Origin of the sequence: Pedobacter paludis (assembly GCF_003173575.1) — a bacterium.
In the GTDB taxonomy this organism is placed as follows: Bacteria; Bacteroidota; Bacteroidia; order Sphingobacteriales; family Sphingobacteriaceae; genus Pedobacter; species Pedobacter paludis.
Genome location: NZ_QGNY01000010.1, coordinates 1 through 57,671 on the forward strand (window position 1 = coordinate 1; position 57,671 = coordinate 57,671).

Below are 57,671 nucleotides of genomic sequence, written 5' to 3' on the forward strand. Positions count from 1 at the left end.
TAGCAGGCTTAAAACGGCTATAAATCAGTCAAGTGCACACTTTTACCGCTATATACTGGCCACTTTAGCTGAAAAGAAAGTGGCCACTTTGAGTAAAAAACGGTGGCCACTTTTTGGATAATCCCCACTGTAATAACAAAAATGCTGATTCTCTTAATTCCAGATTTGCAGACATACTTGATTTCTTTAAAATTGACATTGCCAAGGAATATATAGAACTATTGGTTGAGCAGGTTGCTGCAACATTTAACCAGTTGACTCAAAATAAGCAAGCGGATCTTTTAGAGTTGGAGAACAGCCACAGAGAAGTGAAGAAGAAGGTGGAGCGATTAGAGGAAAGATATATTGAAGAAGATATAAGTCAGGAACTTTACACAAAGTACCATGAGAAATATTCGGACGAAAAAAGAGAAATTGAGCGGAATTTGCTCATCCTGTCTAATAAAAGTTCGAACCTTTTAAAATGCGTTAGGTTGGCTATAGAATATGCCACTCAGCTACCTTTAAACTGGCTTTCTGGTGATTACCATACTAAGCAACAACTCCAAACATTACTGTTCCCTAGTGGTATGAGTTATGATAAGAAAAATGATAAAGTTCGAACCACTGAAATAAATTTAGTGTTTTTGTATATAGCTTATTTTCAGCAACTTATCAGTAAAAAGAAAAGAGGCATACCAGAATTATCTCTGGATTATGCCTCTTTTGCCGATTCGGTAGCGGGGAGCAGGATCGAACTGCCGACCTCAGGGTTATGAATCCTGCGCTCTAACCATCTGAGCTACCCCGCCGGGCAAAAATATTTGTTTAAATGATCAAATATTTAGGTGGTTATTTTTTGGAGTTGCAAATATAGAATAAATTACCTTTCTTTAGAAAAATAAAATAAAAAAAGTAGTCCGGAACTTTATTCTGGTAATGAATTAACATGGCAGAAAAGAAAAAATTTACGCTTGAGTACGAGGTTAAATCGTCACCACGAATACTGTATAGTTTTATAAGTGAGCCAAATGGCTTGTCGCAATGGTTTGCGGATGATGTAAATTTTCGCGATCAAGTGTATACTTTTACATGGGATGACGAGCAACAAAAAGCCAAGCTTGTTTCTATAAAAGAGAACAAATTAGTTAAATTTAAGTGGTTGGATGATGAACCACAGTGCTATTTCGAAATGGAAATTGTACAGGACGAATTAACCAACGACGTTGCGCTTTCAATAACGGATTTTACGACAGATGAATTACTTGCCGAGAAAAAATTGATCTGGGATAACCAAATTGATTATCTGATCAGTGTTTTAGGTGCATAAAATTCCCTATGCATTGTTTACCTTTGTAGGGTGAAAAAAATACATCTTCTTATTATAAAAGCATTTATTAGGCCTTTCATTGCTACATTTTTTGTGGTCATGTTTATCCTATTGATGTTTTTTCTATTTAAGTACGTAGATGATTTAATTGGAAAGGGCTTTGAGTGGTACACCATTTTGGAACTGATGTACTATCAATCTATGGTTCAAATCTCTATGGCCTTGCCACTTTCCGTTCTTCTTTCTTCCATCATGACTTTTGGTACCCTTGGAGAAAATTACGAACTGGTTGCCATAAAATCTGCAGGAATTTCGCTTCAAAAGGCTATGCGCCCGCTTATGCTTCTTATCCTGATTCTAACGGTGGGCTCTTTTTTCTTTTCTAACTATATGTTGCCTAAGGCCAACCTTAAATTTTACTCCTTAATGTATGATGTTCGGAATAAAAAACTGGCCTTTTTAATAAAACCGGGTGTTTTTAACAACAGCATTCCGGGCTACTCCATTCGGGTAGATCGAAAAGATCTGGATGGTACTTTGTATGGCATTACCCTATATGATCATAAAGGTTCTAATGGCATTCCAAAAGTTATAAAAGCAAAAGAGGGTGAAATGAATAAAACCAGTGATGGTAAATATCTGGTTTTAAAGCTTAAAGATGGCGTTCAATATGAAGAGCAGGCCAATAACAACGGTATTTATAATCCAAGGCAGGTGTTGGTACGAAGCAGATTTAAAGAAACAGAACCCAAATTTGATCTGTCTTCTTTTGAACCCAGTAGAACAGATCCTAATGCTTTTGGAAACAGTACGGTTATGCTTAATTTAAAGGGAATCGATAAAAAGAGAGATTCGTTAGGCAAAGTATTAGATACCTTGAATAAAAATACATCAGCAAATTTATCCAATAATTTTAGGCAAAATAATAGTGCAAAAGGTTATTCAAAACTAAAGATAACACCTAAAAAAATCGGCGATCAAATTTTAGCCAGTATTCCTGCTGGTGCACGGAAGCAGAGTATTGAAAGCGCTTCTGGAGTGGTTTCAGGTATTTCGCAAAATTTAAGTAACGGGGCACCTAGATATAAGGATTTAGTTGGGGAAATTATTTTTACCAGTGTAGAATATCAACGTAAATTTACGCTGGCAGCATCTTGTGTTCTTTTGTTTTTTATCGGTGCTCCACTTGGTGCCATTATTAGAAAAGGGGGTATGGGCTTGCCTGTCGTTGTTGCCATTTCCTTTTTCTTGGTTTATCATATTTTAACCACGGTTGCGGAGAAATCGGCCAGAGAAGGTTCTTTAAATCCAATCTTCGCCATGTGGTTCGCCTTTATTATCCTTACACCTTTGGCAGCTTTCTTAACATACAAGGCAACGGTAGATTCGGCTCTTTTTGATGTAAATTATTATAAGCAATTCTTTATGAAATTGTTTAGAATCAAGCAGAAAGAAGACTAATATCCTTTACTTCCAAATGATATTTTATTCATCTTATTGCTTAAATAAGGTTGTACCTTTGCCTAAGCTAAATTGTTACAGTTTATAGCAATTCGATTGAAAAAAACTAGCGACTTATAACAATCAAATATTAGTGTTTTTATAACATGCAAACAAAATTAAATACCATACCAGAGGCTATCGCCGATATTAAAGCCGGTAAAGTGATTATCGTTGTAGATGATGAGGGAAGAGAAAATGAAGGCGATTTTTTAACTGCAGCTGAGAACGCAACTCCAGAAGTAATCAATTTTATGGCAACTTATGGGCGTGGCTTAATCTGTGCGCCTTTAACAGAAGAACGTTGTAAGGAGTTAAACTTAACGCTAATGGTAGGTAAAAATACAGCAGCCTACGAAACAAATTTTACGGTTTCGGTAGATTTGGTTGGCCATGGCTGTACCACCGGAATTTCTGCCAGCGATCGTTCTAAAACGATGTTGGCATTGGTTGATCCTAAAACCGATCCAGAAGAACTGGGCAGACCAGGACATATTTTCCCGCTTATTGCTAAAGATGGTGGCGTAATCAGAAGAGCTGGCCATACAGAGGCAGCGGTAGATTTAGCCAGATTAGCAGGAATGAAGCCGGCAGGTTTGTTGGTGGAAATCTTAAAAGAAGATGGAGAAATGGCTCGCTTGCCGGATTTATTGAAGATTGCCGAACAACATCAGTTAAAAATTATCTCGATTGAAGATTTAATCGCTTATAGGTTAAACATAGATAGCTTGGTTAAACCCGAAGTAACCATTGATCTTCCAACTGCCTGGGGCGATTTTAAAATGACCGCTTATACTCAACTGGATAACAACGCTACACACTTAGCCATTTCTAAAGGTGAATGGGGTGCAGATGAACCAATCTTGGCTCGTGTACACAGCTCTTGTGTTACGGGCGATATTTTTGGCTCTTGCCGTTGCGATTGTGGTCCACAATTACACAAGGCTTTGGAGATGATTCAGAAAGAAGGTAAGGGTATTGTGGTTTACATGAATCAAGAGGGTAGAGGCATTGGGCTGATTAATAAATTGCGTTCTTACAATTTACAAGATGCTGGTTTTGATACCGTTGAAGCCAATATTAAATTAGGCTTTAAAGGCGATGAACGTGATTATGGTGTAGGTGCACAAATTTTAAGATCGGAAGGGGTTTCTAAAATGCGTTTAATGAGCAATAACCCAACTAAAAGAGCGGGTTTAATCGGTTACGGCTTAGAGGTTGTAGAAAATATTCCGATCGAGATTGAAAGTAACATTCATAACGAACGCTACTTAAAAACCAAAAGAGATAAAATGGGTCATTCCATTATGAAAGGATAATTAGAGTTTAAAGTAAAAAGTAGAAAGTTAAAACCAGTATCCAACTTTAACTTTCTACTTACAACCTTTCACTTTAAACTTTCCACTTTCAACTCTCCCCAATTATCTTCTCGGATTTCCTTTACTCTGATTAATAATTGCTTCTTTACTAATCGACTTATTTGTTTTAACTGGTTGTTCGGCCTGTTTTCTTTTTAAGTTTCTGCGGTACGCTCCAGAAAGTTTCTGAATAAATTCTTTAAAAGTATCAAACTGCTGCGTGTACACCAGGCCAAATGAAGTTACGTTCGCTGTCGGACTAATTCCACTATTCAAAAATATACTTTGTTGCGTTGGCGGTTTATTGGCCACTTTGCCAGTTAAGCTTCCATCTTTCTTAATTAAGAAAAGTGCCTCAACTTCGCTTCCTACGTTCTTAGAAAAATCTATAATGGTTAAGTCGTTCAAACTGTTTCGATCTACAATGCCGGCATTAACAATTAAGCGATCGTTAAAGAACTTAAAGGATGCATTGGCCTCACTTAACGATCTTACGTTTAAATCGACAAAGTTTAGATTTAGCGATGATAAAACGTTGTTAAATTGATTGAAAACAAGTTCGGTTGCCGTACTCGATACGGTGGACTGTAATTGATTTCCAATAGATTCACCTCCATTTCCGGGCGCAAAACTCCTTCTAATAATTAAGCTGAATGCCTGTAAATTTAAATTATTCTGATCGCTGAAATAAGTTTGTAGTTCTTCTTTAATTGCAGGTTGCGATGGGAAATAAATATCCAATTTAATATCTGGTTTTAAGAGCAAGCCCGTTAATCCCATTTCTACTTCTGTATTTACCCTTTGGTTTGCATTGCTGCTTGCATCGCGATTGGCAGCCTTAAAAAGTTCGTTTAAGTTTGCTCTTAAGGCATAAACCGCTTTTAAGTTAATCTGTGCTGCGGTAGGGTTTCCTGTCCATCGGATAGTTCCACCCTGTCTGATGTCAAATTTCTTGTTGATTACTTCCTGAGCGGTAAAATCGAAACTTCCGGTTTCAATGATATAATCTCCAGACATTTCGAAATCGCCCAAACTGTTAATGTTCAGGTTTAACTCTGCATTTCCCTTTCCGCTGAGATTACCAAGCGTGGTGTAAATATTTGCGGTTGTATTGGGATCGATGGTTAACTTGAAACTAAGCGTTAAGCCATCAAAATTAGTAGTCTTTTTAACTACAGCTGCAGAATCTCTACTTATGAAATTGATAAAATCTTTATCGGAAACGGTTTCAGAACTGTTTAACGGAAGATTGAAAATGGTGCCTTTTTCGGTTTTTGCCTTAATATCAATCTTCATTTTGTTGGTTGGCCCCGTAAACTTAAATACCCCAGTTCCATACGCCCTTCCGTAATACACAGAGTTATCTTTAGCCGTGGTATTTAGCGCCATAAAGCTATTGGCATTTAGCGTTACGTTTAAGTCTGGATAATTGATATCGTTCAAATCGACCGTTCCGTTTGCAACCGCTTGGTGCCCCTCTAGATCATTTAACTTAAAGTCTTCAAGATTAATTATGCTGTTTTCAACCTTAACTTCATCGGTAATTACATACGTTGTTTTTAAATAATTAACCATAAGCTGACCTTTATCAAGGGCCAGGGTTCCGTTAATTTCAGGTTTATCAAACTTTCCCTTTACCGTTAAATCAGAAGAAATATTGCCTTTTAAGTTAGAAACCAGCTCTTTAACAAAAGGTTCGAGGATGGTCAGTTTGCTTTCATTCATCCTGATGTTTAGATCGATTTCCTTTTCCTTTAAATCTAAATTTCCGGTAAGCTTAAAAGTTTCATTACCATCGGCCATTATTCTGGTAAAGACGTTTATTTTATTGTTTTCATTATTAAATGATGAGGTATCTGTTAGGGTACCAATGTAAATATTGTTGAAATTTAATGAATCGATTTTAAGATCATCGCTTACTCTCGGAGCCTTTAAAATTCCATATAAATTGGTTTCGCCATTGGCATTTCCGGCAAGCGTAACCCCAAAACCTTTCGTAAACGGATTAAGCGTTTTTAAGCTAAAATCTTTAAAACCAACCTTAATTAAATCTTTGGGGTCTTCAGAAATTAGGCCATCAACTGTAATTTGTTGTGCACCATTGGTTAAGTCGAAATTCGTAATCTGGGTTTTGCCATTATTTAAAACAATACGCACCTTTTCCTGAATACGCCACTCTTCACTATTGATTTTTAAAATTGAAGGCAAGATACTTAGCCTCGCGGTGGTGTCCTGATTTTTTGTAAACTCTACCAATCCGTTCAAATCGAGCTGGTTGGCATCGTCTGAATTTGACATTTTAACGTTGAAGGCCAAACTATCATTCCTTAAGATATTGGAAATGTTAACATCCTTTATAAATAAACTGTCGTTAATTTGAACACGATCTGAAGTTACAATTAACTGCAGCTGTTCTTTGGTTGTATTTTCATCGAGGATAATATTGTTAACCACAACACCATTAAACTTCAGCGCTTTCACAAAACCGTTAAGTGTGGCTGTATTGTTTCTCGAATCAAAATCTCCGATAAGTGTTGCGCCCTCATCTAGCTGTAAACCAGGCGATATAAATTGTGCCAAAGGCTCAAAATTTTTAACCTGTAGATTAAATTTGAAAATCTGGTTTTTGTACTTTATAATATCTGCCTTAAGCGATGGTACATAGGTTTTTGCAATGGCTTTATAATAAGAAACAATAGAGTTTAAATCATACTCTCCGGTTATGCTGGCATCTAAAATATCCGATTTAATGGTTAGATTTCTATTTGCTCCAGTTCCATTTGCAAGCAGCTGAACTGAATCTACATGGTAAATGCCTTTAGGATTTTGAAGTCGAATTTCTTGGATTAGCAGTCTACCTTCAATGTTATTGAGATTTGTACCCGAGAAGTTGGTGCTAAATTTAGCATCAACCATTAACGAATCTTTAAGTAATTTCAAAGCTTTTAGCTTTGCTTTTGTTATCGTTGCCTTAAAATTAAATACCGGAAGTTTGGGGTTTAAATTTACACCTCCATCAAATACAAGCTTAACATTTTTATCATTAATGCTTAATTTCCCATCAAAGTATTTCTTGTCAAAAGTTCCATCAATTTTTACATTTCTATACCTGTAGTTGTTGAAGTCTATATAATCGACATCGCCATTGATGTTTTCAGATAAATTTTTGAGTTCTGTACCTTTTCCCTTAACATATAATGAAGAACTAATTCTGCCCAAACTTTTTTCATCCAACAGATTGCCAATGTTAAAATCGTAAGTTTTGATGTTTCCGGTGTAAGATGGAACATCATTTTTATCGATCTTCATGTTAACATCAGATACAAAGCGGCCAAGTTTCGTTTTAAATTCTCCGTAGGCGATAAAGTCATTTTGAAAACCTGTAAAGCTTCCGTTAAAATTGATGTTGCCAAATTTGTTAACAATACTCGGAATCAGCTTTTTCTTGCTATTGGTAATGCCCGCCAAAACCTCGTCTAAATCGGTTTTGTTTGTTCCTGCCATTTCTATGTTCAGATCCATAAAAGTTTCTTTCCATTTCGGAAGTCCTTTTATAATGAAATCACCTTTAATGTAAGTGGCCTTACCAGATTTTATAGATAGTTTTTTAGCCTTTAAATTGTTTACCAAACCTGTTATTTGGCCGTCGATATCCAAATCAAGTTTCATATCGTTTAATTCGGGCGCAAAAAAGGCCACATCTCTAGATGACAGGTGGCTATCTTTAAAAACCGCCTTCATTCTCACATTATCGATGTAATGATTAAAATCTTTAAAAGTATTAAAGCGCATTTGGTAATAATCTGTTAAGCGACTTTGGCTCGTCTCTAACAACAAATTCTTAAGCTCAATGGCATTACTGTCTACAGTGGTTTGCGCACTGAGGTTTTTTAAATAAAAACCGCTTTTTTCTTTTAAGGTTAAGTTTTTTATGTTTGTTTTAAACAGATGGGTTTTAGTATCCAAGCCTTCAAAAATCCCGCTTAATTCCTTAACGTCAACATTATCAAAGTTTACACTTTTGCCTTGCGATTGATCTTTGGCCTTATAGTTTTTGTACTTAAAGCTCATTTTGTTTAGAATGATCCGGCGGAAATCGATTTTGTAAGGTTTTGATTTCTTTTTCTTTACAGTAGGCTTACCGCTATCGAAGTAATTAATGATGAAATCAAGATTAGAAGAATTATCTTTGAAGTCTTTTAAGAAAAAGCTTCCATTGTTAATTTGAACGGTATTAATATCAATTATCTTTTTATCAATTGATAACTGATTAATATCAACCATAAACTGTGGTGTACTTAAAAGCGTATCTTTCTGTAAATCGAGCACAAGTAAATCTTCGAGCACGATGGATTTGAAAGGCTTAATGTATAAGCTTTTAATTTTAATGGTAGTATTAAGCTCCTTTGATAAGTATGCGGCAGCTTTCTGAGCAAAATAGGTTTGAACAGGCTTAAATTGTAAAGAAAAGATGATCAGCGCAAGCAGCAAAATTATTGATGCAATTACCCAAAGGAGTATTTTAAATAGTTTTTTAATAATTTTGCAGCTTAAATATTAATAATTTGTCTGTTATACTTGCTATCGAGTCCTCTTGCGATGATACTTCAGTTGCCATATGTAACAACGGCAAAATTACTGCCAATGTTATTGCAAACCAAACAATTCATCAAAATTATGGTGGTGTAATCCCTGAATTAGCTTCAAGAGTGCATCAGCAAAATATTGTGCCTGCTGTACAGCAAGCATTAATTGATGCTAAAGTTACAAAACAGGACGTAAAAGCCGTAGCTTTTACTCGCGGACCTGGTTTATTGGGCTCGCTTTTGGTTGGAGTTTCTTTTGCCAAATCATTTGCTTTAGCTTTAAATGTACCCTTAATTTCTGTCAATCATATGCATGCGCACATACTGGCGCACTTTATAGATGATCCAAAGCCCAATTTTCCTTTCCTATGTTTAACGGTTTCTGGCGGGCATACCCAAATTGTTTTGGTTAAAGATTACTTTGATATGGAAATTGTAGGCGAGACTTTGGACGATGCAGCAGGTGAAGCTTTCGATAAAACAGCAAAAATCTTGCAATTGCCTTATCCTGGCGGACCGTTAATTGATAAACATGCTCAATTGGGAAATCCACATGCGTTTAAGTTTGCCGTTCCACAAATTCCAGATTTAAATTTTAGTTTTAGTGGTTTTAAAACTTCAATCTTATATTTTATCAGAAAGCAAGAAAAAGAGAACCCGAACTTTATTGCAGAAAATTTAAATGATATTTGTGCCTCGGTACAGTACAGCATTATTCAGATTTTAATGAATAAGCTGAAGAAGGCTGCTCAGCAATATGACATTAACGAAATAGCAATAGCAGGTGGGGTTTCTGCCAATTCTGGTTTAAGAAACACCTTGCAACAATTGGCTGTGGAACTTGGCTGGAAAGTTTATATTCCTGCCTTTCAATATTGTACAGATAATGCGGGAATGATTGCCATTGCGGGGTACCATAAATACCTTAAAAACGATTTTGTTGGGCAAGAGGTTTCGCCAATGGCGAGGATGGAGTTTTAATTTAGGTTAACCGTTTAATTGTTGAGTTGGTTAATTTGATTATTGTAATTTGTTTGTTGAAAATTGATTTTATATGACTGGAGCATCGTTAGTATTTTGGATTGTTTGTGCCATTCCTTTAATAGGAATTTTATATTGGCTAATTAGAAAGGACAAAAATAAGCTTAAAGGAAGCTGGGGGATAATTATACTGGGTGTTTTGTTAATTGCTGCGCTTTTGGTAATTGTTTATGTCACTAAAGATTTCGATGCTGTTTTTAGTCAGGATGCATAGGTAGAAAAATATATAACATTTTTAAAGCTTTCCTCAAAAGGGAAAGCTTTTTTGTTTGGTTAAAAACAATTTATAGCCTTATATTTTTACTAAAAACTTGAATTAATACTACAATTGCTGTATTATTAATTTGTTTTTTTTTGTGTAAAACATATCTTTATGGCATCATTCCTCAAAAAAATCAATTAACTTTTTAAAACCTAAATTAATGATGAGGAAAAACTATACCTTGTTTAAGCGCTATGCGCTCGCTTTCGCCCTATTTGCCATTACGGCTGTTGTTGTTTATTCATGTAAGAAAAACAGAGAGCCTTCCGCTTCAGAGATAAATGCCGAATTAATTAATGAATCAAAAGCTTATTTCGAAAAAAATATTCTAAATCAGCTACAAATAAATGATAACAATATAAGGCATGGGCTTGGGAAGACACCATTGTGGGATAAAGCCTTTGTAAAAAAATATCAGTTGGCGATGCTGTAATAGTTCCGGTAAAGTATGGCTCGCCTATTTTTCTTAAGGAGGAACATACGAAAGAAATTGAAGAATTAGAAAAAACGAGTTATCTTATAATTTACAAAGATAATAAGAAGGCCATGCAGGCAGAATGGTTGACATTGATGCCGATGTTAAGCGATAACAATGGCAAGTTTATGGGCATAATAGATGTTGAAGAATGGAATGGCAAATTTAAACGCGGATACGCCATCGGAGCCAATGGCGATGCAAAAGAAGTATATCTTAGCGAATCGGTTATTTATAAAAAAGCCAATTACAATATGAGCACAACCTGCATTAGAATTGACCATTACAGTGGTGCGGGTGTGGATGGTTACATGACTTATACCTACATAGGAAGCGAAACCTTTTGCTTTGGTAGTGGCAATGGCGGTGGCCAAACAGAGGAGGCACCCGATTTGGGTAATGATGGGGGAACTTCAGGTGCTGGCCCCAATGATTATACTAGTGTTTACGATTGCCATGGTGATTTAAATGGCACTGCAATAATTGATACTAATTGTGGTTGTATTAAGGGAAATACTGGATTTGAAAGCTGTGCTGACATAACTGAAAAAATTAAAAACGAGTGTTTAGACGGTGTATGGAAAAGTCTAGAAGGAAACTTGGATGGCAAAATTACTAGTATATTAAATAGCACTTTTGGGACCAGCGACAAAATTAATTTTAAGATTACTGATGGAAATATAGATAATGGCTATGCAAGAACGCAAGTTATTAAAGACAAATTAGTTGATGGAATCCATAATTTTGATGTGAAAGTAACACTTAATAAAAACACATTACCTTCAACTTCAAAAGAATTTATTGCTACCACTATTGTACATGAGATTATGCATGCATATTTCGATTTCAACAAGACACATTATACACAACAATTTGAACAACATAAAGATATGGCGGAGGGTTATATTGAGCAGCTAAAAAATGCTGTAAAGGATATTTATCCTACAATAGGAAACAAAGAGGCTTATGCATTGGTATTGAATGGGTTCGGAGATATATTTGGTAATGATTTGTCTTATTGGAATACTTTGCTTTCTAAGTATAATTTGGATAATCAACAAATTATAAATATTAGAGACGCATATAAAAATCATAGTTCAGGGACTAAAACTGCATGTTCACCATAACATTAAATTATTAAAATGAAAAAAATAACATCCATAATAATCAGTATATTTTGTATCATTCCTTTCATTTCAAATGCTCAGGATAAACTAACATCATCAAATGTTTATGATGTTAGTAGTTATGTTTCAGATAATTTTAAATTAAAAGACAAGACTCTTGATACGCTTTGTTTATATACTACCGTGTTTATAAAATTTAGAATTTCTGAAAAAGGAAATATTGATGATCTTACGCTTACAGAAAGGATTCCAGATGTGATTAAAAAAGCATTGGAGAAAGCTATTAAATCTTCAGACGGTCATTGGAGTAATCTAAAAACCGACATAGAATATTTTGCTAATAAAAGCTTCATTTTGCCTGTTGTATTATTTTATGGTAAAGGTTGTGGGGAAGGAAATGGAGAATTGGAGCTTAATATCTCTGATGAACGGAGGGCAAGAGAATACAGGAGGCTTGATAATACTGTACGAAGTGCAAATTATGCGGTACAAGATCTTTTAAATTCAAATGGAAAATCTGTAAATATGTTAGAATGTGTGATACTGTCTCCGTTAAGCATTGGAGCCCAGGGATATTGATTTTAATAAGCAAATTAATATATCAGCTTTAAAGTATAAAGAACATATAATAATTAAGGAGTATGGCAGTGCTTTAATGATAATTAAGAGTTACACTAAAATAATTTAGAAACCCCCTCAAATTATTTCAAACAAAAAAGTCCTGCCTAGAATTTAACTTGGCAGGACTTTTCTATTTTATTGGAAGTTCTATTTTTCTTCCAGTTTATCGCCTGTAACTTCGGCTTTTATTTTTACTTCCAGTTCTTCGGCCAATTCAGGGTTATCACTTAAAAGTTGTTTAACGGCATCTCTACCTTGTCCAAGTTTTGTATCTCCGTAAGAGTACCATGAACCTGCCTTTTTAATAATTCCAAAATCAACGCCTAAATCTACAATCTCTCCATTTTTAGAAATTCCCTCGCCAAACATAACGTCGAATTCAGCAATTCGGAAAGGAGGAGCTACTTTGTTTTTAACAATTTTTACCTTAACACGGTTACCAGAAACTTCGTCAGAATCTTTAATTTGAGAAATACGACGAATATCTAAACGAACTGAAGCATAAAATTTCAGTGCATTACCGCCTGTTGTAGTTTCCGGGTTACCGAACATTACGCCAATTTTATCACGCAACTGGTTAATGAAAATGCAGCAACATCCTGTTTTAGAAATTGTACCAGTTAATTTACGTAAGGCCTGGCTCATTAAACGGGCATGTAAGCCCATTTTACTGTCGCCCATTTCGCCTTCAATTTCACTTTTTGGTACCAAAGCTGCAACAGAGTCGATTACGATTACATCAATTGCGCCAGAGCGAATTAAATTATCCGCAATTTCTAAAGCCTGCTCGCCATTATCGGGTTGAGAGATTAAAAGATTATCGGTATCAACACCTAATTTCTTGGCATAAAACTGATCGAAAGCATGCTCTGCATCTATAAAAGCTGCAATACCACCTTTTTTCTGTGCCTCAGCAATAATATGTGTGGCTAAAGTTGTTTTACCTGAAGATTCAGGACCATAAATTTCGATTACTCTGCCTTTTGGAATACCACCAATGCCTAAAGCAATATCCAAACTAATCGATCCAGTTGAAATAAAATCAATTGGTTCAATAGCGGTATCGCCAAGTTTCATTATGGTGCCTTTGCCATAAGATTTTTCTAATTTATCTAGTGTTAATTGTAGGGCTTTTAATTTATCAGGATTTGCGCTTGCCATTTTTGTTGTGATTTGATTACGTAAATATAATTGATTGTTCGGCTAATATGCTCGTATGTTTATAAGTAATAATACTAAAATATTTAGCTAAGTTAATGGTTTTTTGGCTAATGTCAATAGTAAAGTGAAAATAATTTAAGCATTATGTTTATCTCGCTCATTTTGAGCCGTTAAGCGCTCAAAGTATCTGCACATATAAGTGATTTCGCACACCGCACATTTAGGGTTTCTGGCTACGCAAACATATCTGCCATGTAAAATCAGCCAATGGTGGGCAATATGAATATCATGCTCGGGCAAATTTTTAACCAAATCCTTTTCAACAGCTAATGGAGTTTTTCCATTCGTTAACCCCAGTCGATTGGCCACACGAAAAACGTGTGTATCAACGGCCATCGCTGGTGCATTGTAAATTACAGAAGCAATTACATTTGCCGTTTTCCGGCCAACGCCTGGCATTTTTTGAAGGTCATCTATACCTGATGGAACCACATCATTAAATTCGTTAACCAAAATGTTAGCCATTCCAACCAAATGCTTGGCCTTGTTGTTGGGGTAACTGATGCTTTTTATATAATCAAAAACTATGTCTGGTGTAACTTCGGCGAGTGCCCTTGCATTTGGAAAACGTTGAAATAAAGCTGGCGTAACCATATTTACCCTTTTATCGGTACACTGTGCCGATAAAATTACCGCAACTAAAAGCTGATAAGGATTATTATAGTGCAATTCTGTTTCAGCATCGGGCTGCTTTGCCGAAAAATGTTCTACAAAAAGTTTATAACGTTCTTTTTTAAGCATGGGCAAATATAGCTATCAAGTTATATGTATCAAGTATCAAGAGCTACGTTGAATCATTAATTTCCATTAGCAACTTGTCGCATTCGGCGAAAGCATTATAAAGGAATTTATTTCTATGTTTTTCGCCCTGCCCACTAAACGAAACTGATTTCCCAATTAGGCTCTGCATCCATTGTTTGGTTTGCTGGCAATAAGACTGATCTTCTGTTTTTAAATAGTTAAAGGTGTTAAACCTATTATAGCAAGACATGGAATCCTTAAAATCGACCAGATAAGAAATGCTTCCCAAAACATCGCAGTTAAACCAATTAAAAGTATGGCTGGGATCAATGGTCTTTTTACTGCTAATGGCATACATGTTCATGTCGGTAAGACAATATCTTACCTGTTCAATTATTTGTTTAGCGAACATTTTCGATACATAACCAGCTTCGTATGCGTATCGTATCTGTTCAATTGTGCCATGAACAGTATCCTTTGCCCAAATTTCTGTACAGGGAATTTCCAGATAAATCTGGTTAAGTTCTTTTGAAATTGATATGATTTCCTCGTCAAAGAGATTTGGATCGAATTTTATTTCCGTATTCATCACGCTATCAGACCAAAAGAAAAGCTTAAAGCACGTTAGTTCCGGGTATTTAAAAAAATGGAACAACGGAATATCATCTGTAGTAATGGTAATGTGTTTCTGTTTACTCTGCTGTATTTGTTTAAGATTTTTTAATAAATCCTTAAGATACATTAGCATATTCGGGATTTCCTGATCTACGCTTAAATAATCGAAAGTTACAGTTGGCAACTGGTTTGGCTTATACAAAAATGGAACGCCAAAACTATCTGAGAGTTTCACAATCTGCTGCAGGTTTAAAATGCTGGTCCCCCTAATTTTCTTATAAGCTTCGTTTGTGCTAATTGCCAGTGCATCGGCTATGCTTAATGCCAAATTTTGATAGTTGGGTAGCGAAGATTTAATGGACTCAAAAAATACCACTTGTTGATTAATCATAAAGAATATCTTAATGATTGAAGTTAACAAAAAATAATATCTAATAAAATTTATTGTTGCCAATGTTTTGCAATTAATAATCTTAAAGATTTTATATAGATTAATTTATATTCTTTTAAATTATATATTATCTGTTGTATAATCTATTTAGATAATTCTTCTTTTGTATCATTTCTATTTTTGATTGTCTGCTAATTCATGCACGATATAAATAGAATTAAAATGAAAACTATAATTATTGTATTTGCGCTGGTCTTATCAATTGGTTTAGCTAGCGCTCAAGATCGGGGAGATGTTTTTTTTAACTCCCTTAGTGGTGGCGTTGAATTTGGCGCAGCAACTTTAAAAGTGCCTTTAATATCTGGCTTTATTGGATTTAATAAACCAAACTCTTATTTAAAATTAAAATTTTCCTCACTTTCTCAAGAAATGTATGAGGTAAATGTAAATGGTGAAGAAACTAAAAAGCCAGGCTTTTCTGAGGTTGGATTAATGTTTGGCAAACGGCTAAAGCTTAATCCCAATAACAGATTTGAGTTTGGGGCTGGAGTGGGGCTTATCGCCGATTTACGGAAATATGATGAATCGAACAGTAATACGTTGAGGGAAAAAATAATACAGAAAAACGCAGTGGGCTTAATTGGAGAGATTAAATACATTTTTCGATTTGTAGATGGTGTCGGTGTTTCGGTATCCATAAACGGTAACCTCAATCAACAAAAAAGTTTTGCTGCTGCGGGTTTAGGTTTGGTTTTTAATTCAAAATTGATTCAATAGTATGAAAAAGCACATATTAACATTATCGCTGGTTTTGGGTTATTGCATAGCCTTTGCTCAACAGGATACACTTCATAAAAATCGTAAAACCTATTTTGGATTAGGCTTTAGTTTTGGGAAGGGTAACATAGATGGGACTTATGGTGATCTATTCATCTATGTAGAACAGAAGAGTTATTATCTGGCACTTAAAACTTCTGGAATAGATGAGATAAAACTTTTTGGGAGTCAGCCCGATTTAGTGGTATCTGACCTGAGTTTAATTGCTGGTAAAAGAATAACCTTAGATCGATATAATACCTTTCAGGTGGGTTTGGGTATTTCTATGTTTGAGCAACAGACCAAGGGAGCAATTATCCCCAGAGAGGGAAAAGCATGTCTTTTCTGTTCGACCAATTATGAAATAATTAAGAAGAAACAATTCGGTGTTCCCTTCGAGGTTCGATATCACCTCAATCTGGATCGTACCGCTTCCTTAAACCTTGGTTTTTCTGCCAACTTAAATAAGCTCAATAGTTTTTGTGCCATTTCTATTGGTACAACTATAGGGCGACTGAGGGATCGAATTAAAAAACGCTAGTGGATGGCTGCATATTCAGATTTGACAACGGGAAGTTCGGTTTCCGAAGTTTTAGAGGAATTTCTTCTGATTAACCAAAAAGCAAAGAAAGATCCAATAAGCGCCATTGCTGCACCCACATATGCAGGAGAAGTATAATCAAAACCGTAAACCAAGGGAAGTCCGCCAAAAAAAGCACCCAATGCATTTCCAATATTAAAACTGGCCTGACTGGCCGATGCTGCAAGCATTTCCGAGCCTTTAGCGGTTTGGATCATCAACATTTGGATAGGGGCAGCAAGTGCAAAAGAAACAGCGCCGGTAATAAACGTCATTAATAGGGCCAATACTTGGTTGCCCGAAACAAAGTGAACAATGGTTAGTGTGATGACCATTATGATTAATAACGCTGCCGATGCTTTTGCAGGAGAATATTTGTCTGCCAAAATACCGCCGATAAAATTGCCAGCCATCATGCCTAAACCCGCTAACATTAAAATATAGGTTACATTTTCTGCATCGAAACCGGCAACTTCTGTCATTAATGGGGCGATATAACTATACCATGTAAATAATCCGCCCGTGCCAATAGAAATCATGAATATAATAATCCATGCATCTCTTTTTTTAAAAAAGCTTAGCTCTGCTTTTAAATCGCGATTTTTGGTAGCCTCGAGAGCTGGTAGCCATAGCTTTAAATAAAATAAAGTAATCAATCCTACAGCTACTACAACTGCAAAAGAAATTCTCCAGGAAAAATTATGGCCAATAAATGTTCCAAGCGGAACGCCAATAACATTTGCAATGGTTAGGCCCATAAACATAAGCGAAACAGCTTGAGCTTCCTTTCCTTTTTTTGCTATGCGACTCGCTACTACAGAACCCACTCCAAAAAATGCTCCATGAGGTAAACCAGAAAGTAATCTAGCTATAAATAAAGTATCGAAAGTAGGAGCAAAGGCAGAAAATGCATTAAAGACCGTAAACATGGCCATTAAGGCAATGAGGATCTTTTTTGGTGGATATTTTCCAGCAATCATAATCAGTAACGGCGCACCAATTACAACGCCCAAAGCATAGGCAGAGATTAAATGTCCCGCCTGAGGGATGGTTACATTTAAATCTTTTGCAATATCCGGAAGTAAGCCCATCATAACAAATTCTGTTATTCCGATGCCCAGTCCGCCTAAAGTAAGTGGGATTAAGTTCTTATTCATAGGGTGCTTAGTGTTAAAATTACACTATGTAAAGGTAAGACTTTTTCAACCAATGAATTGTAAAATTCAAGCCATTTTGATCCGGCTAAAACTTAATAGGTAAAATTGAAAGGTATCGGAGAAAACCGAGTTGCTCGGAGTAGACAAATTTTAATGGTAGATACAAAAAAAAGCTGCCTCACTTTGTAAGGCAGCTTTTTTGGCTCGTGTAAAATTTACTTCGATTTGCTGTAAGCTAAAATCCTGTTGATGGTTTCATCCTGAGGATTTGTTAGCAGTCCATCCAACTTACTTTTTATTTGATCATAAAATAAGTCGATATCAGCATCGGATTCATTATCAGTTGTAGACTGAAACATGTTTTGGGTTGGTAAATTTACATTTGTTTTTGATGTAGAGGTTTTTGTCATAAGCAACTAAATGTTTTTGTTTTATAAACTTAACGATAGTTGCTATGCTTTATTTCAATCACTAAAACATTTTATGTAACTTTTTTATTACCCTTTATAGGTCATCTCCTTTGTCTTAAGCATTTTGCGCAAATTGCTCAAAGCATATCGCATTCTACCTAAAGCTGTATTGATGCTTACATCAGTTAAATCGGCTATTTCTTTAAAGCTCAAATCTGCATAATGGCGCATAAGAAGCACTTCTTTCTGCTCATCGGGCAATAAATGAATCATTGCTTTTAAATCTTTATGCGTTTGGTCGCGGAGCATTTTTTCTTCTGCACTCTCATCATAAAAGTGTAGCATATTAAATACATCCATTCCATCAGAACTCGTAATGATAGGAGTTCTTTTCTCTTTTCTAAAATAATCGATAACTAAGTTGTGCGCAATACGCATTACCCAAGGTAAGAACTTGCCTTCCTCGTTGTATCGTCCAGATCGCAAGGTGTTAATTACTTTGATAAAAGCATCTTGAAAAATATCCTCCGCCAGATATTGGTCTTTAACCAATAAGTAGATAGAAGTATAAATTTTGCTTTTATGTCTTCGTAAAAGTTCCTGCAATCCATTCTCGTTCCCGGTAATGTATAACTTTACCAGGTCCTGATCATTATATGATTGTAAATTCATAGGTTTACCTACACTAAATCCCGTACTATTTGCTAAAAATTAATTTGTAGATGTTTAATTTCTATAGCTTCTCTCCTATGTTTTTGACTGTTGTTAGTTTGGTTCTGAGGTTGTTAATAATCAAAGAAAGTGTTTTTTTTATCAAAAAACAAAAAATAAAATGTTAAAAAATAAATTAACCGTCTCAGTACCCTATTTTTGTATGTTTTTAAAACCCTTGTTTAACACTGGGGTTTATATTTTATATTCTTGATAATACATGAGCAAAAACGAAGCCGAAAAAGATCCGCATAAAAATATTATTATAAAAGGTGCCCGGGTGCACAACCTAAAAAACATAGATGTTGCCATTCCGAAAAATAAATTGGTGGTCATTACAGGTATGTCGGGTTCGGGTAAATCATCGCTTGCATTCGATACCTTATATGCTGAAGGTCAACGTCGTTATGTAGAAAGCTTATCTTCTTACGCCCGCCAATTTATGGGGCGTATGAATAAACCTGATGTAGATTATATTAAGGGTATTGCCCCTGCAATTGCCATTGAGCAAAAGGTAATTACCTCTAATCCGCGTTCTACCGTTGGTACATCAACAGAGATTTACGATTATTTAAAACTTTTATTTTCTCGGATCGGAAAAACAATTTCCCCCGTTTCAGGCAATGAGGTTAAAAAGGATTCGGTAAGTACAGTTGTAGATTATGTTGGCTCGATGCCTGAAGATACAACGGTGACTATTTTTTGTCCTTTATACCCGCATAATAACCGAACAATTAAAGAAGAACTTGCTATTTTATTACAAAAAGGATTTTTAAGAGTTCTGATTGAAAATAAAATAGAAAAGATAGAAACTGTTTTGGATGATGCAGATTTTAAAGATGCTGAGTTAACCGATGATAAAACTGTTCAAATATTAATCGATCGAATTGTAACCAACCAGGAGGAAGAAACCTTAAGTAGATTGGCAGATTCTACACAAACTGCTTTTTTTGAAGGTAAGGGCGATTGCTATGTTGAGGCTAATGGTGTAACCAAGCATTTTAGCGATCGATTTGAGCTGGATGGAATGCGCTTTGAAGAACCAACGCCAAACTTTTTCTCGTTTAATAATCCGTATGGTGCCTGCAAGCGTTGCGAAGGTTATGGAAATGTAATTGGAATAGACGAAGATTTAGTAATTCCTGATAAAAGCAAAAGTGTTTATGATAACGCAATAGCGCCTTGGCGTGGAGAAAAAATGAATGTCTGGCTACAAAATTTTGTTAAAGCTGCACCAAAATTTGATTTCCCAATACACAGGCCTTATGGCGGATTAACTGAAAAGGAACAACAGCTACTTTGGACAGGAAATAAATATTTTGCGGGTTTAAATGCTTTCTTTAAAGAGTTAGAAGAACAGACTTACAAAATCCAATATCGTGTAATGTTGTCTCGCTATCGCGGAAAAACCACCTGTCCAGATTGTAAAGGTTCTCGTTTGCGTAAAGATGCTTCGTATGTTAAAATTGCAGAAAAATCGATCATTGATGTTGTTTTAATGCCCCTAGCTAAAGCGTTGACTTTCTTTAATGAGCTAAAACTTAACGAAAACGATACTAAAATAGCTAAGAGATTACTGGCTGAAATTAATAACCGTTTCCTGTATTTAAATAATGTAGGCTTAGGTTATTTAACCTTAAATCGATTATCGAATACCTTGTCGGGAGGAGAATCGCAGAGAATTAACCTTGCCACCTCATTGGGAAGTAGCTTGGTAGGTTCTATTTACGTTTTAGATGAACCAAGCATCGGCTTGCATCCTCGAGATACCAATAAACTGATTGAAGTTTTGATTTCATTAAGAAATGTTGGAAATACCGTAATCGTAGTTGAACATGAAGAAGAAATGATGCGTGCGGCCGATTACATTATAGATATTGGTCCTGAAGCAGGTACACATGGTGGAAATTTAGTATTCAGTGGCAATTACGAAGAAATTCTAACTGATAAAAAAAGTTTAACTGGCCGTTATTTAGCTGGGATTGAGAAAATTGCGATCCCAGAAAAAAGAAGGAAATGGAAAGATCACGTACTAATTAAGGGTGCTAGAGAAAACAACCTGAAAAATGTTGACGTTAAGTTTCCCCTTGGTGTTTTCACTGCTGTAAGCGGTGTTTCAGGTTCTGGTAAAACGAGTTTGGTTAAAAAGATTTTATATCCAGCCTTGCAAAAGGCTATTGGAAATTACGCAGGTGAACAGACTGGTGCCTATGATGGCATTTTTGGTAATTATGATTTGGTAAGCGCTGTAGAAATGGTCGATCAAAATCCTATTGGTCGTTCTAGTCGTTCTAATCCAGTAACTTATGTAAAAGCATGGGATGATATTCGTGCATTATTTTCTGGTTTGGCAGCTGCAAAAGCTGCGGGTCTAAAACCAGCAGCCTTTTCTTTTAATGTAGAGGGTGGTCGTTGTGATGTGTGCCAAGGCGAGGGCGAAGTTAAAATCGAAATGCAATTTATGGCCGATATTTATCTGCCTTGCGAAGCATGTGGAGGCAAGCGGTTTAAGCAACAGGTTTTAGATGTAACGTATAAAGAAAAAAATGTATCCGAAATTCTCGACATGACTATTGAGGAGGCTGTTGATTTCTTTAAGGATGAACAGAAAATTTTAAATAAATTAAATCCTTTGGTTGATGTTGGTTTAGGTTATGTGCACTTAGGGCAGTCTTCCAATACCTTATCAGGCGGAGAAGCGCAACGAATAAAACTGGCATCTTTCTTAATCAAAGGAAACAATGCCAACAAAACTGTATTTATTTTTGATGAACCAACTACCGGCTTACATTTTCACGATATTAAAAAATTGCTTAAGGCATTAAATACGCTCATAGAGCAGGGAAATACCATTTTGGTTATCGAACACAATATGGATATGATAAAATGCGCCGATTGGGTTATTGATATTGGTCCTGAAGGAGGAGATGGCGGTGGTCATGTTGTTTTTGAAGGAGTTCCTGAGGATTTAGCAAAAGAAAAAACTTCTTATACGGGAAAATATTTAGCATCGCATTTAAATTTAAATCCATAATTTCGGCAATGCTTTTTCTAACGTTTTTCATAGGCATCATCCTCAACGCCATGGGCTATATTCCCCCTGGCAATATTAACTTAACCGTTGCGCAACTTGCCATTAATAAAGGCATGCGCCAAGTTTGGTACTTTATTCTCTCTTTCTCTTGCGTAGAAGTATGTTTTACTTTTGGTATGATGCGCTTTGCCCGCTGGGCGATGAGTGACATCAATCCGAATGAAGCCGTAAGCGAGGTTCGGCTGGGTACTCTGGTAGATTGCTTTATGATTTTGATGTTCTTGGTAATGGGAACCATTACTTGGAGAAACCGAAAGAAAGTACCTAAAACGAGCAGTAAAAAGGAAGATAAACGAAGCGGAAGTGTTTTATATGGCTTAATTTTAGGGGTTTTAAATCCTGTTCAAATTCCCTTTTGGCTGTTCTTTGGTAATTATGTAATTCTGCACCAATGGATCGAAACAGATTACTTATCGCTAATCATTTTCGCTTTAGGTTCGGGTTTTGGTTCTGCTGGCGCGTTATATTTATACGCACATTTTGCAACCTATATTCAGGAGAAGTTTGCGTTGAGCAGCTTAATTGTAAATAAATCTATAGCGATTTTCTTATTCGTTTTGGCAGCTTACTTAATTGTTAAACAGCTGATTATAATTTTGTAAGTTGTAAAATAATCTTGGTTTATGTAATCTCGACCAAGGTGAGGTAAAAAGCTATTTTAAAAACTCTACATTCCATATCTTTTCTGCTTTTCTACCAATCAGCCAAAAAGAAGCCGCCAATACAGAAAAGAATAAGGCTTTGTGCCAGCTATCCCAAAAGTATTCGAAATATCGGGTGTACAGGTTAATGAAAAGGAAAGTAATACCAAACTCGCGTGCAATATCATCATGGTATTTTAAGCCGAAAACGGTGCTTATTACACATATTGCTGCAGAAATGAGCGCCCAATAAAACAAACTTAATTGCCTTACATTGTACCATTCCTCCAAGCTTGCAAAGTTTCCGAAAACGGATAATGCCCAAAGTGATACAAATAAATATACCATCCCAGCGATATAAGTAACCTGAAAAAAGTGTTTGGTTCTGGGCAACGCTTTCATAATGAAAGAAACTGCAGTTAAGATTGCACCAAATGCCACAAAACGTAAAGGATAATTCATTCCAAGGAAATAATAGTTCCACCGACTTAAATATCCAGTTTCCGTTCCGAACCAGGCGCCTAATGAAATTAAAGCGAAAATCCAGATCAGTCTCGAACTGAAAATGTAACCCAATGCACCGTAAATAAATACTGAAATTAAAATTAAGATAGAGAAATTGCCCGAGCCGTTATCTACCGCTTTCCCAAAATAAGCTATTGCATTGGCTGTTAAAAGTATAGCCGAAAAAACAATTGCCTCGTTACTAAACTTTAAATGTGCTAATTTTTTCTTTCTTCTGAAACCCAAAATATATAACCAAGCCGCCAAGCCACCAGAAACTAGGGCAATAACAATGTTTGGCGTATTGTAAACTCTTTTAAGATAATTAAGAATAGAATTATCGATTAAAAGTGAGCCTAATGCAATAAAACCACAGGCTAGTGCTACCCAAAAGGCATATTGTGCAAGACGAAGCCAATCAAAATTTTTCGCTTCATAACTCTTTCGAAGCTTTGTGCCCGTTTCTTCGTTAATTAAGCCATCGGTTTGCCATTGCTCAATCATATCATCAAGAAACTCACTTTTTTCTCTATCGATTTTCATAGGTTAGGTTGTATGCGAAGATATAAAATTAGAATCAAGATAAAAGTATCAAGCATCAAAACCAATTTCTTCAATCAAATAACTTCCTTAATTTTCTTATTATTTCCAACAATCCAGATAACATCACCATTATCAAATACGAAATCTGATGATGGATTTAAAATCTTATCTGCTCCCCGTTCTATGCCAACAATTAATGCCTGTGCTTTCTCTCTAATTCCGGCATTCCTAATGCTTAAGCCGTAAACGGATGATTCGTTATTTACAACTACTTTCTGAAGCGTCATTTCTTTATCAGGAAAGCTTTTTTCGGATTCCGTTTCAGGAATATCAACTTCCAATATACTTTTTACTGAAGCGAGTTGATCATCGGCACCAATTAAAAGAAGCTTATCATTTGGGTATAACCGTTCATCTCGACCAGGTGTTGGGATATTGTTCCTTCCTCGTTCAATCATAGCGATGTTTACACCATATTTCTCACGGATCATAAGTTCGGCCAAAGTTTTGCCAACTACTTCAGATTCAGGCGAAACCATTAATTCTGCCAAATGCGTATCCCAGGGTAAAATTGCGGGTTTTTGATTTTCTCTAGCGTTTAAATTTAGCATGAAACGTTTCTCCAGCTTATCGTAAAACGATTGAAGTTTTCTCGAAAAGATAATCATTCCGAAAACGATTAAACCAAGCGCAATAACGGCCGCTACCCAAGTGTCGAAAAATTCGTACATCAAAAAGCCAACAAAGAATATACCGAGTGCTATTCTGAAAAACTCAATGGCTATTAACGGACCTCGGGTATATTTTTTATTCAACCAAAGGTGAGCATAAGCTGTTTTCTGAATTCTCCTAATGGATAGCGCCCATAAAAAAGGCGACATTAATACAAATGAAACCACTACGCTTATAATGATTGAAGTTAAATTATTCGCGATGTTTTTTACGATAAAGGGTTGCACGTACCTATAGGCCAAAAAGATTATGGCGATAATAATCACGGAGTGGATAATGGTATTGAAAATATAAGAACGCAAAAGTATTTTCCAATCGCTTAATGTCGTGATGCCCTCTGTACTCGAACTGTATCTTTCAATTCCATCAAGCCATTTTTGTGGCAGTTTTCTTTTTAATAATTGATAGAATGGCTCTGATAATTTTATTAAATATGGTGTTGTAAACGTTGTGATTGCTGCTACTGCAACCGCAATTGGATAGAGAAAATCGCTGGTTACTTTTAAGGTTAAACCCAAAGATGCAATAATGAAAGAGAACTCCCCGATTTGTGCCAAACTCATTCCGGATTGCACCGAGGTTTTTAAGGGTTGCCCAGACAATAATGCGCCCAGTATAGTAAAGATGATTTTACCTAAAATTACAACTAATGAAGCAACAAGAATAGGTATTGCATATTTGACGAGCATTGATGGATCAATCAGCATACCTACAGATACAAAAAATACGGCTGCAAATAAATCTTTAACAGATTTGGTCAAATGCTCTATTCTTTCGGCCTGAGTGGTTTCAGCAAGAATAGACCCCATAATAAATGCGCCTAGGGCAGGAGAGAAGCCTACTTTGTCTGCCAAGAGAACCATTACCAAACATAAAGCAAGAGATACCACGAGCATGGTCTCATCATTCATTAATTTTTTTGTTGCCTTTAAAAAAGAAGGAACTAAAAATATACCCCCCAAGAACCAGAGTACGAGAAAAAAAGCCAGCTTTAAGATAGAGTAAAGCATCTCTGTTCCGGCAGATTGCTGACTAACTGCCAAGGTTGAAAATAATACCAACAACAAAATGGCCACCAAATCTTCTACAATTAAAACACCAAATACCAGGCCTGCGAACTTTTTATGTTTAAGCCCGAGTTCTTCGAATGCTTTTATGGTAATCATGGTTGATGAGATAGACAGAATTCCGCCGAGAAACAAACTATCCATATCTCTCCAGCCCATTGCCTTTCCAACTAAATAACCAGCAAGGATGATAAATAAAACCTTCACGATTGCCGTGATCGAAGCAGAGCCTCCCACCTTAACCAATTTTTTGAAACTGAATTCTAAACCCAAACTAAACAGAAGGAAGATTACTCCAATCTCTCCCCAAATGTTAATGCTTTTGGTATCGGTTACGGATGGAAAAAAACTTAGGTGAGAACCAACAAGAAGTCCGGCTAAAATATAACCCAGCACTAGAGGTTGTTTAATTCTTTTAAATATGAGGGTGGTTATGCCTGCTGCGGCAAGAATTAGCCCTAAATCGGCAATTAAATCTGGTAAGTGCATATATAATAAAAATGAGTTTAATTGAAGTAATAATCTTTATAAGCATAATTTAATATGCTCTACTTTTTAAAAAATATAACTGCAATCTGCAGTTTAAGAAATTACACTGTTTACCAAAAAAAATGTTTCGGGTAAAGCATTTTAAACAAACACCAATAATTATATTTTAGCCTTTTAATGAGGGTTTTTGAATCGATTTTTCTGTGTAATACTTGAAGAAAAACCAAATACAAGAGTGCTAAAAAAGAGCCCGTAGAAATTTTCAATGTAGAATTGGAGATGAAATCTCTTTGGAAGCTTTCGTTTTCCTGATGATAATTTGAATGGGATTTTGAGATTTCTTTAGCTGAAAAAAAGCTTTTTTTGATGTTGTAATTTTTCACATTGGTTCCTGCTTTCTGCGATGCGAAACCCGCAAAACTTAATGAACTAATAAGAAAAAATAAAATATAAAAAAGCCTCATTGCCGTAAATATAACGAAAATGAGGCTTTTTTGAAAGTAAAAGATGTTTCAAGTCTATTTGGAAACCGAATTAAAATAATCTAAAGTTGCTTCTTTATCTTTTTGCAATTGAACGGTAAGGGCTTCCAAGCCTGTAAATTTTACATCGTGGCGCAAGAATTTTAAAAAGTTCATTTTAATATCCTGACCGTAAATTTCTTGGTTAAAATCGAAGATATTAACCTCAATGTTTCTCGTCATTCCGTTTATGGTGGGACGTTGCCCGATGTAGGCCATGCCTTTAAAAGTTGAAAGTTGAAAGTTCAAAGTTGAACGTTGAGACGTAGAATTATCGAGCAAATTATCTTCCGACTTCTGACTTCCGACTTCGGACTTTTCACTTTCCAAACCCATTTCTACCGTTACAGCGTAAATGCCATCTCCTGGAATAAGTTTGTATGTTTCCTCAACAAAGATATTTGCTGTTGGGAAGCCAATTGTTCTGCCAATTTTATCGCCTTTAATTACTCTTCCAAAAATGGAAAAAGGATAACCCAAATAATCTTTGGCTAAACTTACATCGCCTTCTAAAAGTGCCTGACGTATTTTTGTAGAACTTACGGCAACATCATGGATATCCTGTTCCATAATTTCTTCTACCGTAAAGCCATAATGTAATCCAGCGCTTTTTAAATCGCTTAAATTTCCAGATCGGTCCTTGCCAAAACGATGATCGTAACCAATAATGATGTGTTTGGTACCGATATTATCTACGAGGGTATTTTTAATGTAATCTTCGGGAAGCTGATTGGAAAAGTCTCTTGTAAAAGGCGTAATAATTAGATGATCAACTCCCAAACTTTCTAAAATTTCGGCTTTTTCATTAATGGTATTGATCATTTTTAAATCCTGGTTTTCAGGATCGATAATCATTCGTGGATGCGGGAAAAAAGTTAGGATGACACTCTCGCCATGATTTGCCTTGGCTTTTTCGACCAATTGTTTGATGATTTTTTGGTGTCCGAAATGAACGCCATCAAAAGTACCGATGGTTACAATTGCATTATCCAGCTTTTTAAAATCGGAAAGGTTATTATATATTTTCAAGGGTGAATTTTATTTTAATAAATTGGGTTTTGCATTAGGAATGGAAGCGGTATCTCCTGATTTTTCATCGGGAATTTAGCGTACAGCCCGACCCCTTGCACAGCTTGAGGGCATGCCCAAATTCTTATTATTTGTTTTTAATGTAATGCATGGCGCTTTACTACGCCACCTTTTAAATCGGCTATTTGTTGTTGAATTACAAATGCATCGGCATCTATTTGCCTAATTGCTGTTTGTAATTTGCTCATTTCTAGTTTTGTAACAACTGTAAATATAATATCTATATCTTTTTTTTCGCCATAGCCACCTTCTCCTTTGTAAATGGTAACGCCACGTTTCATTTCGTTAATTATGAAGCCTTTAATGGCGTCCTGATGCTCGGAAATAATGGTTACCCCTGTGTATTGTTCTATTCCGTTAACGATGAAATCTATCGTACTCGAAGCAGATAAATAGGTTAGGATTGCATAAAGTGCTGTTTCGATGTTTAAAAAATAGGCTGCAAAGGCAAAAATTATAATGTTTAGAATTAAAATAATATTGCCTACCGTTAAAATGCTGTTTTTACTGATGTATAAGGCCAGAACTTCGGTTCCATCGATAACACAGCCTCCACGCATGGCCAAACCGATTCCGCCACCCAGAAACAAACCGCCAAAAAATGCAATCAATAGTTTATCGTGGGTAATGGGTTGGAAGGGTAGAACAATTAGAGCGACAGATAATGCAGCAATGGCAACTGCGGTTTTTATGGCAAAACCTTTTCCAATTTGCCGATAACCTAATATTACAAAGGGAATATTTATAATTACGATTAAGTAGGAAAGTTTAAAGCCAGTTAATGTGCTAATCAATAGAGAAATACCGGTAACACCTCCATCAATAAAATGGCTTGGCATTAAAAAACTTTTTAAACCGAAACATGCTGAGGTAACTCCGGCAATTATGAGAAGAAGTTCTTTTATAAATCTGGTATTCCTGTTTTTAATGTGGTTCATACTTCAGCCTGAGTTTTAGCTTCTTCTTTCTTATTGCGAATATAATTAACGAGTTCTAAAACCTCAAACGCATTACTAAGCAAAAAGTTTCCGCTCCGTGTACGAACAAGTTTAGAAAGATAGGCACCACTGTTAAGTGATTTGCCAAAATCGGAGATGAGCGAGCGGATGTAAGTTCCTTTGCTGCATACGATTCTAAAATCGATTTCGGGTAACGATATGCGGGTTATCTCAAATTCTGGAACAGTTACAAAGCGCTTGCGCAGTTCTACTTCCTCGCCCAAACGGGCCTTAACATATAAGCGCTCGCCATTAACTTTCACTGCAGAGTGTGCCGGGGGATATTGTTCTATATCGCCGATGAATTGCGGAGTTGCGGCGTAAATTTGTTCTTCGGTAATCTGGCTGATGTCGAAAGTTTCATCCACTTCAGTTTCCATATCGAAAGAAGGGGTTGTTGCCCCTAAAATCATGGTTCCGGTATATTCTTTTTCTTCTGCCTGAAAAGTATCTATCTGCTTGGTTAATTTACCGGTGCAAATAATAAGCAAACCGGTAGCCAGCGGATCTAATGTGCCGGCATGCCCAACTTTTAACTTTAAGGGTTTTAAAGAATTACGGATTTTGCCAACTACATCAAAAGAAGTCCATTTGTATGGCTTATTAATTAAAAGCAGTTCGCCTTCGGCAAAATTGAATTCTTTAAATTTTGGATTTTCTGTGCTCACGAATCTTTTTTGCGCAAAGATACAGATTCAATGTTGTTTAGTCGATTTTTTTAGCCACAGATGCGCACAGATAAATACAGGTTGTTATTTTGAAAAGATTATTTACCTATGCTTTAATTTAATTGATAGCTAATCAACAATAGCCTCTATATAATTTGTAAGTTATGGCCGGTTAACAAAAGGATGATAATTGCCAAACCTGCTGCAATTCTATACCAGCCGAAAACTCTGAAACCATGCTTATTTAAATAACCGATAAAGCTTTTAATGGCAAGTAGAGCAACTACAAAAGCAATTACATTTCCGATGATAAGCAAATTGGTTTGATCGTGCGAAATGGTGTGGCCTTCTTTATAAAAATCGTAAAGCTTTTTGCCTGTTGCCGCAAACATGGTTGGTACAGCTAAAAAGAATGAAAATTCTGCAGCTACTTTTCTGCTTAACTTTTGGCTCATACCGCCAACAATAGTCGCTCCAGAACGGGAAACACCAGGAATCATGGCAATACATTGAAAGAAACCAATTTTTAAAGCGGTTAGATAGGTTACATCTTCTTCTTCGTTAACTGTCGGTTTGTTAAACCATTTATCTACAAATAACAAAATAACGCCACCAACTAACAATGATATTCCAACAGCCATTGGACTTTCCAGAAGTTCGTCTATTTTTTTGCTTAGCAATAAGCCAAATACAGCAGCCGGAATGAAAGCAACAATGAGCTTTAGGTAGAAATTAACCGATTTGAAAAAGCGCTTGAAGTACAGCACCAAAACTGAAAGAATGGCACCAAGCTGTATTGCAATGGTAAATAGTTTAACAAAAGGTTCGCTGGCAATTCCCATAAAAGAAGATGCAATAATCATATGGCCAGTGCTGGATACGGGCAAAAATTCCGTTAATCCTTCTACAATAGCAAGGACAATGGCTTCGAAATAGTTCATATTATTTGGGTTGTGAAGAGTAGAAATGAAGAAAACGCTTAAAGTAAATTAAGCGTTCTCAAATATAATCCATTGGGATAAATTACTTTTTTAAAACAGCGTAGATCCCAAAGCCAAAACCAAATAGCACAACAAGCGGTGCAAGTAATGTTCTTCTGAAATCATAAATGTCGCCAGTGGTTCCCATCATTAAAATGAAACCAACGGCTACAATTGCAATGCTGATTAACAATAATTGATAGTTTTTTTTGCCAAAAACCAATTCGTTTTGTTTGGTGTCTTTGATATCCTTAAAAATCGGACTTGCTTTTTTTTCTGCCATTATCTATATAGATGATAAGATTTTAAACGTAAATATCTGCTTACAGCAAACCAGGTACTAATACCTGTTATAAAAATACCGATGATTATTAATCCGACAAATACGAAACCAAATTCTTTGTAGTTGTTTAGGATTATAATTTCTGGTACTTCTTTGCGTGCATAAATTAATGTTGCCAATAAGATGATGATTGCTATAAAGGCCGCAATTAAACCATGCAAAGCAGCAAATAATAAGAAAGGACGTCTGATAAAATTTTTCGTTGCACCAACAAGCTGCATACTTTTAATTAAAAAACGTTGAGAGTAAATGGCTAACCGTATCGTATTGTTTATCAGCGCTATAGAAATAACCAAGAGTAAAAGCGCAAAGGCTAAAATAATCAATCCAATGGTATTGATATTCTTGTTTACCATATCAATTAATGAGCTTTGATAAACCACCTCCTTAACTACAGGGTTTTTAGAAATGCTCGCTTTTAAGCCATCAATACTTTTATTGTTTGCATATTCTGCTTTTAAATATACATCAAAGGTAGAGGTTAATGGATTGTAGCCTAAAAAGTTAACAAAATCTTCGCCTAAATCCTGAGTTAAGTTTCTGGCCGCTAATTCTTTGTTTACATATTGAGTTTGCTTAACAGCAGGATTGGCATTCAGCTCTTTTTGAAAAGCCAAAACATCTGTTTCTTTTGCACCTTCATCAACGATGATATTTAAAACGATGTTTTCTTTAACGTAATTAGACAGGTTTTTGGCATGTACAAGTACCAACCCAAGCAGCCCTAGCATTAATAAAACCAATGCAATACTAATAATAGTAGAGATGTATACGGTTTTGGTTTTCTTAGATGCATCACTTACTTCGAATTCTTCCATGTATTTCAATTTTGTTTCTGCGAAAATATAAATTATACCTGATAAACACCAATTTAATGAGGCTTTAAATCAACACTAACGCATAAATTGAAGTTTTAGTTTCGTATAAAATCCAAATCAAAATTGGCTTAATTTTAAAAATCGGTACGAAATTTGGTTAAAAGGCGTTATTAATCATATCTAAACCCTAAAATATTTATCATGAAAAAACAAATTACATTCCTAAGCCTCTTATTCCTTGTCACGACAACCCTTTTTTCTTGTAAAAAGGATACCGAATCTACAAAAGCCCGAATTATGGGTAAATGGACAGTGAATAAAATTATAATCACAGGAAACACTGCTGATGCTGCCAATGGTACATTCACTTATGGTAAAACAAGTGACTATATGGATTTTAAATCCAATGAGGATGATCAGGTAGAGTTAAGTTTATCAGGACAAAGAACAATCGGAACTTATGTTGGAACTCAAGATAGTTTTAACATAGCATTTCCAGAGGAGGGAGCATCTTACTGTACGATCAACAGCTTAACGGAAAATATACTTCAATTTACGGCCAAAGTTGATAAAACAAACATTGTTAAGGTGTATTATTTATCACGCTAAAAATCTTAATCCCGATTATTTGCTTGCGCCATTGGTTAATATCAATGGCGCATTTTTTTTTTTGAATTTTTTTCGTCATTGCGAGGCACGAAGCAATCTGTTCGTGAAAAATATTGCTTCGTGCCTCGCAGTGACGACCAATGAAATCTATGTTTCTCCGACTAAAATTATGTTTTACTAAACCCCTTAATTTCCGTAATTTCGCCCCTTTAAAAATTTAAAACATGCAATGGATTACCAATTCAAAGAAATAGAACAAAAGTGGCAGAAATTTTGGGCCGATAATCAAACATTTAAAGCCGAAAGTAATTCTGAAAAGCCTAAATATTATGTGTTAGATATGTTTCCTTATCCTTCAGGAGCAGGTTTACATGTTGGTCATCCACTTGGGTACATTGCATCAGATATTTTTTCGAGATACAAACGCCTTAAAGGTTTTAACGTCTTGCATCCAATGGGTTACGATTCATTCGGTTTACCTGCAGAACAATACGCGATACAAACCGGTCAACACCCTGCAATTACTACGGAGGCAAACATTGCAACTTATCGCCGCCAGTTAGACCAGATTGGTTTTTCTTTCGATTGGAGCCGTGAAGTGCGTACCAGCGAACCGTCCTATTACAAATGGACGCAGTGGATTTTTATGCAGCTGTTCAATTCGTGGTACAACATTGAAAATGACAGGGCAGAAGATATTAATACACTTATTGAGAAGTTCAATGCTTCAGGAACAGCTGATGTTAAAGCAGTTTGCGATGAAGACGTGAAATCTTTCTTGCCAAGCGATTGGGCAACTTTTACTGAAGAGGAAAAGCAAGAAGAATTATTAAAATACCGTTTAACATATTTAAGAGAAAGTACCGTAAACTGGTGCCCAGCTTTGGGAACGGTTTTGGCAAACGACGAAGTGAAAGACGGTTTTTCTGAGCGTGGCGGTTTCCCTGTTGAGCAAAAGAAAATGATGCAGTGGAGCATGAGAATCACCGCTTATTCTGACCGACTTTTGCAAGGTTTAGATACCATTGATTGGCCAGAACCAATTAAAGAAATGCAACGCAACTGGATTGGGAAAAGTGTTGGAGCATCGGTTAAGTTCCAGATTGAAAGCAATGAGAAGCAAATTGAAGTTTTCACCACCCGGGTTGATACCATTTTCGGTGTTTCTTATTTGGTTTTAGCACCTGAACACGAATGGGTTGCAGAATTAACAACGCCAGAGCAGAAACAGGATGTAGAAAATTACATCGCTCAAACCAAAAAGAAATCAGAATTAGACCGCATGGCCGATACAAAAACGGTTTCAGGTGCTTTCACAGGTACTTATGTAATTAACCCTGTAAACGGCGAACGTGTTCAATTGTGGATTGCAGATTATGTACTTGCAGGTTACGGAACAGGTGCGGTTATGGGTGTACCAAGTGGCGATCAACGCGATTGGTTATTTGCAACGCATTTCAATTTGCCAATTATCCAGATTTTGGATGGTCAAAAAGATATTGACATTCAGGCCGATCCAACTAAAGAGGGAAAATACATTAACTCCGGTTTTATTAATGGCTTGACTTATAAAGAAGCCGTTCCATTATTGAATAATTGGTTAGAGGAAAAGGGCGTTGGAAAAGCCAAAGTTAATTTCCGCCAACGTGATGCGATTTTTGGTCGCCAGCGTTATTGGGGAGAGCCAATTCCGGTTTATTTTAAAGATGGTTTGCCTTACTTAGTTCAGGAAGAAGAATTACCTTTAATTTTGCCAGAAATTGATAAATATTTACCTACCGAAACTGGAGAACCGCCTTTAGCAAGAGCCGAAAACTGGACCCCGAAAGAAGGCGGACATTATGAATTGAGCACCATGCCGGGCTGGGCGGGAAGCAGCTGGTATTGGTACCGTTACATGGATGCCAATAATAACAACGATTTTGCGTCAAAAGAAGCCGTTGAATACTGGAAAGATGTTGATTTATACATCGGTGGTTCTGAGCATGCTACGGGCCACTTATTATATAGCCGTTTCTGGAATAAGTTTCTGAAAGATTTGGGCTATACCAAAGAAGAAGAACCATTCAAGAAATTGATTAATCAAGGAATGATTCAGGGCAGAAGTAATTTTGTTTATAGAATTAATGACGCTGATGGCAAGCCGACAAATACTTATGTTTCTGCCGGATTAAGAAAAGAGTATAAAACTTCAGCATTGCATGTTGATGTAAATATTGTAGAAAACGATACTTTAGATTTAAATAAATTTAAAGCTTGGAGAGAAGAATATGCTAATGCAGAATTTATTCTTGAAGGCGGAAAATACATCTGCGGCGTAGAAGTCGAGAAAATGTCCAAATCAAAATTCAACGTCGTTAATCCCGATGATTTGATTGAGCGTTACGGAGCCGATACCTTGCGCATGTATGAAATGTTTTTAGGTCCGCTGGAGCAGAGTAAACCATGGAATACGAATGGTATTGAAGGTGTGTTTAAGTTTTTGCGTAAATTTTGGAGATTATTCCACAATGAGGCTTGGGAATTTACCGTTTCAGATTCAGAGCCAACAAAGGCAGAATTAAAAACCTTGCATAAGATCATTAAAAAGGTTCAGGATGATATTGAGCGTTTCTCTTTCAATACTTCGGTTTCTAGTTTTATGATTGCTGTTAATGAATTAACAGATTTGAAATCGAATAAACGCAGCATTTTACAAGACATGGTAATTATCCTTTCACCATATGCACCACACATTTGCGAAGAACTTTGGGTGCAATTGGGTAATGAAGCAGGAAGTTTATCATATACGGCATTTCCAACTTTCAACCCCGAACACTTGGTAGAAGATGAATTTGCTTATCCAGTTTCCATTAATGGTAAAATGAAAATGAATTTGAATTTGGGCTTAACCTTAGCTCAGCCAGAAGTAGAAGCCATTTTATTTGCTGATGAGCAATTCCAGAAATATTTGGAAGGCAAAACACCAAAGAAAATCATTTTCGTAAAAGGAAAGATTATTAATGTAGTGGTTTAAGCGGAAAGCTTAAAGACTAAAGCTGAAAGCTTTCCTGCAATTTTTATAAAGAAAACCCCGAGTTGAGAAATCAATTCGGGGTTTTTTATGCTCTTTGTCATTGCGAGGCACGAAGTTCCAAAGGAGTGACCATGTTACAATCCTACTACTATGGGTTTATAACTATCGCATTAAGATTGCTTCGTGCCTCGCAATGACGACCGTTCATAGAAAGTTTTATTAGAGCAATTCGCCTATTCATTGCCGTCTGGCTTTAGCCGACGGATAACAAATAAAAACAAAACCCGAGCTGTAATTTGCAACTCGGGTTTTTATAAAATTAGCAAGAAAGCTTTAGTCTTTCCGCTTTGTTCTTTTATCTTTTTTTAATCTTCAGCCTATCTCTCAGCTTTTCTTCTGTTTCCGCCAAATCTTCTGTTGTTACTAGAATTACGAGGCTTACCACTCATATTTCCATCACCGTTTCGTTTAGCGCCACCACCGCCACCTTTAGACTGCGCTTGTGGCTTACGTTTAACCTGGTTTTTAGCCATCATACTTTGCCAAGACAATGGATAAGGATGGTCATCAACAATTGGAAGGGTAATTTTAATCAGTTTCTGAATATCCAATAAGTATTCGTTTTCTTCTGCATCACAGAATGAGATGGCAATTCCATTTGCACCTGCACGGCCCGTACGGCCAATTCTGTGTACGTATGATTCTGGAATGTTTGGCAATTCGTAATTGAAAACGTGCGATAATTGATCAATATCAATACCACGAGCCGCAATATCAGTAGCTACTAAAACGCGGATTTTTCTGTCTTTAAAATCTGTTAAAGCTCTCTGTCTGGCATTTTGAGATTTATTGCCATGGATTGCGGCCGATTTTATTCCAGCGAAACCTAAATCCTTAACAATCCGATCTGCACCATGTTTGGTACGCGTAAAAACTAGTGCAGTTTCAATCGCCTTATCATCTAAAAGGTGAATTAATAGCTTCTTTTTATCAGGTTTATCAACGAAATAAATAGATTGATTAATGGTTTCGGCAGTTGATGAAACCGGCGTAACTTCTACCTTGGTTGGGCTAGATAAAATTGTGTTGGCCAACTTCTGGATTTCATCTGGCATGGTAGCCGAGAAAAATAAAGTTTGGCGTTTTGCGGGTAATTTAGCTACAACTCTTTTTACATCGTGAATGAAACCCATATCCAACATGCGGTCAGCTTCATCTAAAACAAAAAGTTCAATCGTGTTTAAACTGATAAAACCTTGGTTCATCAGATCTAACAAACGACCAGGCGTAGCCACCAAAATATCAACACCTTTTCTTAGTGCTTCTACTTGCGAGTGCTGATTTACACCCCCAAAAATTACCAATCGGCGTAAATTTAAATTGCTTCCATAAGCTTTAAAGCTTTCTTCAATTTGAATGGCAAGCTCGCGGGTAGGTGTTAAAACCAAGGCTTTAATATTTTTTGTGGCTTTGGTATTGATGTGTTTTTCGTGCAATAACTGCAACATCGGGATGGCAAAGGCAGCCGTTTTTCCGGTTCCGGTTTGTGCGCAGCCTAGTAAGTCTTTACCTTTTAATATCGTTGGGATGGATTGCTCCTGTATAGGCGTAGGTTGAGTATAACCTTCTTTCTCAAGGGCCTTTAAAATTGGCTCAATGAGGTTTAATTCTTTGAATAACATGTATTTTTTTGTGTAATATTTATCGAAGAAGCTAGAACAATCATTTGTTGAAGGACTAACTTGCGGATTGCTTTAAATGATAAAGAAATTCTGCTTCGGGAGCAAAGATACAAAAATATGTGAGATGTAATATGGATGATGTTCGAGTATAATGATTTTAAATGATTGCAATTTGCCATTCACTCATTTAATCCTACACTCATTCAATCATTATCTTTCCTCCTTAAACCTACTAAAAAACAAAAGTGCTATTAAACATAGCCCGAAGCCAACAACGCCGTTTAGGCGCAATCCAAAATCGTTGCCGGGATCCTTACCATATATCGTTAACATGGCAAATATTGCAATACCCAAAGTTTGCCCTAGCTTTACGAAAAGATACTTCACGGCGAAGAACATGCCCTCATGATTTTCGCCTGTTTCCAATGTGTCTCTTTGGGCAATGTCGGCTAAAATTGCTGTAGGTAAAATGCCCAATGCAGCCAATGGAAAAGAGGCGGAAAGAACCAATATGTAGATTTGTGTATATGGCCCAAAAGGTAGTTTTCCTAAGAAAAATATGGTTACAAATATTAGACAAAGAACGCCAAAGGCAATCAGTACAAAAGGTTTTTTGCCAATTTTAGCCGAACCAAAGTTTACAATTGGATAAAATATTAAGGAAGCCATAACCATTGCGCCCATAAATTTGCCCCCTTCTGATTCTGGTAAGCCTAATAATACAGTGCAGAAAAATAATAAGCCACTGGAAATGATGCTCAATGCGGTATAAAAAGCAAAATCAGATATGAGATAATATTTAAAATTGCTGTTTTTAAAGGTGTTCTTTATTGCTGGCCAAAGCGGCACGTGTGTAGGTTTCGCGACAGAAAATTCTTTTTCATCAATAAAAATTATTGGCATCAACATCACCAAGCCAGATAAAATACATAGTCCCCAAATGGCAATTTGAACGGCCTCACTGCGATTGGCAACGTGAAAATTATGCTGAACCAAATCGGCGAAGTTATTTGTACAGGCAGATAAAATGATTCCAATTACAAAGCCAACCTGTTGGTAACTAGATAATTTAACTTTTTGTCGCGGCGTATTGGTTACTTCAGCAAGTAAGGCGTTGTAGGGAATGATATAAGTAGTTACTGAAACAAAGAACAAACACAAGGTGATGGTTAACCACCAGGCATTATGTAAACTTTCGCCTTTTTGAATAGGATAGAATACCAGTGCGCAAAAAATCATTGCAGGTACTATAGCAACTTTCATAAATGGCATTCTGCGACCATTTGGGTTGGTGCTCGCATCACTTTTAGAAGCAATAAATGGATCGAAAACGGCATCAACCAATCTGCCGGAAGCCGCAATGATGGAAAGAATATTGAAAGCACCTAAGAAAACAAGCTGAGGTACCAATGGAGGCAAACCTGCATTACTTGGTGGTAGGTAAAAATACGGCAACATTACGATGATGATGTTCGTCATCGTACTCCAGCCAATCATGCCTGCCGCATAAGCAATTTCTTGTTTTAAAGAGAGTGTTTTGTTCATTAATTAATTTTACAAATATGTTGTTTCTATATTTTTAAGCCTTTATTTCGACCGAAGTGGAGAAATCTTTGTAAAGCGAAACTTAATCGAAATTTAAGTTTTGGCGCTTTTAACCTTACATTTCAGCAATAATTTGCTTTTTAAACCCGACAGCAGCGACAGCCCCGAATTTTTTATGAGGGCTATAGCAAATGGCGGGACTATCGAAACCGATGAGCACTGAAATTGCTTTTCAAATAAAATTAATCTACTTCTTTTTCAGCATTTTACTGATAAAATATATTATCAAAAAGCCAATAAAAATATATAAGCCATTTAATGCCGCATTTGGATCATCAGCATAAATGCTAAAAGCTACAAAGGTATAAGCCGCAATAAATATTATTGGCAATATAGGATATAATGGGACAGTATAAATGGTTTTTTTATCAAGATGTGCTGTTCTTTTTCTTAATATAAAAATTGCAGCTGCAGAACTCGCCATACTGATGCTTTCTAAAAAGATGGTATAGTTTAAAATTTTATCGAAAGTTTTGGCAAAGAAAATAATTACAATAGCAACTACGGTAAAAACCGTTAAGCTTAAGGTTATGACCTCGGTTTTCTTATTTATTTTACTAAAAATTTTTGGTAGTGCACCTTCTTCGCCCATGGCGAACATGGCTCTTGGGTTGCTGAGCAGATTTACATTTACATAGCCCATAACCGAGAAAAAAATGATTACAGAAAGTAAATTAAAACCAAAAGGGCCAAATATTTTGGCGGCCAATATGGCAGCTATGCTTTCTGCTGATTTCAATTCTTCAAAACCAATTACTTTTACATACACATAATTAATGGCTAAATATAAACTCACAATGATGGTTAAACCGATAATGATGGAACGGGGAATTACCTTTTTTGCTTCCTTAACTTCGCCACCGAAATTGATGGTTTGCGCATAACCTGCGTAAGAAAATGAAACCGCAATTAAGCATAGCCCTAAAGCTTTTCCATAATCAGACCAAGCGGGTAATGCACCACTTACAGTTTTAAAAACTGGTGTTATGGTTTCCGTTTTTGCGCCAAAAAATATAGCGCATATGAGCGTAAGCACCATGCCAATTTTAATTATGGTTAACACATTTTGGGTTTTAGCGCTGGCTTTCAATCCCAAAAGATTGATTAAATAAAATATCAAAATGGTTATTATGGCAATTGCAACCCGGTAAGTTTCGTTTTGTTTGTCTATTGGTAAAACGATCTTACTTAAATATTCTGCACCAATAATTGAAATAGCCGCTACAGATGCTGCGCTTGAAATTAGAACGATACAGTTAATGGCAAATGCGATTGAAGGATGGTAGGTAATGGAAAATATTTTGTAATAGCCACCTGTAACCGGATATCGAGAACCAATTTCTGCATAAGTTAATGCGCCACAAAAAGCTACAAAGCCTCCAATTGCCCAAGCCAAGTAAAACAATTCGGGAATTTGTGCTTTCGCTGCAACATTTACAGGCGTACGAAAAATACCCATGCCGATTACCAAACTAACCACAATCATGGATAAATCGAAGAGCGAAAGTTGCTTTTTTTGCTGCATTTAAAGAATAATAAAGGATGGGATGAAGATAGGGAAATTATGGAAGATGTTAGATGGATGATGTAAGATGGAAAAGAGAATCTCAATCCGTCCATTTTAGAATTCTATATCATAACCTTTTCCATCTCCTGTATGTTGAAATTTTCTTTTGTTAGCTTCGCAAAATAAATCTATTATTGTATAATAATTTTTGCTATTTGAGATTTGCAAAACCACAACAACATTAACTTTCAGATTCTCAATATCAAATCATCCCTAAATATTTGTCATGTTGAACGTTAAAGCTTGCTCCGATCATCCCTCGGTATGGCTGCTTTGTGTAAAAGCAAAGTTCAATCAACCTGATAACAATAAACAAAATTTATGGCAGAAGTAATTTATAACGACGACAGTATTCGTTCATTAGACTGGAAAGAACACATCAGACTACGCCCCGGTATGTACATCGGTAAGCTTGGTGATGGATCTGCGCAAGATGATGGAATTTACGTTTTGTTAAAAGAAATTGTAGATAACTCTATTGATGAGTTTGTGATGGGTACAGGAAAAACCATCGAAATTACGCTTTCTGAGCAAAAGGTAAATATTCGCGATTATGGCCGTGGCATTCCTTTAGGAAAAGTTATAGATTGTGTAAGCAAAATTAATACAGGAGGTAAATACGATAGTAACGCTTTCCAAAAATCGGTTGGCCTAAACGGAGTGGGTACTAAGGCTGTAAATGCGCTCTCAACAAATTTTGTTGTACAATCTTACAGAGATGGAAAAACGAAAAAGGTAGAATTTTCTAAAGGAGAAATTGTAAACGAACAGCCGATAATTGATACAACGCAGCGAAACGGAACTGCAATTACTTTTTATCCTGATGAAAGTATTTTTAGAAACTACCACTACATTCCTGATTTTGTAGAAAGCATGGTATGGAATTATGTTTTCCTAAATACCGGCTTAACCGTAAACTTTAACAACCAGAAATATTTTTCAGAGCGAGGTCTTTATGATCTACTTTCGAAATTTAATAAACCAGAAGAAATCCGTTACCCAATTATCCACATGATTGGAAACGATATCGAAATTGCAATGACTCATGGTCAGCAATATGGAGAAGATTACCATTCATTTGTAAACGGACAGCACACTACACAAGGTGGTACGCACCAAGCAGCTTTTCGCGAAGCCGTTGTAAAAACGGTTAGGGAATTTTATAAGAAAGAATTTGAAGCATCTGATGTACGCTCATCTATCATAGCGGCCATTTCGGTTAGAGTTCAGGAACCGGTTTTCGAATCGCAAACGAAAACCAAATTGGGCTCTCAAAACATGGGGCCAGAAGGACCATCGGTTAGAACTTTCATTATGGATTTTGTAAAGAAAGAACTTGATGACTACCTGCACAAACATGCTGATGTTGCCGATGCACTATTGAAACGCATTCTTCAATCAGAAAGAGAAAGAAAAGATATTGCCGGAATTAAAAAGCTAGCGAATGATCGAGCTAAAAAAGCTTCGTTGCATAATAAAAAACTTCGCGATTGTAAAGTTCATTTTAATACCACTCACGAAAAGCGCTACGAAACCACTCTGTTTATTACTGAGGGAGATTCAGCATCAGGTTCGATTACAAAATCTCGTGATGTAGACTGCCAGGCCGTATTTAGTTTAAAAGGAAAACCGCTAAACTGTTATGAACTAACCAAAAAAGTGGTTTATGAAAACGAAGAATTTAACCTTTTACAACACGCTCTAAACATTGAGGATGGCTTGGAAGGATTGCATTACAACAATATTGTAATTGCTACCGATGCCGATGTGGATGGAATGCACATTAGATTATTGATGATGACTTTCTTCCTTCAATTTTTTCCTGATTTGGTAAAAGCAGGACATGTTTACATTTTACAAACTCCGCTTTTTAGAGTTCGAAATAAAAAAGAAACCATTTATTGTTATAGTGATGAAGAGCGCCGAAATGCCATTGAAAAATTAGGAAACAAGCCGGAAATTACTCGTTTTAAAGGGTTGGGAGAGATTTCTCCAGATGAATTTGGATTGTTTATTGGAAAAGATATCAGGCTGGATCCTGTTATTTTGAAAGATCAAACCATTAAAAGCTTGCTTGAATATTATATGGGGAAAAATACTCCCGATAGGCAACAACACATCATCAGAAATCTGCGAATAGAAAAAGACGAGGTAACGGAAGAACCTAAAATTATTGATGAAGTAGCATAAAATTCGGCGTTGATTTCATCCAAAAATTAAATCAACGCATTTGAAACCCACAAAAAGTTCTGCAACGAAATATTTATTAGTTGTATTTTTAATTCTCATTATCTTCGGTATTACCGTTGGATTATTTGTGAATTTTTCCAAGATCCCGCTGTTAAAATCGGCGAATAAAATTGTTCAGGTGCAGAGCGATTTTACAAAATTGGATAGCTGTATTTTCAAGCTGTACAACGCAGAAAATAGTTGCAGAATGTATGTGGTAAGTGGAAATAGAAATTATTACAATCAGTTTTCGAAAGAGATTAAAGAAATTTCTTTAATCATGGATACCATCGAAAGACAAAATCAAAATGAAAAAGCAATCTCTGTCGAATCATTTGATAATCTGATCAAACAGAAAAAAATAAGAACTGCTCAATTTATCGAACTGCGTAAGCTTTCTGATAGCTTAATTAATTTTTCTATTGCAGTAGATAAAGATGTTGAAAATATTAACCCAAAAAGCAGGCTCTTTACTGCAAGGCAATTTAAAAGTATTGTAAGGGTTGATACCATTAAACCCGGAGTGGTTGCTAAACCCAAGAAAAAATTCTTTGGCAGAATACTCGATGCAATTGGGGATAAAGGGAAAAAAGCAATTGATAGTTCAAAATCAACGTATGTTAAAACCGTAATTTCTGCGGATACATCTTCTCTGAACATTGCATACAACAAAATGCAACTTAAAGCCATCAACGATTATTATTTAAGGTTATATCGAATTAATAAAAAACTTAAGGATAAGGAAAAAGAGCTTTTAGATGTAAATCATCAATTAATAACCAGTATTGTTAACGGGTTGAAAGCGTATAAGGTGAAGGAGAAAAATTATTATGCCACGGTTCAATATTTATTGGGTACATCTACGGTTAGCACGGTAGAAAATTTAGATAATTTTAGCGTTATTCTATTATGTTTAGCTGCAGGCCTGTTGCTTTTAGTTTTTTTTACCATTTATAATTTTTACAAAAATGAAAAGGCGCTGATCGATTATAGCAATAAGGCGGCGCTCTATGCACTTTCGAAAAGTAGATTTTTGGCTAATATGAGTCATGAGATTCGTACACCATTAAACTCTATCGTTGGGTTTTCGGAACAATTGACTCAGGCCGATTTAGAAACCGAACAAAAGGAGCAAATTGGAGCAATTAGAAATTCTTCGGTTATGTTGCTCGATGTGGTAAATGATATTTTAGATTTTTCTAAGTATGAAACCGGGAAGGTTTCGATGGAAAGGATTCCTTTTTCTCCAAACTTAGCCATTCAGGATATATTTGATAGCATGCAAATCCAAGCGAATAAAAAGAAAATAGGATTTGTAATTAATATGCCAATTGATAAGGATCTCTACATTTTGGGAGATCCGTTACGGTTGAAACAAGTTGTAATGAATCTCCTGAGTAATGCCATAAAATTTACTAACCAAGGCAGTGTTACTTTAAACGCCAGCATGGTGAAAAGTCAGGGTAACAATTCCTTGTTAAAAATCAGCATTTCAGATACCGGAATGGGCATTAATCCTGTAGATCAGAAAATTATTTTTGATGAGTTTGCGCAGGTTTATTATGCATCTACCAAAGAGAAACAACAAGGAACGGGTTTGGGATTAGCCATTTGCAAAAAGATAGTTGAATTTCAGGGAGGTAAAATAGAGGTGAGGAGCGAAGAAGGAAAAGGTTCTACCTTCTCTTTTGAGTTGCCTTATGAAACAACAGGAAAACCTAAAACCAATGAGCTCCCTGTATCTAGGCTGAACATAGAAGCAAAGGTCTTAGAATGTAAAAAGATTTTATTGGCAGATGATAATATGCTGAATATTTTATTGGCCAGTACCATTTTAAAGAAATACAAAGTTGTTTTTGATGCGGCCTACAATGGCAAAGAAGCATTTGAGCTTTTTAATGAAAACGATTACGATTTGATATTAACCGATATTCAAATGCCAGAGATGGGCGGAATCGAGCTCACCAGGAAAATTAGAAATTTTGAAATCCTAACTAAACAAAACATTCCGATTTTGGGGGTTACAGCCAATGTTATGCAAGAAGATAGAGAAAAGTATTTAGCCTCTGGTATGAATGAACTGGTATTAAAACCTTTCCTCGAACAGGAATTGATTGAAAAGATTTTGAAATTTATCAAATAACCAAAACCTATCGTTCATTTAAAGTTTCTGACCAATGACCAATAACTAATGACTAATAACCAATGACTAATGACCATTGACTGGAATTACTGATTAACCTTCGGAGCATCTACAGTATCTTCCGGGTGTTGGGGAGGAAGCACATCAACTTTCTTTTCTACGATGGTAATCTTGGTGAATACAGCGTATTTACTTGGTTTAATGCCACCGTCGTATTTCTCTGCGTAAGCTTGGGTAAACTCTGCACCAAAATATAAGATTATCGAGGTATAATAAATCCAAAGTAAAATAACAATTATCGAACTTGCTGCACCAAATGCCGAACCCGGATTTCCCTTTTCAATATAAATCCCGATTAAATACTTTCCAAGGCTAAATAGTACAGCCGTAAATAAGGCACCAATAATGGCCGATTTCCATTTAATTACCACATCGGGCAAAACTTTAAATATTACGGTAAAAACAGCGGTAACAGCAGCTAAGGTAATTACGTTGTTTAAAATGTAGATAATTAAAGCCATTGTATCATCCGCAACAGGAACCACTTTATCAATCTCGCTTTTTGAAAGCAATGAAATCAGTTTGTCGCCAAGACCCACAACCACGCTATTTACAACTAAAGAAACCAAAAGTAAAAAGCCCATAGATACAATTAGCGAAAATGACAATAACCTATTTGTAAGCATTTTTAACCAGCCTTTTTTAGGGATGGCTTTTACTTTCCAAATCATATTGATGCTGTCCTGAATTTCGATAAAAATTGCGGTAGAGCCAATAACAAGTGTTGCAATTCCGATAATTAATCCAATAGTAGACTGCCCTGTTTTATTAGCATGCTCTACAAATCCCTGTATTTGAGTTGCCGCATCTTTACCTACCATTTCTGTAACCTGAACAAAAAATCTATTTCTTGTATTGGTATTCATCTTATCGCCAAAAAACAATGTAGCGGCCGATAAAATAATGATTATGAGTGGCGTAAGGGAAAAAATAGTGTAATAAGCTAATGATGCACTAAGTTTAGTAATTCGATCTTCAGCAAAACCTTTCCCTGCAGCTATAAAAAGATGATAAAGGGCAATAAAGAAATTTTTAATCTTATTGATTATTTTCATTGAAAAATTAAAATGGATAGCCTATCCCAATATTAAAGATTAAATTTTGTTTTCGCCAGTCTTTATTTCCGAAAGCAACCTGGTCAAGCACCCAACGTTGTCCATCAGGCAAATAAGGTTTGCGCACAGGGAAAGCAACATCTAATCTGATTACAAAGATTGTTGCATCTACACGTACACCAGCTCCAGTACCAACGGCAAGTTCGTTAAGTGCATTTTTCAGTTTAAACCCTGAACCGGGTCTGCCTAAATTAGTTGTTCCTGGAACACCAAGATCTTCTTTTCGCAACCAGATATTTCCGGCATCAACAAATAATGCACCGTAAAGAATACTCACAATTTTAAACCTTAACTCAGAGTTTAGCATCAATTTAATATCTCCACCTTGGTCTGCAAAAATTGCATCATCCTTAACTTTAAAAGTTCCTGGCCCTAAAGTCCTTGCTGCAAAAGCTCTTATATCATTGCTTCCACCAGCAAAAAACTGTCTTACAAAAGGCAATGAAGTACTATTGCCGTATGCGTAGCCATAGCCCAGATTTAGACGGTTGGCCCAGATTAGGTTTCTGTTAATTTTATAGTAATCTCTAAAATCAAGTTCTGTTCTTATAAATTGAGAAAGTGGCACATTAAAAAGCGTACGTTTTCCTTCCTCGTTTTTAGGAACAAATGCACCCCAAACATTACCGCCAGTTTCTAATCCGCCATAGAAGTAAACGTTATTCCTTCTACTATCCTCCATTTGGTTGGTATAAGTAAAGTTGTAATTACTTCCAATAATGAATTGATCTTCTAGAGTTGTTCTAAGGAGGGGATTAATATCGTATAAGCTATCTCTAATTTTTGTTGAAGGGAAACTTGTAGAAATATAACTTACGGAGATCGGATTAAAATTATGTTCCTTGTAAATGTTTTCCTTAAAATTGTATCCAAACTCTCCCTTAAATGCGTTTAGGGTATATTCAGAGCCACGGTTTAGCATTTGATACGAAAGCGACGCAATCGTTTTTGGGATAAATGCATTCGTACTATTCGGTTTATAGAAAGGCACTATAAATCTTGGAAATGTTAATTTACCTTCTGCAGTTAACGATAAGGAATTTTTACCTAAGGAAGTACCCGATGTTTGCGTTTCAAAGCCACCGCTTACACTTACATCCAATTGTTCTGCCCCTCTAAATAAGTTCCTTGTGGTTTGTGTTAACTTCACTTCCGATCCGACAAAATTGTTCGATTTACTTGTTCCGGTTACTGAAAAGGTTAATGAATTCTTCTTTAGCGGCGTTAGATAAATATTAAGATCGAGTTGTGCATTTTTAGAGCTGTCGGGTAAAAATTCAGCTCTAACATCCTGAAAAGCACCAATGTTAACCATTCTGTTTAACGATTGGTTGTGGTCTCTACGATTATATGGCTCCCCTTTTTGAAAGAAAACCAGTCGATCGAAAAGCCTTGGCTTAAACGTATTTTTATCGTCGTAAATGTTAAAATCCTTGTATTCTAGCGGTTTTAATTTTCTCAAAATACTATCTCTTCTTAAAGAATAGTTTGGGTAAATGTTAATGTTTTTAATGGTATAAGGTTTTAACCCAGCATCTGGAGCAATATCTTTAACTTTAACCGAAACATTTACCAGGTTTTTTCCAATGGTACTATCTACTTGTAAGATTAAGTAATCCGGACTAAAATAAAAGTATCCCTGTTCTTTAAGGTCATTATCAATTCTTATTCTTTCATTTTTATAAACATCAAGATCATAAAAATCGCCGGTTTTTAATAAGGTTTTGTCTTTATTGGCATTGATAATTTTAGTAAGCACACCTGTATCGGGTGGGAAATTGATTTTGTTGATTTTGTATCGATCGCCAGTATTTGCAGTATAAATTGCCTTTCCTTTTTTGTCCTTTACAACGGTATCTCCGGTAACTTCAGCTTGTAAATACCCCTCGCTTAGCAGGTAACTTGTTAAAACATCATTGTTATATTTTAGTTTTACTTCGCTAAGTAATACTGGCGGTTCGCCCTGTCTTCTTAACCAATTTTTAAATCCTTTTGGTTTTTTAGGCTCACCCGCAAGGTTGTAAAGTGCAAGTTTATATTTTATGCCCAAAATGGATTTATTGGGACGTGGTCTCGTTTTGCTTTCCAAGTCTGTTTTAACTTGTTTTTCATCATGAATTTTCCCCGAAGAATCAGGATTAATTTTTACTTCGGCACCTGTATATAAAATTTGTCCAGGTTTTAAGGATTTTGTACTGCTACAGCCCGCCCAAACTAAACAGGCCATTAAAAATAAAAAGGGTCTAGTTAGTTGTCTCATTTTGTGCTTTTTGTTCAATGTTTCTGATTCTTTTTATTCTTTTTTTCTGAAAAATTTCTCTGAATTTATTGTAGTCAACAACCAAGGTAAAACCCAAACCGGTTTCAATAATCTGTCCCTGAACAATCATATCGTTTTGGTTTCTGCGATAAGCCCTTAAACGATATCTTCCATCTGCAGAAAGCGCATATTCTACATTTACGTTTCCAGCAATATTGGTCGATTTTTCTCCTGGTGCCTGAGGACCTTCCAAGGCAAAAGAACTTCCAACGGTAACAGTTAATCTATCGTTTAAAAGTTTTTTAGAGAGGCCAACTTCCAGATCGGTTTTTTGCTGCAGTGAACCTGTAGAATAATCTTCTGATGAATTTACACCGAAGTTAAGATCTACCCCTTGAATCAAGTCGGATGTTAAATTATTCAGTTGCTCTGTTAAAAGCTTACTTACACTTGCTCGGGCTAGGGTAGAAACACCGCCTCCGCCACCAGCCAAGCTTTGGAATGGATTATTAGCGATAAATCTGTTTAAGGCCAATAAAGCAAATACCTGTTTGTTCAGCTCACTTTCATCGCGATTTACATTTAGTAGTTTGGTGTAAACAATTCCGCCCAATGCATTCCGCTCATTTTCTGGCAAATCTAATTTAAAGGAGATGATCGGTTTCAAAAGTTCGCCTTTCATCATTAAATAAACTTGGAAAGGCAATTTTGTTTTAGCCTGAATATTCGATGGATCATTAATCAAATCAATAGGAGCGGCGTTAACCTCATACAATGCACTTAGATTTACATTGGCCGTGGTAGGTTCGCCAGTCCATATAATTGTACTGCCCTTAACCAATTTAAATGCTTTTTTACCTAATGGACCAACAGATAAATTATAAGATCCATCAACAATTTCGTAGCGACCGGTTAAACTGATTTTTCCGCTTGGATCCATCGTCGCATTTAAATTTGCATCTCCTTTAACATTCAGTGCATCTCCATTAGCAGGATCTACAACCACATTCAATTCAGCTTCTGGGTCTATTGTTATTGCAGCAACAAGATTAATTCCCTTAACAGGCGATTTACTTACACTATCTACCTTTAAAGCTCGCTGTCCGTTAAACGGCGGTGCATCTGCATCAATAAACTGAACAATGCCATCCTGGTCAATCACCGAAGGATCATTTGAAGGCAAGGCAAAGAAGAATTTGGTTCCCTTATTAACCTTGATGTTCATGTTTACATCTGGCTGATTTAAATCTCCACGAACTTTAATGTTGCTGGTTAAGAATACCGTCCCATAAATCATGTCGTTATCGGCTGCGGTTGAATTAATTGCCCTGAAGTTGTTCATATTGATGTCCAAGCCAAAGCGATAATTCTTAAAATCAGTTGTAAATACGCTTCCGTTAATGGTTGCTTTTTGATTTAACGAATCAATTAGGGTAAAGTTGTTAAAACGAATTCCTTCATTGTTGAAAGAGATCTTTTCGTTTGGCATACGGAAATAAGAATTTACATAAGCTACTTTTATTCCAGCATTATTGAAGGTTAAATCACCTAAAATTCTTGGAGCAGTTAAAGCACCCTTAACTGTAAGTGCACCTGTTAACGTTCCAGTTCCGTTTTTCAATTGTCCCTGCGATAAACTTTCGATGTTTTTCATTTCAATTTTATCGATGTTGACTGTTAAATCCAATGCGCTTTGCGGAGCTGTATAATAAAAACCATTAACCCTCAATTCGTGTACTCCGGTTAGAGCAACATTAACTTCGAAAGCATTTTGGGTATTGTTGTTTACAGCTACACGGAGCGTTCCCAATTGGTCTTTTTGATAGCGCAATTGATCGATGGTTAAATTGGCTTCAAATTTTGGATTCGAAGCTAAATCCTTAACATTTGCTGTTCCATTTAAACGCCCGCCAACCAAAGTGGTATCTGTTTCGGCAAATTTGGTTAAAGTTTCCAACTGAAAATCTTTAAATTCGACATTTAAAGGTGCATTTGGCGAAGTTGGATTGCTATTTATCGATAAAGACTGACCGCTGTTGCTAATCTGAAACTGATTAACCAAAATACCCGATTGACCAAATTGGATATAGTTTTCTGGTGAAACCACCCATTTTTGGTAATCTAAAAGCAGTTTTTGAGGATCTAAAGTAAATTTGAAATCCTTATTAATCGATTGGAAAGTTCCGCCAATTCTGTATTTATCCTTCAGCTGTCTATCTCTTAAAAAGATATTTACACCTAAATTATTGTTCGCCGCGTCGCCGCTAACCTCAGTATTAAAAAGGGCAATAGATGGGCTTTGCAGGCTTTTTACCGTTAATGCGTAAGCGAGCTTATTGTTATCATTGTTTATATTTAAAATAGTTGTATCTACTTTAAAATCACCGTAAACTACCTGTGGGAAATTCCCTTTAATTTGCAGACTATCTTTTTGAGTATCTATTAAACCATAAAACTGCGATGGTTTAAACACCGTTAATTCAGGCACAAAACTCTTCAATAGTTTAGAGTCATAAACCTGTACAAAAAACCTTAACCGTTGATCAGGAATTTTGGTTACCTGGCCAAAAGCGTAATATTTATTAATCTCATTAATAATGGCGTTACTTACTTTGGTAAGCTGGTATTTACCGTCGATTTTTGCCGATAAAATTTCTGATTTCAGTGTAAGTTCATTTTCGGTTGCGGTAGATTTCGCACGAATAGAAATGGTATCTACATTAATTCGCTGCGCATCTTTTACTACCTGCAAACCGGTAATATCAACTGATCCATTTAAATAATCCGCATCGGCAGTGGTTAAATCTACCTTTACCATTCCAGCAGCGCTTAAAACCGTCGGACTAAAATTTAAGGCTTGTAGATTAACTTGTTTTAAATTCAGGTTAGCTTTAACAGCAGGATATTTCCCTGCAAGATTAACTTTTGCATCTAAAGCAAAATTGGCATTGCTATCTGGCATGCTGCTTTTTATATTGATGTTTTCTCCGCTGTAATTTCCGGCTACGTTTAAATTGCGATAAGTGTATTTGTTGTAATAAGCACTCAGTACTTTGGCATTAAATTTTGCATTGATTTTTTTAGGATCAAGGCCCGTTCCTACAACATCGGCCTTTGCAGAAATACGCCCAAGTTTCGGTTGCATTTTTAGCAAGCGCCCAACATTAAAATTATTTAAACTTACGTTGGCTTTATAACTTTCTCTACCTTTTGGTCCTTTCATCCCGGCTACTACAACAGCACCTCCCATATCCGTTTGGATGTTTAGGTTGGTGTTAAAATCCGTCATCGAGCCCTTAAAATTACCTTTTGCATTAATTACATTCGGTAGTTCTATGCTTGGTGGCAGAGATTTTTTTGGTACGGCAACCAGAATATCACTCTTGGTAATGTAGAATTTTTTGATGTTTAAATCGAGATAGGTTTTCTTGATATCAGGCAATCCCTTTGCTTTCCCGCTAATGTCAATTTGTGTGTTCTTCAAGCCACTAATCTGTAAGCGAGGGATATTTAAATTGTTCAAATATCCATTAACATCTGCATTCAACTTGATTTTTTCGTTGCGATAATTTGCAGGAATTGCATCGCTAAAGAATCCGGCATCTTTTAAACCGATTGTTGTGTTTTTAAAATTCAAGCTTAATTTTACGCGTTCGGGATGTTTTGTTAAATCATCCATTGACGTAAAGTTTAGTTCCGTGGCATTTTCTATGGTTGTATTAGGCGTTTTCAAAACGAAATTGCTCAGCTTAATTAACTTATCGTTGTAAACTGCATTTCCTTTTAATTCATTCAATGTGAAACCGCTTTTCTCTTTTAGCGAACCATTTTTAACATTGGCTTTTATTCCAGCTGCGCTATAATTTACATCACTTGCCCCAAATGTTAATCCATTAATTTTTAGGTGGTTAAAATCCATTCCTTTAGGAGCTGGTTTTGCACCAAGGTTATCAAACTGAACATTGTTATCTGCCAAGCTAATATTTTTGATGATTAATCCTAAAGGCGATTTTTCTGGAACAACAGTGTCTTTAACCTTTTTTAAATCGTTGGATGGAGCAGGTTTAAAAGCAAATAAAATATTCGACTTATTTAGTTTAGCATCGTCAACGGTGTATTTGCTATTGGTTAAATCTACTTTAAGGTTTACCAGGCCGAGTTCATTTACATCGGCAACAGCTTTGGTAGTCGAGATTTGATCATCATAATTAACCTTTACATTGTTGAAGGCAAAATTCTGAACTTCGATTAATGGGAGTTTTCCAGTTTTTTTCTGACTGCTATCAACACTGTTTGTTAGGTGCTGAACCAATTGGGTAAGTGGTTTCTGCTGTAAATATTTTAGAGAGGTATTGTTTAAGGATAACTCTTTAATAACATAATGCTGATTCGCCAAATCAAAATCTTTTATTTTGGTTTTAAAGGCACCTAGATATAATTTCACGTCATTTCCGGCCACATCATCACGGTAGGTAATTCCAATATCCTCGAAAGAAACTTTATCAACAGAAAATTTAAGTGTAGATGTGGTGTCTTTATTAACTTTTTCATCAGGTTTTTTTTGTTCGCTCATAAAAGCATCAACCAAAAAAGAAAAGTTAAAAGTTGTATCCGGATTTATGCGCTTCACATTCGCACGTATGTTTTTTAGTTCAATGTTATTAATCTCAACTGTGTTTTTTAGCAGTTTGAATAAACTAATATCTACGGCTAGTTTTTCAGCATACAATAAAGTATCACCTTTTCTATCCTCAATATAAAACTTGTTTAAAACGACATCCTTTGGAAGTGCAATTTTGATGCTTTCAAGACTAACTTCTGTCTTGGTTTTGTTTTTAAGGTAATCAATGGCCTTTCCCTTTACAAAATTTTGTACCGCTGGGATATTTAAGGATAGGGCTAGGCCTACAACAAGAATGATTATAGATGCAATTACCCAAAGTAAAATTTTCAGACTTTTACGTACGTATTTATTCAAAGCGATGCGTGTTTGGTGTTTGACAAAAGCTAAAAGCATGCCATTAAAATTAATTAATCGCACATTTTTATAATTAATACAAAAAATAACCTAAATTGTTCGCCCGCTATAAAAATTTAACAATAGCGGTTTCATAACGAGTTAAAAATGAAATCAATAAACCTAAATATAAGCTTCGAACAATACGCTGGCATTCAAGAATTAAGCGAAAAAGACAGCATATTATGTCAGCTTTCTGAGCAGGCATTATCGACATCCTATTCACCTTATTCTAATTTTAAAGTAGGTACGGCAATCCGTTTATCCTCTGGCGAAACCATTTTAGGAAGCAATCAAGAAAACCTGGCTTACCCATCTGGTTTATGTGCAGAGCGTGTTGCTTTGTTTACCATCGGTGCAACCTATCCAGATGCAGTAATCGAAAGCATGGCCATAACAGCAAAAACGGATGCCTTCGAAATTTTGCATCCTGTTACTTCATGTGGCGGTTGTTTGCAGGTAATGGCAGAGTTTGAAAGGAAACAGAATTCGTCAATAGAAGTTATTTTTTATTGCCTAAACGGTGAGGTAATGAAAATCCCGAGCGTAAAAAGTTTATTGCCCTTTGCTTTTGTAGAGGATAGATTGCAGGGATCTAAAGCGTAAATACTTTAGTTTTTAACCACCCCTTGCCCCTCCTAACTTAGGAGGGGGAGCGGTTCTTTGCTTCGGCAAGTTTTCTTTTAGATTAGCTTTGGTACGCTAAACCCAAACAAATAAATATTACAGTAGAATTATAGCGCTATCTAACTCCCCTCCTTATTTTCAAGGGGGTTAGGGGTGGTTTTAATTTCAAATCATTTACCCCAATTTTCATTAAAGAAATGTGAATAACCTCTCTTCACACTGTGAGATCATTTTTATTATATTTACGGCTGCCAATTTTTGTAAATAGATGAGTGAAGAATCAGACCAAAACCTAAATCCAAACGAAGAACATAAGCATACCATAACACCAATTAACGGTTTGTACGAAAACTGGTTCCTCGATTACGCATCTTACGTAATTCTGGATCGGGCTGTTCCGCATATTCATGATGGATTAAAGCCTGTTCAGCGCCGTATTATGCATTCGTTAAAGGAAATGGATGATGGACGTTTCAATAAAGCGGCCAACGTTATCGGCAACACCATGAAGTACCACCCACATGGTGATGCATCTATTGGCGATGCTATGGTTCAGATTGGACAAAAAGACTTACTGATCGATATGCAGGGAAACTGGGGCGATCCAGTTACCGGCGATAGTGCTGCGGCACCTCGTTATATCGAGGCTCGTTTATCGAAATTTGCAAACGAGGTTGTTTTTAATGCCGATACCACAATCTGGCAATTAAGTTACGACGGTAGAAATAATGAACCGGTTACTTTACCCGTTAAATTTCCCTTGTTATTGGCACAAGGGGCGGAGGGGATTGCTGTAGGTTTGGCCACCAAAGTTATGCCCCATAATTTTATCGAACTTTTAGATGCTTCCATCGAGGCATTGAAAGGCGTTCGACCAAATATTCTGCCCGATTTTTTTACAGGTGGAATGGCTGATTTCACTAATTATAATGAAGGTCAGCGTGGGGGTAAAATCCGAGTACGGGCAAAAATCACCGAAAAGGATAAGAAGACTTTAGTAATTACCGAGGTTCCTTTTAGTACCACAACGGGATCTGTTATTGACAGTATTTTATCTGCCAATGATAAGGGTAAGATTAAGATCAAAAAAATTGAAGACAACACCGCTGCCAGCGTAGAAATTGTGGTGCACCTGGCACCAGGAATTTCTCCTAATGTAACCATTGATGCGCTCTACGCTTTCACGGCATGCGAGGTCTCTATATCTCCAAATACCTGTATCATTCAGGGTGATAAACCGCATTTTTTAAGTGTAAACGATATTCTGATCGAGAATACGAAACACACCAAAGAACTTTTAAAAAAGGAACTGGAAATTCGCTTGCATGAGTTGCAAGAGAAAATTTTCTTCAGTTCTTTGTTAAAGATATTTATTCAGGAAGGCATGTACAAAAATCCTGAATATGAAAACTCCAGTAATTTTGAAACCGTTGTAGAGGTATTACATTTACTTTTTGATCCCTTTAAACCTTCGCTTTATCGCGAGATTTTACCGGAGGATTTCAAAAAGCTGATCGATAAGCCCATGAGCAGCATCACGCGTTTTGATGTGAAAAAAGCCGACGAGCAGATGAAAAATCTGGAAGATGAAATTAAAGTGGTAAAAAATCACTTAAGGCATCTAACCGATTATGCAATTGCCTGGTTTCAACGGTTGAAAGATAAGTATAGTAAAGGTAGAGAGCGTAAAACCGAGATTCGTTTGTTCGACCGTGTAGAAGCATCGAAAGTAGCCTTGGCAAATGTTAAACTATACATGAACCGTGAAGATGGTTTTATTGGATCTGGCCTGCGTAAAGATGAATTTGTAGCCGATTGTTCTGATATCGATGAAATTATTGTTTTCCGCGAAGATGGAAAATGTATTATAACCAAGGTTGCAGATAAAACTTTTGTTGGCAAGGGCATTATTCATGCGCAGGTTTTCAAGAAAAACGATGAACGTACAATTTATAACCTGATTTATAAAGATGGTTCTAGCGGTACGTCATACATCAAACGTTTTGCGGTTGTTGGCGTAACCCGCGATAAGGAATACGACTTAACCAAGGGATCAAAAGGATCGAAGATTTTATATTTTACGGCTAATCCTAACGGTGAGGCCGAAATTGTAAATGTTGCCCTAAAACCGCATTCCAAATTGCGCAAGTTACAGTTTGATCAAGATTTTGCTGAAGTTGCAATCAAAGGGCGTGGATCTCAGGGGAACATTATATCAAAATATCCGGTTAAGAAAATTATACTTAAAAGCAAAGGTGTTTCTACATTATCAGGATTAAAGATTTGGTACGATGATTTACTAAAACGCCTCAATGTTGATGGCAGAGGGAAGTATTTGGGCGAATTTGATGGAGATGACCGTATTTTGCAAGTTCATAAAGATGGCTATTACGAGTTAAGCTCTTTCGAATTGAGCAACCATTTTGATGATGGCTTGATTTTAATCCAAAAGTTCAATCCTGAAAAGATTTTTGCTGCCGTTCATTTTGATGGCAAGGCACAGAATTACTTCATCAAGCGTTTTGTATTTGAATTGCAATCGATCGGGAAAAAGGTTGTCTTCATTAGCGAGGAGCCTAAATCTCGATTATTATATTTAACAGCAAACCCAGATGCAAAAGTTGTTGTAGATGTTTTAAAAGGAAAAACACAAATTCCCGAAACGTTAGACCTGATTTTATCTGAACTGATTGATGTAAAAGGTTTAAAGGCCAATGGTAACCGTTTGTCTCCTCACGATGTTCAAAAAGTTGTTTTGGAAGAACCTGAAGAGGAGACCCAGAGTACTGAACCGATAGAAGAACCTGATCCAGCAGAAGAGACTGCCGAAGATAATAACAACACACCTGATTCGATTGCTAAAGAAGAATCAATAGAGATTTCAAGTCCTCAAGAGGTTGAAAAAGAACCAGCTGTTAAAAAATCAGAGACAAAAGTTGAAAAGCTTGTAGAACCAGTTGCTGAATCTGAAAAACCTGTTGAATATCCTTTTGAAAAAACTGTTGAAGAAGAACCAGTTTCTGAACCAATTAAAAAGGAAGAACCTAAGCCCGAGAAAGAGAAGAAAACAGAACAACCCAAGGCTGAAGAGAAACCAACAAAAAAGGTAGATTTTGAAATTACCAATCCAGATGATATTGATATCGACGATAAAGGTCAGTTGGGATTGTTTTAAAACAAGAAAGGCGCTTAAATTATTTAAGCGCCTTTCTTGTTTATACTGATATTACTATTTTACACTAACCAATACATTTATTTTTGCAACAGTAGGCTGATTAAAATCTTGTAAAGCTTTTCCTAAAACCTGGCCAACTTTAACCTTATTCAAATCTGCTTTCATAGCTACCCCATTTTGCGAAGAAGTTACCAGCATATCGCCTCTTTTTATCGCTCCACCTTCTATGCAAACTTTAGTAGGGATTACCCCGATTACACCCATTGGCACTTTGCCTAATAATTCAGAATCTATGTTTTCTTCTGTCAATAGAAGACCAGGTTTGGTTGCATAAACACCTGCCACTAAGTTTGAATAGGCACCTGTTGATTTTTCTACTGTTCTATCTTTTTCCGTAGAGATTACCAAGATATCTCCGGGCTCAAAATCTTTAACTTCTCCATGTACATCAAATGCTTCTGCAACATCGGCACCACTTGCTTGTGTACCTCCATTAAAAAATCCTTTTCCTGCAAGGTTAACACGAGCAACATTAGTACCATTATCCTGTCCAACAAATATATTGCCCGATGCTCCAGAATGATTAATCAGTAGAGCATTACCAGTACCAGCGTTAGTTACATGAACTGTAGGATTTCCGTTGGCTGTATTAAAATTGGCAAAACGTGCGGCTTTACCACCACCAAAATTAGGAATCCATCCATAAATTGCATTTCCCGTTCCATCACAATTGGCTTCAACGCCATTTCCGTTTTTGCCGGCATTAGCGGTCACACCATTTCCGTTACCTTCTGTTAAAGCAATTAATGCAGGTCCATTACCAGCAGCATTCGATGAGTAGAATAACCCACCATAACCTCCAGTTCCAGATGATAAACCATAAACCCCAGCCGTTCCAAAATTTGCGAAAATTGAATTTACTTCACCTTTTACGGCAGGAGCTGTTCCGTTATTATTATCAACTTTAAAGCTACCAGCAGCACCATTACCTATAGTAGATGCTTCTACAACTATATTATCATTAGAAGAGTTGAAATTTCTAAATGCAGCAGGCTGACCTGTTCCGAAACTTGGTACCCAACCATAAATGGCTTTTCCGGCTCCATCAATATTGGCTTCCACTGCATTGCCGTCTTTTCCTGCATTTGCAGTAATGGC

General features: G+C 36.2%; 40 protein-coding genes and 1 tRNA gene (1 of these 41 running past the window's edge). 18 read left to right on the plus strand and 23 right to left on the minus strand.

The genetic code is table 11. The annotated features are described in order from the left end of the window. Positions 1 to 717: 717 nt before the first annotated feature. A tRNA-Met gene (locus tag DF947_RS20770) sits at positions 718 to 791 on the minus strand. 137 nt (positions 792 to 928) lie between these two features. Between DF947_RS20770 and DF947_RS20775 the strand changes: the two genes are divergently transcribed. The 3 genes from DF947_RS20775 (at position 929) to DF947_RS20785 (ending at position 4,128) form a co-directional block, all read left to right on the plus strand. Further along, on the plus strand, positions 929 to 1,309 hold the full coding sequence (locus tag DF947_RS20775; protein WP_109932622.1) for an START-like domain-containing protein: 381 nt from the start codon (positions 929 to 931) through the stop codon (positions 1,307 to 1,309). Positions 1,310 to 1,339: 30 nt separating this feature from the next. After that, on the plus strand, positions 1,340 to 2,770 hold the full coding sequence (locus DF947_RS20780) for an LptF/LptG family permease (RefSeq protein ID WP_109932624.1): 1,431 nt from the start codon (positions 1,340 to 1,342) through the stop codon (positions 2,768 to 2,770). A 146-nt stretch (positions 2,771 to 2,916) separates the two neighbouring features. Then, complete coding sequence (locus tag DF947_RS20785) at positions 2,917 to 4,128, plus strand: bifunctional 3,4-dihydroxy-2-butanone-4-phosphate synthase/GTP cyclohydrolase II (RefSeq protein WP_109932626.1); 1,212 nt, start codon at positions 2,917 to 2,919, stop codon at positions 4,126 to 4,128. Positions 4,129 to 4,230: 102 nt separating this feature from the next. Here DF947_RS20785 and DF947_RS20790 read toward each other — a convergent pair whose 3' ends face one another. Continuing rightward, entirely contained in the window at positions 4,231 to 8,658 is a 4,428-nt protein-coding gene (locus DF947_RS20790; RefSeq protein ID WP_109932628.1) for a translocation/assembly module TamB domain-containing protein, read from the minus strand. 74 nt (positions 8,659 to 8,732) lie between these two features. Between DF947_RS20790 and tsaD the strand changes: the two genes are divergently transcribed. The 5 genes from tsaD (at position 8,733) to DF947_RS20815 (ending at position 12,237) form a co-directional block, all read left to right on the plus strand. Next, a complete protein-coding gene (tsaD, locus tag DF947_RS20795; protein WP_109932630.1) occupies positions 8,733 to 9,734 on the plus strand; it encodes a tRNA (adenosine(37)-N6)-threonylcarbamoyltransferase complex transferase subunit TsaD in 1,002 nt (333 codons plus the stop codon). A 73-nt stretch (positions 9,735 to 9,807) separates the two neighbouring features. After that, positions 9,808 to 10,008 (plus strand): hypothetical protein, encoded by a 201-nt coding sequence (locus tag DF947_RS20800; protein WP_109932632.1) that lies wholly within the window; start codon positions 9,808 to 9,810, stop codon positions 10,006 to 10,008. A gap of 208 nt (positions 10,009 to 10,216) precedes the next feature. Beyond that, on the plus strand, positions 10,217 to 10,489 hold the full coding sequence (locus DF947_RS20805) for a hypothetical protein (RefSeq protein ID WP_146202956.1): 273 nt from the start codon (positions 10,217 to 10,219) through the stop codon (positions 10,487 to 10,489). A gap of 113 nt (positions 10,490 to 10,602) precedes the next feature. Further along, positions 10,603 to 11,658, plus strand: coding sequence for a hypothetical protein (locus DF947_RS20810; protein WP_109932636.1), 1,056 nt, complete (start codon positions 10,603 to 10,605; stop codon positions 11,656 to 11,658). A gap of 15 nt (positions 11,659 to 11,673) precedes the next feature. Then, positions 11,674 to 12,237, plus strand: coding sequence for a hypothetical protein (locus DF947_RS20815; protein ID WP_109932638.1), 564 nt, complete (start codon positions 11,674 to 11,676; stop codon positions 12,235 to 12,237). A gap of 189 nt (positions 12,238 to 12,426) precedes the next feature. On the opposite strand, the gene recA is transcribed toward DF947_RS20815, so the two are convergent. The 3 genes from recA to DF947_RS20830 form a co-directional block, all read right to left on the minus strand. Beyond that, positions 12,427 to 13,440, minus strand: a complete 1,014-nt coding sequence (recA, locus tag DF947_RS20820) for a recombinase RecA (protein WP_056869925.1) — start codon at positions 13,438 to 13,440, stop codon at positions 12,427 to 12,429. Positions 13,441 to 13,575: 135 nt separating this feature from the next. Continuing rightward, positions 13,576 to 14,241, minus strand: coding sequence for an endonuclease III (nth, locus tag DF947_RS20825; RefSeq protein ID WP_109932640.1), 666 nt, complete (start codon positions 14,239 to 14,241; stop codon positions 13,576 to 13,578). A 43-nt stretch (positions 14,242 to 14,284) separates the two neighbouring features. Beyond that, on the minus strand, positions 14,285 to 15,247 hold the full coding sequence (locus tag DF947_RS20830; protein WP_109932642.1) for a helix-turn-helix domain-containing protein: 963 nt from the start codon (positions 15,245 to 15,247) through the stop codon (positions 14,285 to 14,287). A 222-nt stretch (positions 15,248 to 15,469) separates the two neighbouring features. Here DF947_RS20830 and DF947_RS20835 point away from each other — a divergent pair, with 222 nt between their 5' ends. Both DF947_RS20835 and DF947_RS20840 read left to right on the plus strand, forming a co-directional pair. Then, positions 15,470 to 16,024: a hypothetical protein gene (locus DF947_RS20835; protein ID WP_146202957.1), complete on the plus strand. Its 555-nt coding sequence runs from the start codon at positions 15,470 to 15,472 to the stop codon at positions 16,022 to 16,024. A gap of 1 nt (position 16,025) precedes the next feature. Continuing rightward, the gene (locus tag DF947_RS20840; protein WP_109932646.1) at positions 16,026 to 16,604 is read left to right on the plus strand and encodes a hypothetical protein; all 579 of its coding nucleotides are present in this window, start codon (positions 16,026 to 16,028) and stop codon (positions 16,602 to 16,604) included. Here the strand turns inward: DF947_RS20840 and DF947_RS20845 are convergent. From DF947_RS20845 to DF947_RS20855, 3 genes are all read right to left on the minus strand, one after another. After that, positions 16,601 to 17,800, minus strand: coding sequence for an MFS transporter (locus DF947_RS20845; RefSeq protein ID WP_109932648.1), 1,200 nt, complete (start codon positions 17,798 to 17,800; stop codon positions 16,601 to 16,603). The genes DF947_RS20840 and DF947_RS20845 overlap by 4 nt on opposite strands. 215 nt (positions 17,801 to 18,015) lie before the next feature. Further along, positions 18,016 to 18,210 carry a hypothetical protein gene (locus tag DF947_RS20850; protein WP_109926812.1) on the minus strand — a complete coding sequence of 65 codons (195 nt, stop codon included), beginning with the start codon at positions 18,208 to 18,210 and terminating at the stop codon, positions 18,016 to 18,018. Between the two features lie 87 nt (positions 18,211 to 18,297). Continuing rightward, a complete protein-coding gene (locus DF947_RS20855) occupies positions 18,298 to 18,882 on the minus strand; it encodes an RNA polymerase sigma factor (RefSeq protein ID WP_109932650.1) in 585 nt (194 codons plus the stop codon). A 259-nt stretch (positions 18,883 to 19,141) separates the two neighbouring features. On the opposite strand from DF947_RS20855, the gene uvrA reads away from it, so the two are divergent. After that, a complete protein-coding gene (gene uvrA / locus DF947_RS20860; RefSeq protein ID WP_109932652.1) occupies positions 19,142 to 21,955 on the plus strand; it encodes an excinuclease ABC subunit UvrA in 2,814 nt (937 codons plus the stop codon). Positions 21,956 to 22,005: 50 nt separating this feature from the next. Beyond that, positions 22,006 to 22,617 carry a LysE family transporter gene (locus tag DF947_RS20865; RefSeq protein ID WP_240615434.1) on the plus strand — a complete coding sequence of 204 codons (612 nt, stop codon included), beginning with the start codon at positions 22,006 to 22,008 and terminating at the stop codon, positions 22,615 to 22,617. 51 nt (positions 22,618 to 22,668) lie between these two features. Here the strand turns inward: DF947_RS20865 and DF947_RS20870 are convergent, their stop codons facing one another. From DF947_RS20870 to DF947_RS20910, 8 genes are all read right to left on the minus strand, one after another. After that, positions 22,669 to 23,703, minus strand: a complete 1,035-nt coding sequence (locus DF947_RS20870; RefSeq protein WP_109932656.1) for a DUF2157 domain-containing protein — start codon at positions 23,701 to 23,703, stop codon at positions 22,669 to 22,671. 74 nt (positions 23,704 to 23,777) lie between these two features. After that, on the minus strand, positions 23,778 to 25,991 hold the full coding sequence (locus tag DF947_RS20875; RefSeq protein WP_109932658.1) for a cation:proton antiporter domain-containing protein: 2,214 nt from the start codon (positions 25,989 to 25,991) through the stop codon (positions 23,778 to 23,780). Between the two features lie 518 nt (positions 25,992 to 26,509). Beyond that, positions 26,510 to 27,541 carry a bifunctional riboflavin kinase/FAD synthetase gene (locus DF947_RS20885; protein WP_109932662.1) on the minus strand — a complete coding sequence of 344 codons (1,032 nt, stop codon included), beginning with the start codon at positions 27,539 to 27,541 and terminating at the stop codon, positions 26,510 to 26,512. Between the two features lie 137 nt (positions 27,542 to 27,678). Further along, a complete protein-coding gene (locus DF947_RS20890; RefSeq protein ID WP_109932664.1) occupies positions 27,679 to 28,539 on the minus strand; it encodes a YitT family protein in 861 nt (286 codons plus the stop codon). Beyond that, positions 28,536 to 29,267: a tRNA pseudouridine(55) synthase TruB gene (truB, locus tag DF947_RS20895; RefSeq protein ID WP_109932666.1), complete on the minus strand. Its 732-nt coding sequence runs from the start codon at positions 29,265 to 29,267 to the stop codon at positions 28,536 to 28,538. Before truB ends, DF947_RS20890 begins: the two co-directional genes overlap by 4 nt. A gap of 146 nt (positions 29,268 to 29,413) precedes the next feature. Continuing rightward, positions 29,414 to 30,208, minus strand: coding sequence for an undecaprenyl-diphosphate phosphatase (locus DF947_RS20900; protein ID WP_109932668.1), 795 nt, complete (start codon positions 30,206 to 30,208; stop codon positions 29,414 to 29,416). 82 nt (positions 30,209 to 30,290) lie between these two features. Further along, the gene (locus DF947_RS20905; RefSeq protein WP_109932671.1) at positions 30,291 to 30,530 is read right to left on the minus strand and encodes a DUF3098 domain-containing protein; all 240 of its coding nucleotides are present in this window, start codon (positions 30,528 to 30,530) and stop codon (positions 30,291 to 30,293) included. Beyond that, positions 30,530 to 31,408 (minus strand): cell division protein FtsX, encoded by an 879-nt coding sequence (locus tag DF947_RS20910; protein WP_109932673.1) that lies wholly within the window; start codon positions 31,406 to 31,408, stop codon positions 30,530 to 30,532. Before DF947_RS20910 ends, DF947_RS20905 begins: the two co-directional genes overlap by 1 nt. Before the next feature lie 201 nt (positions 31,409 to 31,609). On the opposite strand from DF947_RS20910, the gene DF947_RS20915 reads away from it, so the two are divergent. Continuing rightward, on the plus strand, positions 31,610 to 32,017 hold the full coding sequence (locus tag DF947_RS20915) for a hypothetical protein (protein ID WP_109932675.1): 408 nt from the start codon (positions 31,610 to 31,612) through the stop codon (positions 32,015 to 32,017). Between the two features lie 229 nt (positions 32,018 to 32,246). Further along, positions 32,247 to 35,033 (plus strand): leucine--tRNA ligase, encoded by a 2,787-nt coding sequence (gene leuS, locus DF947_RS20920; RefSeq protein ID WP_109932677.1) that lies wholly within the window; start codon positions 32,247 to 32,249, stop codon positions 35,031 to 35,033. 377 nt (positions 35,034 to 35,410) lie between these two features. Here the strand turns inward: leuS and DF947_RS20925 are convergent, their stop codons facing one another. From DF947_RS20925 to DF947_RS20935, 3 genes are all read right to left on the minus strand, one after another. Continuing rightward, positions 35,411 to 36,715: a DEAD/DEAH box helicase gene (locus DF947_RS20925; protein ID WP_109932679.1), complete on the minus strand. Its 1,305-nt coding sequence runs from the start codon at positions 36,713 to 36,715 to the stop codon at positions 35,411 to 35,413. Positions 36,716 to 36,925: 210 nt separating this feature from the next. Beyond that, entirely contained in the window at positions 36,926 to 38,260 is a 1,335-nt protein-coding gene (locus tag DF947_RS20930) for an MFS transporter (RefSeq protein ID WP_109932681.1), read from the minus strand. Between the two features lie 247 nt (positions 38,261 to 38,507). Further along, positions 38,508 to 39,845, minus strand: a complete 1,338-nt coding sequence (locus tag DF947_RS20935; protein ID WP_109932683.1) for an APC family permease — start codon at positions 39,843 to 39,845, stop codon at positions 38,508 to 38,510. Positions 39,846 to 40,208: 363 nt separating this feature from the next. Here DF947_RS20935 and DF947_RS20940 point away from each other — a divergent pair, with 363 nt between their 5' ends. Together DF947_RS20940 and DF947_RS20945 are read left to right on the plus strand one after the other, a co-directional pair. Beyond that, complete coding sequence (locus tag DF947_RS20940) at positions 40,209 to 42,077, plus strand: DNA topoisomerase IV subunit B (RefSeq protein ID WP_109932685.1); 1,869 nt, start codon at positions 40,209 to 40,211, stop codon at positions 42,075 to 42,077. Positions 42,078 to 42,117: 40 nt separating this feature from the next. Then, a complete protein-coding gene (locus tag DF947_RS20945; RefSeq protein ID WP_109932687.1) occupies positions 42,118 to 44,259 on the plus strand; it encodes an ATP-binding protein in 2,142 nt (713 codons plus the stop codon). Between the two features lie 86 nt (positions 44,260 to 44,345). Here the strand turns inward: DF947_RS20945 and DF947_RS20950 are convergent, their stop codons facing one another. The 3 genes from DF947_RS20950 to DF947_RS20960 are packed head-to-tail and all read right to left on the minus strand — an operon-like array spanning position 44,346 to position 52,672. After that, positions 44,346 to 45,374 carry a YihY/virulence factor BrkB family protein gene (locus DF947_RS20950; RefSeq protein WP_109932689.1) on the minus strand — a complete coding sequence of 343 codons (1,029 nt, stop codon included), beginning with the start codon at positions 45,372 to 45,374 and terminating at the stop codon, positions 44,346 to 44,348. A gap of 7 nt (positions 45,375 to 45,381) precedes the next feature. Beyond that, on the minus strand, positions 45,382 to 47,694 hold the full coding sequence (gene tamL, locus DF947_RS20955) for a translocation and assembly module lipoprotein TamL (protein ID WP_109932691.1): 2,313 nt from the start codon (positions 47,692 to 47,694) through the stop codon (positions 45,382 to 45,384). Then, on the minus strand, positions 47,678 to 52,672 hold the full coding sequence (locus tag DF947_RS20960) for a translocation/assembly module TamB domain-containing protein (protein ID WP_109932797.1): 4,995 nt from the start codon (positions 52,670 to 52,672) through the stop codon (positions 47,678 to 47,680). The genes tamL and DF947_RS20960 overlap by 17 nt, the downstream gene beginning before the upstream one ends. Positions 52,673 to 52,819: 147 nt before the next feature. Here DF947_RS20960 and DF947_RS20965 point away from each other — a divergent pair, with 147 nt between their 5' ends. Both DF947_RS20965 and DF947_RS20970 read left to right on the plus strand, forming a co-directional pair. Then, the gene (locus tag DF947_RS20965) at positions 52,820 to 53,317 is read left to right on the plus strand and encodes a cytidine deaminase (RefSeq protein ID WP_109932693.1); all 498 of its coding nucleotides are present in this window, start codon (positions 52,820 to 52,822) and stop codon (positions 53,315 to 53,317) included. A gap of 289 nt (positions 53,318 to 53,606) precedes the next feature. Further along, positions 53,607 to 56,513, plus strand: a complete 2,907-nt coding sequence (locus DF947_RS20970; protein WP_109932695.1) for a DNA gyrase/topoisomerase IV subunit A — start codon at positions 53,607 to 53,609, stop codon at positions 56,511 to 56,513. A 54-nt stretch (positions 56,514 to 56,567) separates the two neighbouring features. On the opposite strand, the gene DF947_RS22655 is transcribed toward DF947_RS20970, so the two are convergent. Then, on the minus strand, positions 56,568 to 57,671 hold the 3' portion of the coding sequence (locus tag DF947_RS22655) for a collagen-like protein (protein ID WP_240615435.1). The gene runs 1,893 nt beyond the window's last position; 1,104 of the gene's 2,997 nt are visible here — the last part of the coding sequence; its start codon lies beyond the right edge, outside the window; its stop codon occupies positions 56,568 to 56,570.

What these genes read in the sequence shown, in the direction of transcription:
- DF947_RS20775 (WP_109932622.1), top strand. Translation starts at nt 929, where the DNA reads ATGGCAGAAAAGAAAAAATTTACGCTTGAGTACGAGGTTAAATCGTCA.
- DF947_RS20785 (WP_109932626.1), top strand. Translation starts at nt 2,917, where the DNA reads ATGCAAACAAAATTAAATACCATACCAGAGGCTATCGCCGATATTAAA.
- DF947_RS20800 (WP_109932632.1), top strand. Translation starts at nt 9,808, where the DNA reads ATGACTGGAGCATCGTTAGTATTTTGGATTGTTTGTGCCATTCCTTTA.
- DF947_RS20805 (WP_146202956.1), top strand. Translation starts at nt 10,217, where the DNA reads ATGATGAGGAAAAACTATACCTTGTTTAAGCGCTATGCGCTCGCTTTC.
- DF947_RS20810 (WP_109932636.1), top strand. Translation starts at nt 10,603, where the DNA reads ATGCAGGCAGAATGGTTGACATTGATGCCGATGTTAAGCGATAACAAT.
- DF947_RS20815 (WP_109932638.1), top strand. Translation starts at nt 11,674, where the DNA reads ATGAAAAAAATAACATCCATAATAATCAGTATATTTTGTATCATTCCT.
- recA (WP_056869925.1), bottom strand. Translation starts at nt 13,440, where the DNA reads ATGGCAAGCGCAAATCCTGATAAATTAAAAGCCCTACAATTAACACTA.
- nth (WP_109932640.1), bottom strand. Translation starts at nt 14,241, where the DNA reads ATGCTTAAAAAAGAACGTTATAAACTTTTTGTAGAACATTTTTCGGCA.
- DF947_RS20830 (WP_109932642.1), bottom strand. Translation starts at nt 15,247, where the DNA reads ATGATTAATCAACAAGTGGTATTTTTTGAGTCCATTAAATCTTCGCTA.
- DF947_RS20835 (WP_146202957.1), top strand. Translation starts at nt 15,470, where the DNA reads ATGAAAACTATAATTATTGTATTTGCGCTGGTCTTATCAATTGGTTTA.
- DF947_RS20840 (WP_109932646.1), top strand. Translation starts at nt 16,026, where the DNA reads ATGAAAAAGCACATATTAACATTATCGCTGGTTTTGGGTTATTGCATA.
- DF947_RS20845 (WP_109932648.1), bottom strand. Translation starts at nt 17,800, where the DNA reads ATGAATAAGAACTTAATCCCACTTACTTTAGGCGGACTGGGCATCGGA.
- DF947_RS20850 (WP_109926812.1), bottom strand. Translation starts at nt 18,210, where the DNA reads ATGACAAAAACCTCTACATCAAAAACAAATGTAAATTTACCAACCCAA.
- DF947_RS20855 (WP_109932650.1), bottom strand. Translation starts at nt 18,882, where the DNA reads ATGAATTTACAATCATATAATGATCAGGACCTGGTAAAGTTATACATT.
- uvrA (WP_109932652.1), top strand. Translation starts at nt 19,142, where the DNA reads ATGAGCAAAAACGAAGCCGAAAAAGATCCGCATAAAAATATTATTATA.
- DF947_RS20865 (WP_240615434.1), top strand. Translation starts at nt 22,006, where the DNA reads ATGGGCTATATTCCCCCTGGCAATATTAACTTAACCGTTGCGCAACTT.
- DF947_RS20870 (WP_109932656.1), bottom strand. Translation starts at nt 23,703, where the DNA reads ATGAAAATCGATAGAGAAAAAAGTGAGTTTCTTGATGATATGATTGAG.
- DF947_RS20875 (WP_109932658.1), bottom strand. Translation starts at nt 25,991, where the DNA reads ATGCACTTACCAGATTTAATTGCCGATTTAGGGCTAATTCTTGCCGCA.
- DF947_RS20890 (WP_109932664.1), bottom strand. Translation starts at nt 28,539, where the DNA reads ATGAACCACATTAAAAACAGGAATACCAGATTTATAAAAGAACTTCTT.
- DF947_RS20900 (WP_109932668.1), bottom strand. Translation starts at nt 30,208, where the DNA reads ATGAACTATTTCGAAGCCATTGTCCTTGCTATTGTAGAAGGATTAACG.
- DF947_RS20905 (WP_109932671.1), bottom strand. Translation starts at nt 30,530, where the DNA reads ATGGCAGAAAAAAAAGCAAGTCCGATTTTTAAGGATATCAAAGACACC.
- DF947_RS20910 (WP_109932673.1), bottom strand. Translation starts at nt 31,408, where the DNA reads ATGGAAGAATTCGAAGTAAGTGATGCATCTAAGAAAACCAAAACCGTA.
- DF947_RS20915 (WP_109932675.1), top strand. Translation starts at nt 31,610, where the DNA reads ATGAAAAAACAAATTACATTCCTAAGCCTCTTATTCCTTGTCACGACA.
- leuS (WP_109932677.1), top strand. Translation starts at nt 32,247, where the DNA reads ATGGATTACCAATTCAAAGAAATAGAACAAAAGTGGCAGAAATTTTGG.
- DF947_RS20925 (WP_109932679.1), bottom strand. Translation starts at nt 36,715, where the DNA reads ATGTTATTCAAAGAATTAAACCTCATTGAGCCAATTTTAAAGGCCCTT.
- DF947_RS20930 (WP_109932681.1), bottom strand. Translation starts at nt 38,260, where the DNA reads ATGAACAAAACACTCTCTTTAAAACAAGAAATTGCTTATGCGGCAGGC.
- DF947_RS20935 (WP_109932683.1), bottom strand. Translation starts at nt 39,845, where the DNA reads ATGCAGCAAAAAAAGCAACTTTCGCTCTTCGATTTATCCATGATTGTG.
- DF947_RS20940 (WP_109932685.1), top strand. Translation starts at nt 40,209, where the DNA reads ATGGCAGAAGTAATTTATAACGACGACAGTATTCGTTCATTAGACTGG.
- DF947_RS20950 (WP_109932689.1), bottom strand. Translation starts at nt 45,374, where the DNA reads ATGAAAATAATCAATAAGATTAAAAATTTCTTTATTGCCCTTTATCAT.
- tamL (WP_109932691.1), bottom strand. Translation starts at nt 47,694, where the DNA reads ATGAGACAACTAACTAGACCCTTTTTATTTTTAATGGCCTGTTTAGTT.
- DF947_RS20965 (WP_109932693.1), top strand. Translation starts at nt 52,820, where the DNA reads ATGAAATCAATAAACCTAAATATAAGCTTCGAACAATACGCTGGCATT.
- DF947_RS20970 (WP_109932695.1), top strand. Translation starts at nt 53,607, where the DNA reads ATGAGTGAAGAATCAGACCAAAACCTAAATCCAAACGAAGAACATAAG.